This is a genomic window from Cupriavidus sp. 2KB_3, from assembly GCF_052115685.1.
In the GTDB taxonomy this organism is placed as follows: Bacteria; Pseudomonadota; Gammaproteobacteria; order Burkholderiales; family Burkholderiaceae; genus Cupriavidus; species Cupriavidus campinensis.
In genome coordinates, this window is record NZ_JBFRHD010000019.1 from 1 (window position 1) to 57,671 (window position 57,671).

Sequence of the window (57,671 nt, forward strand, 5' to 3'; positions counted from 1 at the left end):
ATTCCGTGCTTCCGGCTCAGTGTCCCAGTCCCAACTCCCCCGGACAAATATTCCTGAACCACCTGGCGCTTGAACGCCTCGTTGTACTTCGCCATGAAAAACACCCCAAAGGTTGAACGGGTGTCCAACTTTTGGGGTGCAGTTCACTCGGCAGTCCTTTTTTATCGGGCTAGACAATACAAATAAGACAAATACCCCACTAAAGGGTCACATGTTCCGTCATGTGAGGTGACACGAATTGTCATCAAGCGAGTCGATGTCGTGACAAGGATTGTCGATTTACCCCACTATTGGGTGGCAACGGTCCCGGTCGGAAGCGGGCGCGTACGGGCGAGGGCCAACTTGTCGCGCAGACTTGCCAGCACCGCCGCCGTAGCTTGCTCGCCGGCCAGGATCGCGCGGTTGCGCGCTGTGAAATCGCTGCCGCTCATGTCGGGCAGGTCGGGGCGGATCACTATGTCCGCACGCGCCAGCGCCATCTTGTTGATCGACTGACCCATGATGGCCGTGGTTTGCAGCAGCACGCCGCTCTGGCCGCCATTCTTCTGGCTCGACGGATCGGCCGAGATATTCACCGCGATGACGAACTCCGCGCCCATCTCGCGCGCCGCATCCACCGGCACCGGTTCCACCAAGCCGCCATCGACATAGTCATGACCCTGGATCGACACCGGCTGGAACACGCCCGGCACGCTGCTGGATGCGCGCACGGCCTGGCCCGTATTGCCGCGCCGGAACAGGATCCGCTCGCCGGTCTTGAGATCGGTGGCGACGATGCCCAGCGGCAGCTTCATTTGTTCGATGGGGCGCTGCTTGACCAGCCGGTTCACGTAGTTCTGGAGCGCCTCGCCCTTGAGCCAGCCGCCGAACTTGGTGCCGAACGGCAGCGCCCAGTCGGCGATTGCCGCTTCGTCCATGGTCAGGGCGAGCTTGTTCAGCGTGAAGCCATCCATGCCGGATGCATAAAGCGCGGCCACCACCGACCCGGCGCTGGTACCCGTGACGATATCGGCATGGATGCCCTGCGCCTCCAGCGCCTTGATCACGCCAATATGTGCAAAGCCGCGCGCGGCACCGCCGCCCAGCGCCAGGCCGATGCGTACCGGGCGTGGTGGCAGCGTGGCCACCGGCGGGGTGACGACGGGCTGGCTCGGCAGAGTGGGGGTCGGCTTCGGGCCGGTAGAGCAGGCCGCCAGCAGCATCGCCGCGGAGGCGCCCAGGAAATGGCGTCGTTTCATCGAGGAACGGAAATCTACGGGAAGTGATGCCGGCGCCGTGCGCAGTGGCGTCCGTGGCTTCAGACCGCTGGCAGGATAAATGATTCCTGCCAGCGCGTAGCGAAAAAGCGGCGGCGGGCAGGGCGTATAATGCGCCATTCCTCGAATCTGGCCTGCGCGCCGCCGTGCGCGGGCCTTTTTGTTTCCCTCCGCCATGACACAACGCGTCCGCACCCGCTTCGCGCCGAGCCCGACCGGGTTCATCCACCTCGGCAACATCCGCTCCGCGCTCTATCCCTGGGCCTTCGCCCGCCGCATGCAGGGCGATTTCATCCTGCGCATCGAGGATACCGATGTCGAGCGGTCGTCCCAGGAGGCGGTCGACGTGATCCTGGAGTCTATGGCCTGGCTCGACATGGATATCGACGAAGGTCCGTTCTATCAGATGCAGCGCATGGACCGCTATCGCGCGGTGGTGCAGCAGATGCTGGAGAGCGACCTCGCGTACCACTGCTACATGAGCACCGAGGAACTCGACGCGCTGCGCGAGGCCCAGCGCGCCGCCGGCGAGAAGCCGCGCTACAACGGCTTCTGGCGCCCCGAGCCGGGCAAGGTCCTGCCCGAGCCGCCGGCCGGCGTGCAGCCCGTGGTGCGCTTCAAGAATCCGATCGGCGGCAGCGTGGCCTGGGAAGACGCCGTGAAGGGCCGCATCGAGATCTCGAACGACGAGCTGGACGACCTGGTGATCGCCCGCCCCGACGGCACGCCCACGTACAACTTCTGCGTCGTGGTGGATGACCTCGACATGAAGATCACCCACGTGATCCGCGGCGACGATCACGTCAATAACACGCCGCGCCAGATCAACATCATTCGTGCGATGGGGGGCCACGTGCCGGTCTACGCGCACCTGCCGACCGTGCTGAACGAGCAGGGCGAGAAGATGAGCAAGCGCCATGGCGCAATGCCCGTGACTGGCTACCGCGACGAAGGTTACCTGCCCGAGGCGGTGCTGAACTACCTCGCGCGGTTGGGCTGGGCGCATGGCGATGCCGAGATCTTCTCGCGCGAGCAGTTCATCGAATGGTTCGATCTTGAGCATCTGGGCAAGTCGCCGGCGCAATACAACCCGGAAAAGCTGGCCTGGCTCAACAACCACTACATCAAGGTCGGCGACAACGCCCGTCTGGCCGAACTGACGCGTCCGTTCATCGAAGCACTGGGCGGCAAGGTGGAAGGCGCGAGCCTGGTCGACGTGATTGCGCTGGTCAAGGACCGCGCCAATACGCTGAAGGAAGTGGCTCAGACCGCGATGCTGTTTTATCGTGGCGAGCCGCAGCCGGACGCCGCGCTGCGCGCCGAGCACCTGACCGACGAGATCCGCCCGGCGCTGCAGGCGCTGGCCACGCAACTGGCTGCACTGCCGGAGTGGAAGCGCGAGGCCATCAACGCCACCTTCAAAGCCGTGCTGGGCGAGTTCGGCCTGAAGATGCCGAAGCTGGCCATGCCGGTGCGCCTGCTGGTGGCGGGGCAGTTGCAGACGCCGAGCATTGACGCAGTGCTGGAGCTGTTCGGCCGCGACACGGTGCTGCGCCGTCTGGCAGCCGCCTGAGAAAAGTGCGGAAAAATCTCGGCAGGGGCTTGCGCTCGGGCCGGGATTTCAGCATAATCTCCTTCTCCCTGCTGCGCGGCAAAAACCGCGCGGATCAGCTGAAAGGCCGAAAAAAGGGACTTGCAAAGCGGTTGGATTGCTATATAATCTCGGCTTCGCCGGAAACGTAGTAAATCCCGCGACTGTAAGAAGCAGTAAATGACAGTAACATTGGGGCTATAGCTCAGCTGGGAGAGCGCTTGCATGGCATGCAAGAGGTCAGCGGTTCGATCCCGCTTAGCTCCACCAAGTTTCTGTCCCCTTCGTCTAGAGGCCTAGGACATCACCCTTTCACGGTGAGTACAGGGGTTCGAATCCCCTAGGGGACGCCAAAAAAAGCAGGGCGTAATCAAACGTCCGGCTAGTCGTCCGAAGCATTAGCTTCGAGCGGTACACCAACACGGAGCGGTAGTTCAGTTGGTTAGAATACCGGCCTGTCACGCCGGGGGTCGCGGGTTCGAGTCCCGTCCGCTCCGCCAAAACTGAGCCCGCTTGGGTAAAACCAAGCGGGTTTTTCTTTGGGTGAGAGGTTGATTATCTGATAATCGCCTCGCGGTTTTCAACGAAAGCAAATGCCACGCGGCAGTTGCGCTTCGAAAGAAAATCGTAATATAATCGCGGTTTCGCTGAAACGCGATTATGCAGTACTGAAGTACCACGGGGCTATAGCTCAGCTGGGAGAGCGCTTGCATGGCATGCAAGAGGTCAGCGGTTCGATCCCGCTTAGCTCCACCAAGAATTTCAAGGCACCCGCCCAGCAAAAAAAGGTGCCTCGGTCGCTGAAAAGTCTGTTATGATTGCCGACTTCGCAGCGCAGACGGAAACGTTGCAACAAGTTTCTGTCCCCTTCGTCTAGAGGCCTAGGACATCACCCTTTCACGGTGAGTACAGGGGTTCGAATCCCCTAGGGGACGCCAAAAAAAGCAGGGCGTAATCAAACGTCCGGCTAGTCGTCCGAAGCATTGGCTTCGCTCGGCACACCAACACGGAGCGGTAGTTCAGTTGGTTAGAATACCGGCCTGTCACGCCGGGGGTCGCGGGTTCGAGTCCCGTCCGCTCCGCCAATATTAAAAGTGCCTGCGCAAGCAGGCATTTTTTTTGTCCGTCGATTCGGTCATTTCAACGCGTGGCCCGCCTGAAAATCATGCGGGTTTGCTCACCCGCATGAAATACCGCACCAGCAGCGTGCCGGCCACGGCCAGGCTGATACTGTTGCCAAACCAGAAACCGGCGGCGCCGCGAGTCCACGCGGGCAGTGCGTCGATCAGGCCGAATCCCATCACATACCCGCTACCCAGCCCCACGCCCCACAGCGATCCGGCGTAGATCAACGTCGGAATCAGGGCGATCTTGTACGCGCGCAGAATGAAGGCGGTCATGACCTGAACCGAATCGAACGCCTGATAGAACGCCACGAACAGCATCAACGGCAGTGCCTTGGCCACGACGGTCGGGTCCTTGGCATACGCCTGCAGCAGCGGCTCGCGGAGCATCCACAGCAGGGCGCCCGTCAGCAGTGCCAGCCCGGCCCCGAAGCGGATGCCGCGCCACGCCAGTCTGCGCGCCCCCGACAGGTCACGCGCGCCGATCGATTGCGCCACCAGCGTGGACGTGGCAATCGCCAGCGAGAGCGGCATCATGTATGCCACCGCGCTCAGATTGGCGATGATCTGATGCCCCGCCAGCGTCTCGGTGCCCAGCCGCGTGATGAAGATCGACATCAACGTGAACGAGGTGATCTCGATCAGATAGGTCAGCCCCATCGGCACGCCCAGCCGCAGCAGCGGGCGGATCTTGCTCCAGCTTGGCCATTCCCAGCCGGCAAAGAGCGCCAGCGGCCTGTAGGCGGTGCCGGTACGCAGGATCATCAGGCCGGCGATGCACCAGGTCCAACTGATCAGCGTGGAGGCCAGCGCGCAGCCCGGGCCGCCCATCGGCGCCAGCCCCAGTCCCCCATGGATGAACCACGCGTTGAGCGGCACCTTCATTGCCAACCCGGCGATCTGGAGCACCGTCACCATGATCGGCCGCGACAGCGCGTTGTTCAGCGCCATGTAAATGCGGAAGCCTAGCGCAGCCGGCAGGCCGAACGCCACGATATGAAGATAGTGCGAGGCCTTCTCGACCAGCTCGGGCGGCGCCTTGGCAAACGTGAGCAGCGGCCCGGGGAACAGCAGCAACAGCATGCCCGGCACGGCCAGCGCCACGCCCAGCCACGCGGCCTGGCGCACTTCGCTGCCGATCTCGGCGGTGCGACCCGCGCCATAGAGTTGGCCGGCGATGGGCGCCAACGCCTGGAGCACGCCCATCAGGCTGATATAGATGGTGATGTAGATGGAGCCGCCCAGGCCCACGGCGGCGAGGTCGGTGGCGGAGGCGCGCCCGGCCATCACCGTATCGATGACGCCGAAGGCCACCACGGCGAGTTGTCCGACCAGGACGGGCGCGGCGAGGTGGAGGATGCGGCGAATGTCTTGCAGCGCGCTGCTCATTGTTCTTGTCGGAAAGCGTGGCGCGCCGGCTCCATCGTGAGTCCGGCGCGTGGGGGCGAGGGGCGTCCGGCGCGGGGGTTACGGCTGGCGCGGCAGGCGGCGCGGCAGCGTGGGCCGGGGCGGCGCAGCGCGGCCGACATCAACCAGCCGGTACATGCGGAAGCGCTCGTCCCGGTCCGCAGGCCGGCGGCCTTCCCAGACCAGCCGCCATTCGAAGTGCGAAATGTTGCCGGGCGGGCCGTAGTCCACCTGGTCGTGGCGCAGCAGCACGTCGCAGCCGTCATCGGGGCCGCCAAAGCGGATATGTCCGTAATACGAGAACGACGCCAGTTGCGCATTACCCATGCGGATCGGCTGCACGCAAGTGTAGGTCGACGGCAGCGCCATCGAGGCGGCCTGCGCCACATCGCGATAGGTCTTGGCGTAGTTGATGGCAGGCAGCCACAGCGTCATGGCCATCACCCACATCAGCGTCGTGCCGGCGGCCGAGATCACCACCGGGCGCCAGATTTGCTTGGGCGCGCGCGACAGGCGCCAGCGCACCACCAGCACCCAGGCCAGCGTCACCGCCAGCGCGATGACCACCGCGCTCCAGGTGAACGAGTGCTGGAAGCCCGGAATCAGCCGGTACACGTTGTTGGCGATCTTGGGCGGGAAACCGGTCGTGCGGGCGATCCACATGAACCACAGGAAGCCGCAGAAGATCGTGAAGAACAGCAGGGCGAACCAGTCGATCGCATTGATCACGCCGCGCGCCAGCGTGGGCAGCGCGAACGCGGCAAGTACGGCCATCGGCGGCAGCAGCAGGATGAACTGCACGTCGCCGGGGCTGCGCTGCAGCACCAGCAGCAGGAGCAGTGCCGTCAGCATCGACAGCGGCAGGGCCACGTGGGCCGCGCGCCGCATGCCCCGCCACGACAGCCACGCCCAAACGGCCACCGGCCAGACCGGCCACGCGAACAGGAACAGATTTCGTCCGATGAAGCCGGCCGCGGCCAGCGACGGCCCGCCATAGGTGCGACGGTCGTAGCGGGCCCACTCGCGGATGAAGGTGACAGCCTCGTCGCGGTCTGCCGCGCCCAGATACACCACACCCATCCACACCGCGACGATGGCCAGCGCCAGCGGCAGGCCAATCGCCGTCAGCCACTTCGCGGGCAGCGGGCGGCAGGCCACCACGGCCAGGGCTGTGGCGACCAGCAACGCGGCGGCCAGGATCGGCCCGCTGGAAAGGCACAGCGCGCCCAGCCCCACGCCGTACCAGAGGCTGCCCTGCACGGGCTTGTCCAGGCTGCGCACCAGCCCGTACAGCATGAAGGCGATAAAGCAGACCTGGCCGACCTGCGCCGTGGTCTCGTGCCCACGCATCGCCAGGCCCACGCATGCCAGGAACAGCAGCAGCGCGCCATCGGCCAGCGCGCGGCCATAGGACCGCGCATCGGGCTGGCCGCCGAAGGCGAACGCGAACGGTTGCACTTCGTCGCGCCGGCCGAGCAAATAGGTGGAATACCAGATGAAGGCGCAGGTGCCGAAGTAGAACAGCGCCGTGGCCAGCCGCGACGCGTCCGGCGCGCCGAGCCAGCCGCCAAACAGTCGGATCATGATGCCGCCGAGCCAGAACACCAGCGGGCCGTCCTCACTGAACGGCCGGCCGGCGATGTTCGGCATCAGCCAGTCCTGCGTGCCGCCCGTGGCGAGCTGCCACATCACGCCGAAGCCCGCGGCATCCTCGTTCTTCCACGGGTCGCGGCCGAACAGGCCGGCCAGCCCATAGATGATGCAGATGGCCAACAGCAGGGCGCGCGGCAGCGCGCCGGTGGCGGCGGCGGTCAGGTGGACGGGAGAGGTCTTGGCTTGACTCATCGGCGGTGAAATCGAAGGCAGCAACAATCGGCTGCACAAAAGCAAAGAGGCAGCCGATGCTGCCTCTTTGTCAGGTCGCGCGCGGTGGGAGCATCTGTTCCCTCGTGCGCGGCATGCTCGCGGCTCCGCGAGATTACTTCTTCATCGTGCTCAGCTTGCTGCCGAACTTCTGACGGAACTTCTCGACACGGCCGGCCGTGTCCATGATCTTCTGGGTGCCGGTGTAGAACGGGTGCGATTCCGACGACACTTCGATCTTGGCCAGCGGATAGGTCTTGCCTTCGTGTTCGATCGTGTCCTTGGTCTGGATCGTCGAGCGGGTCACGAACTTGAAGTCGTTCGACACGTCGTGGAACAGGACTTCGCGATAATTCGGGTGAATGCCTTCTTTCATGGTGCTTCCTTTCAGGTTGGGTAGCCAGTCCGCTCATGTCTGCCGCGTGCGTGCATCGGATGACGAATGCTTGCGACGAGCGAACCACTTGCCGATAACGGGCAAACCGGGATTATGCCAGAAAAACAAGCGCTTGGACAACAATCCGCGCGCGGTCATAGCCAGTTCGCCGGTCGCTGATAAGTGCCTTTTACATCATTTTTCGGCCGGATCCTGACGATAGAACGTGGCCAGTGCTTTGTATAGCGTAGACCAATGCCGGCGCAGGCCCTCGGGCTCAACGAAAAATGCTTCGGACGCCACCGCGAAGAACTCGCTCGGCGCCTCGCAGCCGTAAGGGTCGATCACGCGCAGCCGGGGTGGCAGCCGCTCGGGATGGTCCCACGCGCTGTCCGGCACGGCCTCGCAGGCATCGGCGAAAACATCGTATTGGCTCAGGAAGCCCTCGGCCCACTGTTCGGCATCCACGCCTGGATGCAGCACGCGCGAGAAGGGCGGCACGCCATCGGGTTCGCCGTCGAGCATGTCGAGCTTATGGGCGAATTCGTGGATCACCACGTTGTAGGTGTCCGCCGGCAGCGCGTGGTCGGAATCGAGCCCCGCGCCGGGCGTGCTGACGTCCTGCCAGGACAGGATGACTGGGCCACGCTCCCACGCCTCGCCGCTCGCTTCTTCCTCCACGCCGTGCACCAGCCCGATCTCGTCCTCCACGGTGCGCCGGATCAGGAATTCTCCCGGATACAGCACGATGCCGTGCCAGCCGCGATACCACTCGATACCGAGCTTGAGGATTGGTACGCAGGCCTGCACGGCCACGCTGACCACCATCTCGTCGGTCAGCGGCAGGTCGTGCGCGGTCGAATATTCCTTTCCGGCGATGAACAGCGTCGCCAGCTCGCGCAGCGCGGCCTGGTCCTCGGCGCCGTAGCGCTGCACATAGGGCAGGGCGGCCACGGTATGCGTCCAGAGGTCGTCCGGAATGGCGTAGTGCTCGAGCTTGCGGGCGCGTGAGCGCGAGCGCAGGTAGCTGGTCAGTTTGCCGAACATGGTCGGAGGGTGGTCGCGTGGTTCGTCGGATCGGTTGGCAGAGACAAAAAAGGCGCACCCAAGGGTACGCCTTTCCTGCCTGATGCACTACCGGGACGGGTCAGCCGCCGCGGCGCATCATGTCGAAGAACTCCGCGTTGTTCTTCGTCGGCTTCATCTTGTCGAGGATGAACTCCATCGCCTGCACTTCGTCCATATCGGAGATGAACTTGCGCAGGATCCAGATCTTCTGGAGGATTTCCGGCTTGATCAGCAGTTCCTCGCGGCGCGTGCCCGACTTGTTCAGGTTGATAGCCGGGTAGACACGGCGCTCGGCCAGACGGCGCTCGAGGTGCACTTCCATGTTGCCGGTGCCCTTGAACTCTTCGTAGATCACGTCGTCCATGCGGCTGCCGGTTTCGATCAGCGCGGTGGCGATGATGGTCAGCGAACCGCCTTCTTCCAGGTTACGCGCGGCGCCGAAGAAGCGCTTCGGGCGTTGCAGCGCGTTGGCGTCCACACCGCCGGTCAGCACCTTGCCGGAGGCCGGCACCACGGTGTTGTAAGCGCGTGCCAGACGGGTGATGGAGTCCAGCAGGATCACCACGTCGCGCTTCAGTTCCACCAGGCGCTTGGCCTTCTCGATGACCATTTCGGCCACCTGCACGTGACGGATGGCCGGTTCGTCGAAGGTCGACGCCACCACCTCGCCGCGCACCGAGCGCATCATTTCGGTCACTTCTTCCGGGCGCTCATCGATCAGCAGCACGAACAGGTCCGCTTCCGGATGGTTGTTCGCAATGGCGTGGGCGATGTGCTGGAGCATCACGGTCTTGCCGGACTTCGGCGAGGCCACCAGCAGCGCGCGCTGGCCACGGCCGATCGGGGCGATCATGTCGATCACGCGGCCGGTGATGTTTTCTTCGGCGCGGATGTCACGTTCGAGCTGGAGCGGCCGGTTCGGATGCAGCGGCGTCAGGTTCTCGAACATGATGCGGTTCTTCACCGCCTCGGGCGCCTGCCCATTGACCTTGTCCACCTTGACCAGCGCGAAGTAGCGCTCGCCGTCCTTCGGGGTCCGCACTTCACCTTCGATCGAATCGCCGGTATGGAGATTGAAGCGGCGGATCTGCGAAGGGCTGATGTAGATGTCGTCCGTGCTGGCCAGGTACGAGGTTTCCGGCGAGCGGAGGAAGCCGAAGCCGTCGGGGAGGACTTCCAGCGTGCCGTCTCCGTAGATGGTTTCGCCCATCTTGGCGCGCTTCTTCAGGATCGCAAACATCAGTTCCTGTTTGCGCATCCGCTGTGCATTGTCGATCTCGAGCGTTGCCGCCATTTCGAGAAGCGCAGACACGTGAAGCGATTTGAGTTCTGTCAGGTGCATAGACGAGGGGTACAGAAGTGGCCCGGACGGGCGAGACCAAAGGGAAGGGGGAAAGAATGAGCGAACGCTCGGGGAAGTTGTTGGTGGCATCTTAGCACAATCCGGCCGGCGCGCCAGGGCTGGCGCACGCGAAGCCGGATCATGCAGTGCCGCAGCCAGCCATGCCGGGCTGGCCGCGGGGTCTGGTTCAGGCCAGGGCCGGGACGTTGTTCTTCAGGAACGCGGTCAGGTCCGACTTGGACAGGGCGCCAACCTTCTGGGCGACAACCTTGCCCTCCTTGAACAGAATCAGCGTGGGAATGCCACGGATGCCGAACTTGGCCGGCACCTGCTGGTTCTCATCCACATTGATCTTGGCGATCTGTACCTTGTCGCCGAAATCGCGCGCCACTTCGTCCAGGATCGGGGCGATCATCTTGCACGGACCGCACCACTCGGCCCAGAAGTCCAGCAGGACGGGCTTGTCGGACTGGAGGACGTCGGCGTCGAACGATGCGTCGCTCACATACTTGATTTGTTCGCTCATGGCGTGAAACCTCTGGGGCTCAGTTGATGTTGAAGGCTGACCGCTACCTTACACGAGAATCCGGCAATCGGTTTGCGATGGCACCGGAGGCAGGCAGGTCGGGCGGGCCGTGCCGTTGATGCCGATATGTTACCAGCTTGGCGAATTTCAATACCCCCTCGGAACGGGGTGCCGGCAGGGCCGGGGACAGGTGTAATTGTGCCCCCGCGCGGTAATACCTGCTCAACATTGTGTTAATCACGGCAAGAGAATCGCTCAATCGGCATCGGGTTATCCAGTACTCAAATGGATTATCTTTGGGCCCGGGAATTCCCCAGATCCGGATGTTCGGGATGATCTGAGAAGCACTTTGAGAATCCTCCCCATGCCGACGGCCCGGCCGCGCGCGTAGAATGACAGGGAATGCCAACCCTGCAGGCACCACAAGGCTACCGACCATGACTGCCGATCCCCGCAAGCCCGATCCCGCCGATGATCTGCCCGACACGCCGCCAGCCTCGGGCGCGCCGGACGTGGATCACCTGAGCGACGCCCTGGCGCACCTGAACAGCGCGGTGGAAACCAACAGCATCGCCACGGGCGCGGCCCGCGGGCTGGTCTACAGCGTGATGGAGACGCTCGGCACGCTGATTGGCGACCCGGACCTGCCCGAGCATGCCCGCTCCGGCTACGAAGGGCTGCTCGAAACCGCCCGCGAGTTGCGCGCGCGGCTGGAGCGCGGTGATCACTGACCCGCGCCCGCCCGGGCTGCCGGGTGGCCCCGGCCAACGCCATCGTATTTCCCTGACTGACCACGCCGTGCCGCCCTGGCGCGCCACGGCCCCGTGCCCCCATTTGCGCCTGACCCCACGTGGCCTGGCGCGCCATCCATGACCCGGCTTTCGTTCTCTCCCGGCCCCGCCTTCCTCGAGCAGGCCGCCACCGCGACGTGGTATTTCCTTGACCATTGCGGGCCGGCCGCCGCCGGCGCGCATGTGGTCGTGCCCACGGCCGCGCAGATTCCGGGCGTCCGGCTGGCGCTCGACGCCGCCGCGCGCGCCGCCGGCACGCCCCGGTTGCTGCCGCGCGTGCTGACGCTGGGCCACTGGCTGCTGGACCTGCCGCCGGACCTGGAGGCCGAGCCCAAGCCGGTGCGCAGCCACGCCGCGCGCCTGCTGGCGGTGCAGCAGGCCATCCGCGAACAGGACTGGCTGCGCCGCGCTTTCGGCGCCCAGACCGAGGGCGCCGCCTGGGGCCTGGCGCAGACGCTGTTGTCGATCAGCGATGAACTGAGCGCGCGCTGGCTGGAGGACGCCGCCGTCCGCGACGATGACGATATCGATGGCGATGATCGTGCCGCGCTGCTCCAGGGCGCGTTGCAGCGCACTTACGCGCACCTGTCGGAACGATTTCTCGGCCAGGAGGCGCAGATCGTACTGGCGTTCTGGCAGATGCTGTCCGGCCCGGACGATCCGCTGCCGGCACGGCGCCGCGCCTTGCAGCGGCTGGCGCAGCAGGTGGCCGGCCCCGTGGTGTGGATCGGCCCGACGCCGCCCGAGCCCGTCGAGGCCCGTTTCCTGGCCCAGGCAGGCGAGCAGGTGCCGACGCTCGAAGTGGGCTACGACTGGTCCGGCGGCGCGCACGATGCCGAGGCCAAGCCTGACTGGTACGGCACGCTGCTGGCACTGTGGCCCGAGGCGCGGCGCATCGAACCCATGGCCGAGGAGGACGAATCTGACGAGTCAGACGAGTCAGACGAGTCAGGCGATTCTCCGGCCCGTCCGTCGCCGATGGCGTTGCCTGACCAGCTCCCCGAACATCGCCCCCGCATCCGCGTGGTTGGCAGCGCGCGCTTCGAGGACGAGGCCACCGCCGCCGCCGACCAGCTCGTGCAATGGCTGAACGAAGGCCGCCGCCACGTGGCGTTGGTCGCGCATGACCGCGTGGTGGCCCGCCGGGCCCGCGCGCTGCTGGCCCGCGCGGGGGCGCCGGTGCGCGACGAAACCGGCTGGAAGCTCTCCACCACCCGGGCGGCCGCGGCGCTGATGCGCTGGTTCGACGTCCTGGCGCGCGATGGCGACACCGCCGCGCTGCTCGACCTGCTCAAAAGCCCGTTCTGCCTGCCCGGGTTTGCCCACCGCGGCGGCGCCATCGCGCTGATGGAGCGCCAGATTCGCCGCGAAGCCATCACCGGCGGCTGGGCGCGCCTGCGTCATCTGTTTGCCGAGCGGCGCGCCAGCGCCACGTTGGTCGATGCCGAGACGATGGACGCCGACGAAGCCCAGCAAGCCACCCGCGCCGGCGCGCGCGCGCTCATCGCCACGCTGGCCGATGAGGCCGCCGCGTGGCCGCGCGGCCTGGCGCAGAAGCCGCTGACGGTCTGGCTGGCGCGGCTCGATGCCACGCTGGACGCCCTCGATATGCGCACGCCCCTCGCCGCCGACGATGCCGGCCGGCAGATGCTCGACGCGCTCGCGCGGCTGGCCGAGCTGCCTGACGACGAGACCGGCGCCCATGCCACGCTGAGCCAGCAGGAGTTCCGCGCGATGCTCTCCGCCTTGCTCGAATCGGTGGCGTACAAGGAGCCGTCCGCGCAGAGTTCGTCCCGCATCACCATCCTGCCGCTGAACGGTGCGCGCATGCGGCGCTTCGACGGCGTGGTGATCGTTGGTTGCGATGATGCGCAACTGCCGTCCAGCGCCGCCGAACTGATGTTCTTTTCGAACCAGATGCGCCGCGAACTGGGCCTGGAAGACCGCGAGGCGCGCTTCGCCCAGCAGGCGCGCGATCTAGCCGAAGTGCTATTGAACAATGACGACGTGGTGATGACCTGGCAGCGCTTCGGCGGGCGGGGCGAGCCGCACCATGTATCCGGCTGGATCGAGCGGCTGTCGGCGTGCTGCGCGCGCGCCGGGGCGCCGATCGAGGCCAGCATCGCCCCGCGTCTGCATGACACCTTCGCCCAGCCCGGCTATATGCCGGTGCCGTCCGCGCCCGAGCGCGTGCCGGCCCGCTGGAGCGCGCAGGCGTACAACATGTTGCGGCGCTGCCCGTACCAGTTCTTTGCCGCGCGCATGCTCGGGCTGGCCGGGCTGGAGGCGGTGAACGACGACCTCGAGAAGCGCGATATCGGCAATCTGCTACACCGCGTGCTGCTGCAATACCATGCCGAAATCGCCGAGGCCGACGAACAGGACACCGCGCGGCGGCTAGCCCGGCTGCGCCAGATTTCCGACACCGTGTTCGGCGCGCTGATGGCCGAGGACGGCAACGCCATCGGCTACTACCGCCGCTGGCTGGAGGTGCTGCCGTCCTATATCGACTGGCAGGCCGCGCGCGAGGCCGAGGGCTGGCTGTGGCGCGCTGGCGAATTCGATGTGAGCGTGGATGTGGCGATGCCGGACGGCGTGCCGCTGCGGCTGGCGGGCCGCATCGACCGGCTCGACAAGGGCCCGGATGGCGCGCACGCGGTGCTCGACTACAAGACCCAGCCGGCCAGCCGCCTGCGCCGCAAGGCCGGCGATGCCGAGGAAGACTGCCAGCTGCCGTTCTACGGCCTGCTGCGCGCCGATGCCGTGGCGGGAAGCTGGGTCTCGCTGGAAGGCGTGAAGCACGGGGGGAAAGACAGCGCCGCTGCCGCGCAGCGCGAGGTGGAGCTGCCCGACTTCGCAGCCGCCGTCACGTGGCTGGAGCGCCAGCTGCGTCACGACGTGGGCCGCCTGCGCGCCGGCGCCCGGCTGCCGGCCTTTGGCGACGCCGCCGCCTGTACCTATTGCGAAGCCCGAGGCCTGTGCCGCAAGGGCTTCTGGGAATCCACCGCCTTGCCTGATCTGCAGTCATGACCGACGTCCACGCCTACCTTCGCGATGGCCACCCCATCGAAGAGGCCGATTTCACGCGCGCCGCCTGCGACCCCGCCCGCTCGGTGGTGGTGGAGGCGTGCGCCGGCAGCGGCAAGACGTGGCTGCTGGTAGCGCGGCTGGTGCGCTTGCTGCTGGCCGGTGCCGCCCCGCACGAGATTCTGGCCATTACCTTCACGCGCAAGGCCGCCGAGGAGATGCGCGAGCGCCTGCTGGAGGTGCTGTCGCAACTGGCCAGCGGTACCGACGCCGAGGTGCTGGGCGCGCTGACCATGCGCGGCCTGACCCTGGACGCCGCCCGGGCCGCGCTGCCGCGTGCGCGCGGGCTGCACGCGAAGGTGCTCGCCTCGCCCGGGCGCATGGCCATCGACACCTTCCACGGCTGGTTCGGCACGCTGCTGCGCGGCGCGCCGCTGGCCTCCGGCATCGTGCCGGGTGCGTCGCTGCGGGAAGACGCCCTGCGCATGAAGCGTGAAGCCTGGGCGCCGTTCTGGCGCGCGCTGGCCCAGCCCCAATACGCCGAATTGCGCGCATCGTACGAACAACTGGTCGATGCCATCGGCGACTTCCAGGCGCGCAGCCTGCTGGACCGAATGTTCCACGCGCGCAGCGAATGGTTTGCGATGCGCGAGGCCGGCGACCCGGCGGCGATGCTCGCGGAACACCTCGGCGACGATGCCACGACGGACGTGTTGGTAGAGGCGCTCGGCGAGGACGAATGGCTCGACGACTGCGCGGCCCTCGCGAAACTGCTAGGGCAGGGCGGCAAGACCGAGCACGGCCATGCAGCCCGGATGATCGACGGCCTGACCGCCATCCGCACCTGGCGCGAGGCGGGCCGCGCGCCCGGCGACGCCGCCGCGCAAGCCTTCCACAGCCTGCGCGCGGCGTTCTTCACGACGGCGGGGGAGCCGCGGGCGATGCGTCGCACGACGGCGCTGGTCAAGGCCGCGGGCGGCGAGTCCGCCGTGGACGATCTGCTAGCCAGCCATGCCGAACACTGTGCCCGGCTCGACGAGATTGCCGCGCGCCGCTGCGAGGCCGCCGTGCTGGCCATCAACCTCGCGCTGTACCGGCTTGGCGATGCCTTGCTCGAGCGCTACCAGCGCTACAAGAACGACCAGCGCGCGATGGATTTCGCGGATCTCGAATGGCTGGCGGCCAGGCTGATGGCCGACGAGGAGACCGCCACCTATCTCCAGGTGCGGCTGGACGCGCGCTACAAGCACCTGCTGCTCGACGAGTTCCAGGACACCAATCCGCTCCAGTGGCGGATCCTGCAAGGCTGGCTGGCCGGCTATCAGGGCCTGGGCGAGAAGCCGACCGTGTTCCTGGTGGGCGATCCCAAGCAGTCGATCTACCGTTTCCGTCGCGCCGACGCCCGCCTGTTCGGCGCGGCGAGCGCCATGCTGCAGGCCGATTTCGGCGCCACCGTGCTGCGGACCAATCGCACGCGGCGCAACCGTCCCGAGGTGCTGGACTGGGTCAACGCCGTGTTCGACCATGCGCGCGCCGAGGGTCGTTATCCGCTGTATGAAACCCAGACCACGGCCCTGCGCGAGCCCGGCGGGCCGGTCTGGCTGCTGCCGCTGGTCGAGGAACCGGCTGAGGAGGAAGTCGAGGTTCCGGCCGACGCCCCGGCCCACCGCGACACGCTGACCCAGCCGCGCACGCGGCAGGGCGATTCGCTGCGCTACGAGGAAGGCCGGCGCGTGGCCGCCTGGCTGCACCATGTGCGCGACCACGTGCCCGTCCGGGAAGGCGATACCACGCGGCCTGCCAGCTGGCGGGACATGCACCTGCTGGTGCGCCGCAAGACCCATCTGGCCGATTACGAACGCGCGCTGCGCGAGGCCGGCATTCCGTGCCTGAGTCCGCGCCGGGGCGGCCTGCTGGCCACGCTGGAGGCGCTCGACATCTCCGCGCTGCTCGCTTTCCTGATGACGCCGGAGTCCGACCTCGATCTGGCGCACGTGCTCAAGAGCCCGCTGGTAGGCGCCACTGACGATGACCTGTTGCTGCTGGCCGGCCTGGAAGGCGAGGGCGGTTGGTGGGCGCGCATCCACGCGGCGGGCGTACCGCCTGAATGTACCGACGCGCTGCGCGGCGGCGTGGCCCGGCTGCGCGCCTGGCTCGCGCTGGCGCCGCAGCGGCCCGTGCATGACCTGATCGACCATATCTATGATGCGGGCGAGGTGCGCCGGCGCTACGCCGAGGCCGCGCCGGCCGCCATCCGCGAGCAGGTGCTGGCCAATCTCGACGCCTTCCTGAAGCTGTCGCTGGACCTCGATGGTGGCCGTTATCCGAGCTTGCCGAAGTTTATCGACGAGTTACAGGAGATTCGACGTGGCGACGAGGATGAGAGCCCCGACGAGGGCGGTATGGGCGAAGGTGTGGAGGACGGCGAGGCGGAGCCGGAAGATGACGGCGAAAGCCAGCTCGATGCGGTGCATATCCTGACCGTTCACGCCGCCAAGGGGCTCGAGGCGCCCTTTGTGGTGCTGCTCGACGCGAACCACAGCGACCCGGCGGCAGACCGTGGCGGCATTCTGGTGGATTGGCCGCCGGAGTCCCCGGTGCCCCGGCATTTCTCGGCTTACGGCAAGCGCAGCGAGCGCGGCCGGGCCCGCCAGCCCCTGTTCGAAGCCGAAGCGGCGCTGGCCGAGCGCGAAAACTGGAATCTGCTCTATGTGGCGATGACCCGCGCCCAGCAGGGTTTGCTGGTCAGTGGCGTGAAGGGCCGTGCGAGCAAGGCCGAGAAAGAGGGCGCGGCGGCCGAGATCGCCGGTAGCTGGTACGTAAGGCTGGCGGCGGCGGGCGTGGGCGAGGCGGTGGATGGCTACCCGGAGACCGAGGCCGCGCCCGGCGATGCGGCCCTGACGCCGGTGAGCGAGCGCGTGCGTTACGCGGACTTCCGCCTGCGCTATCGCGACGCAGCGCCCGTTCTGCAAATCGACGAGTTTGACGAGGAAGATCAGGAAGAAACGGTGGTGTTCGACGCCGCCGCCGCGGCCCATGGCGAACTGGTCCACGCCTTGCTGGAACGGGTGACGCGCTATCCGGAAGCCTTCGGTGTCTTGCCGGACGTGCCCACGGTCATGCGCTGGTTCCCGCTGGCCGGCGCCGGGGCGCCGCAGGCGCGCGAACGCTGGCAGGCCCAGGCCGAAGCGGCCGTGGCCGATGTGCGTGCGATGCTGACCGCGCCGGCGCTGCGCCCGCTGTTTTTCCCCGAAGCGGCGCTATCGTCGCGCAACGAGGTGGAACTGTACGACGCGCGTGGGCGGCTGCTGCGGATCGATCGCCTCGTGGAATTCGCCGACCGCGTGGTCGTGATCGACTACAAACTGAGGTTGCTGCCGCAGGAACATGCCGCCTATGGCGCCCAACTCGCGCGCTACGTGGCGGCAGTAGGGCCGATGTTCCCCGGCAAGCGGATCGAGGCCGGCGTGGCAACGGCGGCCGGGGAATGGATCGACGCGGGCAGCCTGCGCGCGTCGGTGCCGGCGCTGTCGTCGATGCAGCAGGGGTCGTTGTTCTGAGCGATTGGGGGCGCATGCCCCCAATCGCAAAATGGGAGCAGAATAGGCGACGTTGCCGTGGCTGTTGCGTTGCCGGAGTACGTGGGAAGTGTGTAACGTGTAACGCGAATGGTTACCAGGACTTGCCGCGAAAGAATGCAGCAAAAGAATATGGGGGACGAGCCTGACCCTCGGCACTGATGGAAAACGGCTGTGGCTGCTTCGTTCCCGACCTGACCAGGTTGACCGCGCCACCATGCGAGGAGGCCCGTCCGACCGCCATTGTATCGCAACCGGCCGGTGACGTCCCGAAATTAGTTGGAATGCGATTTGTTCGGGCTAGTTTGATCTGACGCGGGCTGTGTGCCGGAGGATCGCTGGCAGCATGGCGGACTGGAAAAATCGTTCCATCTGAATGAGCGAGGACATGAACGCAAACGACCAGATCTTGCGCGGCGCGCTGGCGCCGCAGGACATCTCCACCGAAGTGCTGCTGGAGAAGTACGCCAAGGGCGAGGAAAGCACCATTGCCGATGTGCGCACCCGCGTGGCGCGCGCGCTGGCCGAGGTAGAGCCGGCCGACCGGCGCGAGATGTGGGCCGCGCGCTTCCTCTGGGCGCTGGAGAATGGCTTCGTGCCGGCCGGGCGGATCAATTCCGCCGCTGGCACGGGTATCCAGGCCACACTGATCAACTGCTTCGTCCAGCCCGTGGGCGACTCGGTTTCCGAGGCGCGCGACGGCAAGCCCAGCATCTACACGGCCGTGGCCCAGGCGGCCGAGACCATGCGGCGCGGCGGCGGGGTGGGCTACGACTTCTCGGCCATCCGCCCCGGCGGGGCGCTGGTGCGCGCGACGCACTCGCGCGCGTCAGGCCCGGTCTCGTTCATGAAGGTATTCGATGCCTCCTGCGCCACCGTAGAGTCCGCCGGCGCCCGGCGTGGCGCACAGATGGGCGTGCTGCGCTGCGACCACCCCGACATCGAGAGCTTTATCCACGCCAAGGACCAGGGCGACCTCACCAACTTCAATATCTCGATCGGCGTGACCGATGCCTTCATGCAGGCCGTGGAGGCCGATGGCGAGGTGGAACTGGTCCACGAGGCCGAGCCGGGCATGGACATGATCGCCGCCGGCGCCTACCGCCGCGACGACGGCCTCTGGGTTTACCGCCGCGTGCCGGCCCGCCAGCTCTGGGATCAGGTCATGCAGGCCACGTACGACCACGCCGAGCCGGGCATCCTGTTCCTGTCGCGGATCAACGCGGACAACAATCTCTATTACTGCGAGACCATCGAGGCGACCAACCCGTGCGCGGAGCAGCCGCTGCCATCGTATGGCTGCTGCTGCCTCGGGTCGATCAACCTGACCGGCTTCGTGCGCCAGCCGTTCACGGCCGAGTCAATTTTCGACTTCGAGGCCTTCGCCGAGGTCGTGCGGGTGTCCACGCGCATGCTGGACAACGTGCTGGACGTTACGTTCTGGCCACTGCCCGAGCAGGAGGCCGAGGCGCGCGCCAAGCGACGCATCGGCCTGGGCTTCCTGGGGCTGGGGAGCGCGCTGGTGATGCTCGGCCTGCGCTACGACTCTGATGCCGCCCGCGAGCTGGCCGGGCGGATATCGGAGGCCATGCGCGACCATGCCTACCTGGCATCGGTGGAACTGGCCGACGAGAAGGGCGCCTTCCCGCTGTTCGACGCCACCCAATACCTGGCCGGCGGCTTCGTGAGCCGGCTGCCCGACGCCGTGCGCGATGCCATCCGGGCGCATGGGCTGCGGAACTCGCACCTGCTCTCCATCGCCCCAACTGGCACGATCACGCTGGCATTTGCCGATAACGCGTCGAACGGCATCGAACCGGCGTTCTCGTGGACCTACAACCGCCGCAAGCGGATGCCGGACAACAGCTACCGGTCGTTCGAGGTGGCCGACCACGCGTGGCGGCTGTATCGCCACATGGGCGCCGATATGGAGCGGCTGCCGGAGAGCTTTGTCACCGCGCTCCAGATGTCGGCGCTGGACCATATGCGCATGCTGGAGGCGGTGCAGCCCTATATCGACACCAGCATCAGCAAGACCGTGAACGTGCCGGAGGACTATCCGTACGAGGCCTTCCGCAACCTCTACCTGGAGGCCTGGAAGGCCGGCCTGAAGGGGCTGGCGACCTACCGGCCCAACAGCGTGCTGGGCGCCGTGCTTTCGGTGACCCCCGCCGCCGCTCCGGCGCCGGCCGCCACGGCCTCCGTGGCTTCCACGGCCGCCCCGGACGATGACCCGCTGACGCGCCCGTTCAACAGCCGGCCGCTCGGCGACCTGGAAGGCGTGACCTCCAAGGTGGAGTATCTGACCTACGAGGGCCACAAGACCGTCTACCTGACCGTGAACTTCATGCGGGTGTCGGGCGTGATCGACGGCAAGCCGGTGACGGTGGAGCGTCCGCTCGAGTTCTTCATGCCGGCCGGCCAGCGTACCGAGGGGCAGCAGTGGATCACCTCGACCATGCGGCTGCTGTCGATGGTGGCGCGCTCGGGCGGCCCGGTGGCCAAGGCGCTGGCGGACATGCGCAACGTGGTCTGGGACAAGGGAACGGTCCGATATGGTGCATTGGTGCGCCAGGACGGCACCGAGGTGCCGCGTTTCCATGATTCCGAGGTGGCGGCCATCAGCTACGCGCTCCAGCGTATCCTGATCAAGCGCGGTTTCCTGGACGAGGACGGCGCCCAGGTGCCGGTGGCGGCGCTGGCGGCCCGGCTGGCCGGGCAGGGCAGCGAGACGGCCCTGGCGCTGGCCGGCAACCCGGCGCGGTCGGCCCCGGCGGGCCACAACCCCGGCGTGGGCACCGGTAAGCCGTGCCCCGAGTGTGGCGCCCACGCCCTGCACAAGGTAGATGGCTGCGCCAAATGCGCCAATTGTGGCTACGTGGGGGAATGCGGCTAATCGGCGTCATTCAGGGCGGCGCCTTTTGCTACAATCGCCGCCATGAGTTATCAAGTTCTAGCGCGCAAATGGCGCCCACGGGATTTCACCACGCTGGTGGGCCAGGAGCACGTGGTCCGCGCGCTCACGCACGCGCTGGAACAGCAGCGGCTGCATCACGCCTACCTGTTCACCGGCACCCGGGGCGTGGGCAAGACCACGCTCTCCCGGATCCTGGCCAAGGCCCTCAACTGCACCGGCATTGACGGGGCGGGCGGCATCACGGCCCAGCCGTGCGGCCAGTGCAAGGCCTGCCAGGAGATCGACAGCGGCCGTTTCGTGGACTACATCGAGATGGACGCGGCGTCCAACCGCGGTGTGGACGAAATGGCGCAGCTGCTGGACAAGGCGGTCTACGCGCCGACGGTGGGCCGTTTCAAGGTCTACATGATCGACGAAGTCCACATGCTGACCAACCACGCCTTCAACGCGATGCTGAAGACGCTGGAGGAGCCGCCCGGACACGTCAAGTTCATCCTTGCCACCACCGATCCGCAGAAGATTCCGGTCACGGTGCTGTCGCGCTGCCTGCAATTCAACCTGAAACAGATGCCGCCGGGGCACATCGTCTCGCATCTGGACCATATCCTGGCCCAGGAAGGCATCGGCCATGACGGCAACGCGCTGCGGCTGCTGGCCCAGGCGGCCCATGGGTCGATGCGCGACGCGCTGTCGCTGACCGACCAGGCCATCGCCTATAGCGCCGGGCAGGTCTCCGAGGAGGCCGTGCGCGGCATGCTCGGCGCCATCGACCAGAGCTACCTCGTGCAATTGCTCGACGCGCTGGCCGCCGAGGATGGTGCCGCCATGCTCGGGATTGCCGATGCGATGGCAGACCGCAGCCTGTCGTTCGCCGGCGCGCTGCAGGATCTGGGCTCGTTGCTGCACAAGGTGGCGCTGGCGCAGGCCGTGCCGGCGTCCGTGCAGGACGAATGGCCTGAGGCTGACGAAGTACGCCGGCTGGCCGGCGTGTTCGATGCCCAGGAAGTGCAGTTGTTCTACCAGATTGCCAATATCGCCCGTAACGAACTGGCGCTGGCGCCGGACGAGTACGCCGGCTTCACCATGACGCTGCTGCGCATGCTGGCCTTCCGGCCGTCTGCCAGCCCGGCGCCGGTAGGCGGGCAGGGCGGTGGCGGCCAGCAGCAGGCGGCCCGCCCGCGCCCTGCCGCGCCGGCCGCGCCCGCACCGCGTGTGGCGGCTGCGCCGGTGGCGATGGCGCCGGCAGCCGTTCCGGTTCCTGTTCCGGTTCCTGCTGCTGTTTCTGCTCCGGTTGCGCCAGACGCTTCGGTACAGGCCGCCGAGCCGGTTCGATCCGAGCCCGTCGCGCCAGTTGTTCGCCCTGCCGAGCCGGTGACGCCGATCCGGGCCGAAGCGCCCACGTCATCTGCCCCATCCGCCCCGGCGCCGGTGGCCGATACTGCTGCGATGTCGCCCGCCAAGGCCGCCTTGCTGGCTGCTCGTCAGGCCACGGCTGGCCGTGGCGGCGCGCGGCCGGTGTCGGCACCCGCTGCGGCGGCAGCGCCTAGCCCGCGTCCTGCGGCCCAGCCGTTGCGTCCGCCTGCCGCGGCGCGTCCGGCCACGGCCGCCACGCCGGCACGGCAGGCACCGGGCGCCCCCGCTGCCCAGCCGCCCAAGCCAGTCCAGGCGCCGCAACCCGTGCAAGCTGCCCCGGCGGCCAAGCCGGCCAGCAGCGAAGTGCCGCCTTGGGAGGAATTGCCCCCCGATTTGCCGGTGATCGGCCCGTACGACAGCGATCCGGGCTATGACCCGAGCTTCGGCGGCTACGACAACGGCTTCGAGTCGGACTCATTCGAGCCCGCGCCGCGCGCCAGTCGCGCCGCGCCGCAGGCCAAGCCAGCGCGCCGGCCGGAACCTGAGGCCGCTGCCCAGCCGGCCCAGCCGGCCGTGCAACTGGCCCCGGCGATTCCGCCCGTGGCGCCGAGCGCCGCCGATGACGGCACGCCACCCGTGTTCACCGGTGACTGGCCGACGCTGGCCGCCACGCTGCCGCTCAAGGGCCTGGCCCAGCAACTGGCGTTCCAGAGCGAGTTGCACCGCGTGGTCGGCCGCACCCTGCACCTGCGCGTGCCGGTGGCGGCCATCGCCGAAAACAATGTCGCTGAACGGCTCCAGGCCGCGCTGGTCGAGCAATTTGGCGTGGAAGTGCGCGTGCAGTGCGAGATCGGCGCTGTGACGCACACGGCGGCTGCCGTCGATGCAGCGGCCCGGGCCGAGCGCCAGCGCGAGGCCGAGTCCAATATTGACGGCGATCCGTTCGTGCAGGGGCTGTTGCGCGAGTTCGGCGGGCAGATCGTGCCCGGCTCCGTCCAGCCACGCGCCGCCTGATAACCCATTCCCGGGGCGGCCAGACCAGCATCACCGGCGCCGCCCCGCCATCCACACACATTGATTCAGGAGTATCCCCATGATGAAAGGTCAACTGGCCGGGCTGATGAAGCAAGCCCAGCAGATGCAGGAAAACATGAAGAAGATGCAGGAGCAGCTGGCCCTGATCGAGGTCGAGGGCCAGTCCGGCGCCGGTCTCGTGAAGGTGCTGATGACCTGCAAGAACGACGTGAAGCGCGTGACCATCGACCCGAGCCTGCTGGCCGATGACAAGGACCTGCTCGAGGACCTCGTGGCCGCCGCGTTCAACGACGCCGTGCGCAAGGCCGAGGCCACCACGCAGGAGAAGATGGGCTCGATGACGTCCGGCCTGCCGCTGCCCCCGGGCTTCAAGCTGCCGTTCTGATGGCGCATCAGACAGGGGCGCGCCAATGAGAGCGGCGCCGCCCACCTCGCTGCAGGCGCTGATCGAGGCGCTCAAGGTGCTGCCCGGCGTGGGGCCGAAGTCCGCCCAGCGCATGGCCTATCACCTGCTGCAGCACGACCGCGACGGCGCGCGCAAGCTTGGCGACGCGCTGCGCGGCGCCGCCGACGGCATCCGTCATTGCGAGCGCTGCAACACCTTCACCGAGCAGGAGATCTGCGAGACGTGCCGCGACACCGCGCGCGACGCCTCGCTGCTCTGCGTGGTCGAGACCCCGGCCGACCAGGTGATGATCGAGCAGACGCTGACCTATCGCGGCCAGTATTTCGTGCTGATGGGACGGCTCTCGCCGCTCGACGGCATCGGCCCGAAGGACATCCACCTGGACCGGCTGCTGGCCCGCGCCACGGACCCCGAACTCGGCGGACCGGTGAGCGAGGTCATCGTGGCCACCAATTTCACGAGCGAGGGCGAGGCCACCGCGCACTACATCGGCGAGATGCTGAAGGCGCGCGGGCTCAAGGTGTCGCGGCTGGCGCGCGGCGTGCCCGTGGGCGGCGAACTCGAATACGTGGACGCGGGCACCATCGCCCGCGCTGTCATGGATCGGCGCAGCCTGTAGGTATCGGACCCCTTCGGACAAACATGAATCTGGCGCGCTTCGACCTCGTGACGCTTGGCCTGTTCGTGGCCGTGGCCCGGCAGGGCAGTATCTCGGCCGGCGCGCGCCAGTCGCACCTGGCCGTGGCAGCCGCCAGCAAGCGGATTTCCGATCTCGAGGCCGCCGTGGGCGCGCCGCTGTTCTTCCGCCACGCCGCCGGCGTGCAACTGACCGAGGCGGGCCAGGCCTGCTACCACCATGCGCTGACCATCCTCCAGGACGTGGAACGCATGGCCGGCGTGATGTCGGACTACGCGTCCGGCGTGCGCGGGCAGGTGCGCGTGTGCGCCAATACCTCGGCCATCACGCAGTTCCTGCCGGACGACCTTGCGGCGTTCATGCGCCAGCACCCGACCATCCGCATCGAGCTGGAGGAGCAGAACAGCAGCGAGATCGTCGCGGCGCTGGTCGAAAACCGCGCCGATGTCGGCATCTTCGCTGATCGCACGCCAAGTTCCGGACTGGTGACCGTGGAATACCGGCAGGACGAGCTGGTTATCATCACGCCACCCGGGCACCCGCTGTCCGAGCGCGGGCCCGTGCATTACGCCGATACGCTCGAATACGACTTCGTGAGCCTGCCGCAGGTGACCTCGCTGGCGGCGCGGCTGCTCGAGGAAAGCAGCCGGCTGGAGCGGCAGTTCCGGTTGCGCATCCAGGTGCGCAGCTTCGACGCGATGTGCCGCATGGTCATGGCCGGGCTGGGCGTGGGCGTGCTGCCGCGCATCGCGGCCGAGCCGCACGTCAAGTCGATGGGGCTGTCGCTGGTGCCGCTGCAGGACGCCTGGGCACGCCGCTCGCTGCTGATCGGCATGCGCGATCCCGCCGGGCTGACGGTGTCGGCGCGGTTGCTCATCACCCATCTCTGCGGCGACCGCGCACCGTTCTAGCGTCACCCCGGTGTCATCCCCGGGGCGACCCCCGGGTAACCCCGCCCCTTCGCGTTCCGAGAAAGCCCGCTTGCCGGAATGCCGATTCCGTCGCCCGCGCCGCTGGTGCACACTCCGACCCAACATGAAAAGCCAGTCCCGCAGGTGATGCGGCGCGGCATCCACGGTCATCACGGAGACACGCTCACATGGCGCAACAGATTCTCGAAGGCATTCGCGTCCTGGAACTGGGACAACTGATTGCCGGCCCCTTTGCCGCCAAGACCCTCGCGGATTTTGGCGCCCGCGTGGTCAAGGTGGAGCCGCCTGGGCAGGGCGACCCACTACGAAAGTGGCGTATGCTGCACGAGGATACCTCGGTCTGGTGGGAAGCGCAGTCGCGCAACAAGCAGTCCATCGCCATCGACCTCCGTCAGGCGGAAGGCCAGGCGCTGGTGCGCAAGCTGGCTACCGAGGCCGATGTCCTGATCGAGAATTTCCGCCCCGGCACCATGGAAAAGTGGGGTCTGGGCTGGGATGTACTCCACGCCGCCAATCCGAAGCTGATCATGGTGCGGGTGTCCGGCTACGGCCAGACCGGCCCGCGCCGGGACGAACCCGGCTTCGCTGCCGTGGCCGAGGCCATGAGCGGGCTGCGCTACCTGACCGGTGAGCCGGGCCGGCCGCCGGTGCGCGCCGGGCTCTCGCTGGGCGATACCATCGCCGGCCTGCACGGCGCCCTGGGCGTGCTGCTGGCCCTGTACGAGCGCGACGCGCGCGGCGGGGTGGGGCAGGTGATCGACGTGGCGCTCTATGAGTCGCTGTTCAACCTCAGCGAAAGCCTGCTGCCTGAATACTCGGCCTTTGGCGCCGTGCGCCAGCCGGCCGGCGGCGCGCTGCCGGGCATCGCGCCGTCCAACGCCTATCCCTGCGGTTGCGGCGAATACGTGCTGATTGCCGCCAATGGCGACGCGATCTTCCGCCGCCTGATGGCAGCGATGGGCCGCCCGGACCTCGGCGAAGACCCCGCGCTGGCCCGCAACGACGGCCGCGTGAAGCGTGTGGACGAGATCGATGCCGCCATCGCCGCCTGGACCCAGACCCAGACTGTGGAGTCCGCGCTGGTCGTGCTGCGCGAGGCCGATGTGCCGTCCGGCCGCATCTACACGGTCAAGGACATCGCTGAAGACCCGCACTACCGGGCGCGCGGCGTGATCGAGACCGTGACGTCGGCCCGTGGGCTCAGCGTGGAGGTGCCGGGCATCATCCCGAAGCTGTCCGCCAACCCTGGCGCCATCCATGACCGCGCGCCCACGCTGGGCGAGCATACCGATGCCGTGCTGGCCGAATCCGGCTTTGACGCGGCTGCCATTGCCGACCTGCGCGCCCGAGGAGTGATTGCATGAGTGCCCAACGTTATCCGCTGGCCGGGCCGGCCAAGATCGAAATCAATGACGTCGCACCGCGCGACGGCCTGCAGATCGAGCCCGTGGTGGTGCCGACCGAAGGCAAGGTTGCCTTCGTCAATGCGCTGGCCCACTGCGGCTTCGCGCGCATCGAGGCCACCTCGTTCACATCGGCCCGCGCCATTCCCGCGCTGGCCGATGCCGAGGCGGTGATGCACCAGATCGAGCGCGTGCCGGGCGTGGCCTACACGGTGCTCGTGCCGAACCTGCGCGGGCTGGAGCGCGCGCTGTCGTGCCGGCCGGACGAGGTGAACCTGGTCATGTCGTGCAGCGAGACCCACAACCGCGCCAACCTGCGTATGACGCGCGAGCAGTCCAAGGCGCAGCTGACGGCGATGATCGACGAGGCCGGCAAGGCTGGCGTGCCAGTGAACGTGTCGCTGTCCACCGTGTTCGGCTGCCCGTTCGAAGGGGATATCCCCGAGGCCGACGTGATGGCCCTGGCGCGTCGATTTGCCGATGCGGGTGCGTCTGGCATCACTTTGTGTGATACTACGGGCATGGCCTACCCCAACCAGGTGGCGGCGATGTGCGAGGCGTTCCAGCGCGCGCTGCCGCAGACCGGGCTGACCATCCATCTCCACAACACGCGCGGCATGGGCCTGGCCAATGCCATCGCGGCCTGGCAGACCGGCGTCACGCGCTTCGACGCGGCTGCCGGCGGCCTGGGCGGCTGCCCGTACGCGCCCGGCGCGAGCGGCAATGTCAGCACCGAGGAACTCGTCCACATGTTCGCGTCGATGGGCGTGGACACCGGCGTGGACCTGGACGGCCTGCTGGCCGTGGTCGGCGGCCTGCCGGCGCTGGTTGAACGGGAGATTTCCAGCCAGCTGCTGCGCGCCGGCCCGCGCCTGCGCACCCATCAACCGCCGGCCTGGATGGCGGAGCACTTCGCCGGGCAGTGAGCCCGGACCCGGTTTTTTTGATTCCCTATATAACAAGCACGGAGACAACCATGAACCGCAAGACTCAACTGACGGCCGCCGCGCTGCTGGCTGGCATGGCATTCGTACCTGCCGCCCAGGCGCAGGACGGCACCTATCCCAACAAGCCGGTGATGCTGGTGGTGTCCGCCGCCGCCGGCGGCACGACGGATATCGCCGCTCGCCTGATCTCGGAGCCGTTGTCCAAGGCGCTCGGTCAGTCGGTCGTGGTCGACAACAAGCCCGGCGGCAACGGCACCATCGCCGCGCAAGCTGTGCAGCGCGCCAAGCCGGATGGGTACACGCTACTGGTGCAGTACTCGGGCTACCACGTCATCACGCCGCTGCTGACCAAGCAGCCGTGGGACCCGGTCAAGGACTTCGCGCCCGTGGCGAACCTGCTGTCGGCCCCGCAAGTGCTGGTGGTGCGCCCGAGCCTGCCGGTCCACTCGCTCAAGGAACTGGTGACCTACGCCAAGGCCAATCCGGGCAAGCTGAACTACGCGTCGTCGGGCAATGGGTCGCTCCAGCACGTGTCCACGGAACTGCTGAACCTGCAGGCCGGCACGAAGATCACCCATGTGCCATACAAGGGCACCGGTCCGGCGATGACCGACCTGCTGGGCGGCAACGTCGACCTGACCATCACCACGCCGCCGCCGCTGATGGGCCATATCGCCGCCGGCAAGCTGCGCCCGCTGGTGGTGACCAGCAAGACGCGCCTGCCGAGCCTGAAGGATGTGCCGTCGGCGCCGGAAGCCGGCTACCCTGACCTGGACGTGTCGTCGTGGTTCGCCATGTACGCGCCGGCCGGCACGCCGAAGCCCGTCATCGACAAGCTGACCTCGGAGATCGAGAAGATCATGAAGTCCGACGCCTTCCGCAAGAAGGCCGAGGAACTGGGCGCCGAGGCGCGCTACATGAATCCGCAGCAGCTGGACCAGTACCAGCGTGCCGAACTGACGCGCTGGGGCAAGGTCATCAAGTCCGCCGACATCCACGCTGAGTAACGCGGAGCAGGCCACGGAGCCAGACATTCCGACCATGGCAAGGTGATCGAAAGGCGGCGCACGTACACTGTGCGCCGCCGCGCTGCGTTTACGGGCTGGCCATCGCATTGGCCCCCCAATGTCCGCCAAATGTCTGCATCGTCCGCTAGGTGTTGATCCCGATGCGGGCGCCGGCAGCGGCCGGTAGCATCGCAAATTGCCGCAAGGCGGCACGCCACAAACAAAAACAGGTAGTCAGGTAGGAGAGCATCTCATGTACGACAAGACATTCTGGAAGCGGGCGCTGATCGCACTGGCCCTGTTCCTGGCCGGCTGGTTCACCTTTGGCAGCGCGCAGGCGCAGGGCAAGCCCGAGAAGACCAAGGTGACCATCGCCGTGGGGGGCAAGAATCTCTTCTATTACCTGCCGCTGACGATTGCCGAGCGCCTGGGCTACTTCAAGGAAGAGGGCCTGGACGTGGAGATCGTCGACTTCGCCGGCGGCGCCAAGGCGCTCCAGGCCGTGGTCGGCGGTAGCGCGGACGTGGTGTCCGGCGCCTACGAGCACACCATCAACCTGCAGGCCAAGGGCCAGCAGTACCAGGAATTCGTGCTCCAGGGCCGCGCGCCGCAGATCGTGCTGGTGGTGTCGAACAAGACGATGCCGAACTTCAAGTCGATTGCCGACCTGAAGGGCAAGAAGATTGGCGTGACCGCGCCGGGTTCCTCGACCAACATGATGGCCAACTTCGTGCTGGCCAAGTCGGGCCTGAAGCCGTCGGACGTGTCGTTCATCGGCGTGGGCGCCAGCGCTGGCGCGGTGGCCGCCATGCGCTCGGGCCAGATCGACGCGATGGCCAACCTGGACCCCGTGGTGTCGATGCTGACGCAGAAGAACGAGGTGAAGATTGCCTCGGACACCCGCACGCTCAAGGAAACCCAGGCGGTGTTCGGCGGCAATATGCCGTCGGGCTGCCTGTATGCCTCGACCGCGTTCATCCAGCAGAACCCCAACACCACGCAGGCGATGACGAACGCCATGGTCCGCGCGCTCAAGTGGCTGCAGAAGGCTGGCCCGTCGGACATCGTAAAAACCGTGCCCGAGAGCTACCTGCTGGGCGACCGCGCGCTCTACCTGGCGGCCTGGGAGCAGGTCAAGGAAGCCATCTCGCCGGACGGCATGATGCCGGCCGATGGCCCCAAGACGGCGCTGAACACCTTGCAGCAGTTCGATCCGGAGCTGAAGGGCAAGCCGATCAAGCTCGAGAACACGTTTACGAACACGTTCGTCCAGCGCGCCAACGCCAAGTATAAATAAGCGGCAAGCCAGCGAACCCCGCCTTCACGCCGCCCGCCGCGCGCATGCCGCTCGGCGGGCTTGTGTTTTCTCTGAGTCCAGTATTTCGACGAGTTTTCTTCGAGCAATGAGCACGCCCGCACTTTCCCTCGAAAACGTTACCTGCACCTTCGTCTCGCGCGAGGACCGCGGCCAGCGCTACACCGCCGTGCGCGATGTCACGCTGTCCATCCAGCCCGGCGAGTTCGTCTCGGTGGTGGGCCCCACCGGCTGCGGCAAGTCCACGCTGCTGAACGTCGGCGCCGGCCTGCTGGAGCCTTCCAGCGGCGCCGTGCGCGTGTTCGGCGAGCCGCTGGTCGGCATCAATCGCCGCGCCGGCTACATGTTCCAGTCCGAGGCGCTGATGCCGTGGCGCAGCGCGCTGGACAACGTGATTGCCGGCCTGGAATTCCGTGGCGTGCCGCGCGCCGAGGCCGAGGCGCAGGGCGAGGAATGGCTGCGCCGCGTGGGTCTGGGCGGGTTTGGCGACCGTTACCCGCACCAGCTCTCGGGCGGCATGCGCAAGCGCGTGAGCCTGGCGCAGACGCTGGTGCTGGACCCGGACATCATCCTGATGGACGAGCCGTTCTCGGCCCTGGACATCCAGACCCGTCAGCTGATGGAAAACGAGGTGCTGGACCTCTGGGCCGCCAAGCGCAAGGCCGTGCTGTTCATCACGCACGACCTGGACGAGGCCATCGCCATGAGTGACCGCGTGGTGGTGCTGTCGGCCGGCCCGGGCACCCATCCGATTGGCGAATTTGCGATCGACCTGCCGCGTCCGCGCGACGTGGCGGAAGTTCGCAATCATCCACGCTTCGTGGAGCTGCACGCCGCCATCTGGGACGTGCTGCGCGAGGAAGTGCTCAAGGGCTACGCGCAGCAGCGCAAGGTCGCCTGACCTGCATGAACTCTCTCTGACGATACAAAAACTCGTAGAACAACGATATGGCTTTCCGAGCGGATTCTAAGGGCATGCTGCGTGTGTGGCAGCTGCTGGTGCTGGTGGTGATCCTGGGGGTGTGGCATGCGGCCACGCGCTCGCAACAGGTGGCGTTCTTCTTCGGCGAGCCGCTGATGGTGGCGAAGCGCATCTGGAGCTGGTTCATCGTCGAGGGCGACATCTATATTCACCTGGGCGTGACGCTGCTGGAGACGGTGCTGGCCTTCGGCATCGGCACGGTGGCCGGGCTGGGCGTGGGGCTGTGGCTGGCGTTGAGCCCGTTCACCTCGGCGGTGCTCGATCCCTATGTGAAGGCGGCCAACTCGATGCCGCGCGTGATCCTGGCGCCCATCTTTGCGGTCTGGTTCGGGCTGGGGATCTGGTCGAAGGTGGCGCTGGCCGTGACGCTGGTCTTCTTCATCGTCTTCTTCAACGTCTACCAGGGCGTGAAGGAAGTGAGCCCGGTGGTGCTGGCCAACGCGCGCATGCTCGGCGCGAACCAGAAGCAGCTGCTGCGCCATGTGTACCTGCCCAGCGCCACGAGTTGGGTGTTCTCGTCGCTGCACACCTCGGTGGGCCTGGCGTTCGTGGGCGCGGTGGTGGGCGAGTACCTGGGTTCCGCGCGCGGCGTGGGCTACCTGATTCTCCAGGCCGAAGGCACGTTCGACATCAACACGGTGTTCGCGGGCATCGTGGTCCTGACCGGCTGCGCGCTGGTGCTGGACTGGATGGTGACGGTGGGGGAGAAGCGGCTGATGAAGTGGCAGCCGAGTTCGGGTGAGACCGAAAAACTCTGAAATTCTGCGTTAAACGTTGTTGAATTCGCCCTTCCCCGGCCGATGTCCAGATAACGGACAGGCCGGGGGAGGGCGGCGAAGCGTTACGGCATGATGACGATCTTGCCGGTCACCTTGCGCGCTTCCATGTCCTTCAGCGCCTGCGGCGCCTGCTCCAGCGGATAGCGGGCCGAGATGTGCGGGCGAATCTTGCCTTCCTTCATCCAGCCGAGCATCTGCGCCATATTGGCCTGGTTGTTACGCGGCTCGCGACGGGCGAAATCGCCCCAGAACACGCCGACCAGCGAGGCACCCTTGAGCAGCGCCAGGTTCAGCGGCATCTTCGGGATCTCGCCGTTGGCGAAGCCCACCACGAGGTAGCGGCCGCGCCAGCCGATCGAGCGGAAGGCCGGCTCGGCGTAAATCCCCCCGACCGGGTCATAGATGACATCCGGGCCCTTGCCATCGGTCAATGCCTTGACGCGTTCGCGCAGGTCTTCCGTGCTGTAGTTGATCAGCGCGTCGGCGCCGTGCTCCTTGCAGACTGCCAGCTTCTCGTCCGTGGACGCCGCCGCGATCACCCGCGCGCCAATCGCCTTGCCGATCTCGATGGCCGCCAGGCCCACGCCACCGGCCGCGCCCAGCACCAGCATCGTCTCGCCAGCCTTCAGTTCGCCCCGGTCCACCACGGCGTGGTGGGAGGTGCCATAGGTCAGCGTGAAGGCGGCGGCCACGTCGAAGTCGATACCGGGCGGCATCGGCACCACGGCGCTCGCGGGGGCCTTGGCCTGCGTGGCGAAGGCACCGTTGCCGAGATAGGCGATGACCTTGTCGCCGGGCTTGACGTGCGTCACGCCCGCGCCCACCGCGTTGACCACGCCGGCCAGCTCCGAACCGGGCGAGAAAGGCAGCGCCGGCTTGGCCTGGTACTTGTTCTGGATGATCAGCACGTCGGGAAAGTTGACGCCGGCGGCCTTGACGTCGATGACGACCTCGCCATCGCCGGGCACGAGGTCCGGCAGGGTGTCGAGCGAAAGGGAATCGGGCGGGCCCCAGGCTTTGCAGAGTACGGCTTTCATCTTGTCTCCGGTGGTGGTGTTGTGGTGTGGCGATGGTCTGCGCTCCGGGAAGTGTAGCGCAAAAAAGCACGATCGTTCTGTTCGCGGCGGACGGCGGTTCCACGCCGTTTTGGTGCCGCGATGGCCGCTTTGCTCGGGTACAATCGCGGCCATGCATATCCTTCTCGCCAACGACGACGGTTATCTCGCGCCGGGACTTGCCGTTCTGCATGCCGCGCTCGCTCCGCTTGCGCGCGTGACGGTGATCGCGCCCGAGCAGAACCATAGCGGTGCATCGAATTCGCTCACGCTGCAACGCCCGCTCTCGGTCTTCGAGGCGCGCGAGGGCGTGCAGAAGGGTTTCCGTTTCATCAATGGTACGCCCACCGACTGCGTGCACGTGGCACTGACCGGCCTGCTGGACGATCGCCCCGACCTGGTGGTGTCCGGCATCAACCAGGGCCAGAACATGGGCGAGGACGTCCTGTACTCGGGCACCGTGGCCGCCGCCATCGAGGGTTACCTGTTCGGCATTCCGTCCATCGCGTTCTCGCAGGTGGACAAGGGCTGGGAGCATCTGGACGCCGCCGCGCGCGTGGCGCGCGAGATCGTGGAGCGCGTGATCGCCCGCCCGCCCCAGGAGCCGTTCCTGCTCAACGTCAACATCCCGAACCTGCCGTTCGAGCATCTGAAGGGCCAGCGCGCCACGCGCCTCGGCAAGCGCCATCCTTCGCAGCCGGTCATCACGCAGGTGAACCCGCGCGGCGATACCAACTACTGGATCGGCCCGGCCGGCGACGCGCGTGACGCGAGCGAAGGCACCGATTTCCACGCCACCGCCAATGGGTTTGTCTCGCTGACGCCGTTGCAGCTCGACCTCACCCATCGCGCGCAGCTCGAACAACTCGGACAGTGGCTGGGGTAGGCGTGCCGTTCGCGTCAGCCCTCCAGTCTTCGATTCCGGTATTGCGCCGATGAGCACCACGCCGCGCCGATCCCGCTTTCCGCTGCCGCTCGATGCGGTGGTCGAACGCAAGCCCGCGCCCAAGCGCACGGCCGGCCTGCCCGCCGTGGGCGGGCGGCACGTGGCCGCGCCCGCGCCGGCGACCGTCAAGCCACGCAAGCCTGCCGCACCGCCTGCGGCGCCGCCGCCACCGGGCAGCGCCGTGGAGGCGCGTGCCTCGGCGGCCACGGCGGGCGGGGGCGGCATGGCGTCCGACCGCGCCCGCACCGCGTTGGCGGCGCGGTTGCGCGCCGGCGGCATCCGCGACGAGCGCGTGCTGAGCGCCATCGCCACGGTGCCGCGCCACCTGTTCATGGAGCCGGGGCTGGCCTCGCAAGCCTACGAGGACGCTGCGTTGCCAATCGGCCATCAGCAGACCATCTCCAAGCCGTCGGTGGTGGCGCGCATGATCGAACTGCTGCGCGAGGGTCTTACGCCGGACCAGCCGCTTGCGCGGGTGCTGGAAATCGGCACCGGCTGCGGTTATCAGGCCGCCGTGCTGAGCCTCGTCGCGCAGGAAGTGTTCTCTATCGAACGGATTCGTCCGCTACACGAACAGGCGAAGGCGAACCTCCGCCCGCTGCGCGTGCCCAACATCCGCCTGCACTACGGCGATGGCATGCTCGGGCTGCCGCAGGCCGCACCGTTTTCCGCCATCATCCTGGCCGCCGCCGGGATGGACGTGCCCGAGGCGCTGCTCGGGCAACTCGCGATTGGCGGCCGGCTGATCGCCCCGGTGGTGGCATCCGCCCCGGGCGGCCCCGGCCAGACCGTCACCCAGCAACTCTTGCTGATCGAGCGCCTGAACCGGCATCGGTTTCACAGGACCGCGCTTGAAGCCGTTTTCTTTGTGCCCTTAAAATCGGGCACCATCTGAGTCGAACTATGCACAACATCGTGAAATCGGAACATTTCGCACGTTTGGGACAACGTTTCACCGTCACCGCGCTCGTCGCCCTGCTGGCCGCCTGCGCCAATTCGCCCATGCCCGCCCCGGTGGTGGACCGCACCTCCACCGCAGGTGGACAGGGCGCCGCGCCAGTGGAGCCCACTCCGCCTGGATACTATCGGGTGAAGCGAGGCGATACCCTTTACCGTATCGCGCTCGAGAACGGTCAGTCGTATCGCGACGTGGCGTCCTGGAACAATATCGGTAACGCGAATCAGATCGAGGTGGGGCAACTGCTGCGCGTCGTGCCGCCGAGCGCCGACCCGAACGCGGCTCCGGGCGTAGCTACGGTGCCGGTGGCGCCTGGCACGGTACAGTCGCAGCCGATTGACGCTGCGCGCCCGGTCGGCACCCCTGTGGGAACCCCCTCCGGCACCACTGCGGCGGCCTCGGTGCCGGCCGCCACGCCCTCGGCCGGTGCATCGGCGGCGGCAGCGGCTTCGGCCCCGGCTGGCGACGTGCGCCTGTCCTGGCCGGCCAGCGGTCAGCTGATTGGGAAATTTGATGACAAAGGTAACAAAGGCATTGATATCGCTGGTAAAAAAGGCGATGCCGTGCTCGCTGCCGACGAGGGTAGGGTGATTCACGTAGGCCCCTTGCGCGGCTACGGGAATCTTGTCATCATCAAACACAACGACACGTATCTCACCGCCTACGGTCATAACGACAAGGTGCTGGTGGCAGAGCAGTCAATGGTCCGCAAGGGCCAGAAGATTGCCGAAATGGGTAACAGTGATACTGACAGGGTCAAGCTGCACTTTGAGGTTCGCAAGAACGGAAAACCGGTCGATCCGATGCGGTATCTGCCGCCACAGTGAGGTTTCATGCCACGCCAGAAAACTGTCTCATCCGGAGTTGTCAGCAGGACCCGTCGTCCCAAGCAGCCGGAAGGAAAGGCTGGTGTGGCGAAATCTGCCGACGTGGTGGACGCCGAGGTCTTTGGCGACGATCCTGCCGCCGAAATGGTCCCGGCTACCGACGAGCCGATCACGCCCGTTGCGCGTGCCGGCCTGCGTGACACCGATCTCTCCACTGACCTGCGCGTAGATATCGCCGCCGCCGACGAGGGCGACGACGAGGAGGCCGAGGACGAGGAAGAGGAAGAGGAAGCCGCCGAGGCCGCGCCCGAGCACGACGACTTCAAGACCGTGCTCCACACGGAACTCGCGGCCGACACCGTCCAGCACTACCTGAACCGCATCAGCATCAAGCCGCTGCTGTCCGCGCCGGAGGAGCTCCATTTCTCCACCCTGGCCAAGGGCGGGGATTTCTCCGCGCGGCAGGTGATGATCGAGCGCAACCTGCGCCTCGTGGTGAGCATCGCCAAGGGCTATCTGAATCGTGGCGTGCCGCTGCTCGATCTGATCGAGGAAGGCAACCTCGGCCTGATGCATGCCATCGAGAAGTTTGATCCGACCCGTGGTTTTCGCTTTTCCACCTATGCCACGTGGTGGATCCGCCAGAGCATCGAGCGCGCGATCATGAACCAGGCCCGCACGGTGCGGTTGCCGGTGCACGTGATCCGCGAGCTCAACCAGGTACTGCGTGCCAAGCGTCATCTTGAAAAAGGTGGCACCGATGGCCGCGACGCCAGCCTCGAGGACATTGCACATCTCCTCGGAAAGACGCCTGACGAGGTGCAGGACGTGCTGGCACTCAATGAACATACCACCTCGCTCGATACGCCGTTCGATCTCGACCCGGGCTCCAGCCTGCTCGATTTCCTTTCCGACGAGCACAACGCCGCGCCCGACCAGGAAGTGGCCCACCGCGAACTGGAAAACCTGATGAAACTCTGGCTGGCCCGCCTGTCGGAGAAGCATCGCTATGTGGTGGAGCGCCGCTTCGGCCTGAACCACATCGAGCCGGCCACGCTTGAAGAGCTGGCCGAGGAAATGGGTCTGACGCGCGAGCGCGTGCGCCAGATCCAGCAGGAAGCGCTGGTCAAGCTCAAGCGGCATTTCGCTTCGCAAGGTGTCAGGAAGGACGCCGTTTTATGACCCCTGTGCTGGTATTCGACATCGAGACGATTCCCGATGTCGCCGGCCTGCGCCGTTTGCATGAGCATCCCGCATCGATGAGCGACGCCGAAGTCGCCGAGCATGCGTTTGCCGCCCGCCGGGACAAGACCGGCTCCGATTTCCTGCCGCACCACCTGCAGCGCGTGGCCGCTATTTCCTGCGTGCTGCGCCGCACGCAGCGGGATGGCTCCGCCGTGTTCCATGTCGGCTCGCTCGGCACGCTCGAGGACGGTGAGGCCACGCTGATCCAGAAATTCTACGAACTGATTGCGCGCTACAGCCCGCAACTGGTGTCGTGGAATGGCGGTGGTTTCGACCTGCCCGTGCTCCATTATCGTGGACTGATCAACGGTGTCAGCGCGCCGCGCTACTGGGAAATGGGCGAGGGCCGCGACGACGACAGCCGCGACTTCAAGTGGAACAACTACATCAGCCGCTATCACATGCGGCATCTGGACCTGATGGACCTGCTGGCGATGTACCAGCCACGGGCCAGCGCACCGCTCGACGACCTGGCCAAGCTGTGCGGCTTCCCGGGCAAGATGGGAATGGACGGCAGCAAGGTGTGGGAGGCCTACCAGCAAGGCCAGCTCGCCGCGATTCGCGATTATTGCGAGACTGACGTCGTCAACACCTACCTGATGTACTGCCGCTTCCAGTTGATGCGCGGCGGGCTGACGCCGCGCGAGTTCGACATGGAAGTGTCGCTGGTGCAGGAGTCGCTGGCCGAGTTGCCGGGCGAGCAGTGGATGCAGTACCTGCGCGCCTTCCAGCTTCAGCCGATGAGCCCCGAGGACGAGGAAGAGCCCGAGATCTAGGCCCGATTACTACGCCGAATTACGACGCCAAATTATGACGCCGCTAGGCGTCCAGTGTCAGGTGGATGGGCTGGTGGTCCGAGGCATCGGTCTCGCCGTTGACTTCGCAACGTTGCACATCGGCGAGCAAATTCTCCGTCACGAAGACGAAATCGCACGCGAAGGGCGGCTCTGGCCATTGCTTCTTGTCATAGAGGGCGCAGGTCGGCGCATGAGGCTGGCCCGGATGGGTGTGGACCCACGCGTCGTGCCAGTTCGGCGTGGCATCCGGATATCGCTCCAGCATGGTGCGGTAGGCCACATCTTCCGGCTTGGCGTTGAAGTCGCCGCACAGGATCGCTTCCATCGGCCGGGGCTCCGGCGTGAACGGGCCGGGGCGTGATTCCGACTTGCCGGGCCGACGGGCGTGGTCGCACGCCTCCTTGTGCCACGCGCGCAGGGCGACGGCCTGGGCTTCGCGTTGCAGCTTCGAATAGAACTCCAGATGCGTGGAGATCACACGCAGGCGCCGCGCGCCGATCTGCACCGTGACGTCGAGCGCGACACGTGGCATCGACGCCACTTCCGGGTCGGCTGGCCAAGGCAGCGCGTGGCGGAAGACCTCCCGCACCGCCAGCCGCGTGGCCACTACGTTGCCGATCTGGCGATGGCTGCCATCGTTTCCAGTGCGATCGACGCCCGGCGCGAAGATGACGCGATAGCCGGGCAGCAGCGCGGTCAGCTCCGCCACCTGGTCCCGGCTGGGGTTGCCGGCCATGTCGGTGAAACCGCGTGTGACCTCCTGCAGGCAGATCACATCGGCATCGGCCATGCCCTGCATGGTGTCGACGATGCGGGCGAGGTCGACCTTGCCGTCCGCCCCGCGCCCCCATTGGATATTCCACGTAATCAGTTCCATCGCCTTCCTTGAATTGCGGCAGCCGTCTGGCGCCGTGACTGGAATACAATCGCGCTTTCGCAAAACAATACGTCAGGTCCCACTGGTGTCTCAAGCCGTGTCTTCACCCGCCCACCCGGCGACGCAGTCGAGTGTCGCTTCCGCCACAACTCCGGCGTCTCCCGAACCGATTGTCAAGATCGAAAGCCTCGACATGGAGGCGCGCGGCGTCGGCCGCCTGATCAATGAGGATGGCACGCCGGGCAAGGTGATCTTCGTCGAAGGCGCGCTGCCAGGCGAGACGGTCAGCTATCGCAGTTTCCGCCGCAAGCCGAGCTACGAGCAGGCCCATCTGGTTGAGGTAAAGCGGGCGTCGGTGATGCGCGTGGAGCCAGGCTGCCAGCATTTCGGCGTGTGCGGCGGTTGCTCGATGCAGCACCTGGACGCCCGCGCGCAGCTGGCCATCAAGCAGCGCGTGCTGGAAGACAATCTCTGGCATCTGTCGAAGGTCCGGCCGGACGTCGTATTCCGTCCAATCGCCGGGCCCGACTGGGGCTATCGCTACCGCGCACGGCTGACCGTGCGCTATGTGGCGAAGAAGGGTGGGGCGCTGGTGGGCTTCCACGAGCGCAAGAGCAGCTACGTGGCCGACATAACGCGCTGCGAGATCCTGCCGCCGCATGTGTCCGCGCTGCTGGTGCCGCTGCGCGAGCTGGTCTCGGGGTTGTCGATCCGTGACCGCATGCCCCAGATCGAACTCGCCGTGGGGCAGGAGGTGACGGCGCTGGTGCTGCGCATCCTCGAGCCGCTGACCGATGCCGACAAGGATCTGCTGCGCGCATTCGCCGACCGCCACGGCGTGCAGTTCTGGCTCCAGCCGAAGGGTCCGGATACGGTCTATCCGTTCTATCCGGCAGACCAGGAACTGGCTTACACGCTGCCTGAGTTCGGCATCCGCATGCCGTTCAAACCGACCGATTTCACGCAGGTCAATCACCAGATCAACCGCGTGCTGATCGGCCGTGCGCTGCGCCTGCTGGACGCCCGGCCCACGGACCGGCTGCTCGACCTGTTCTGCGGCATCGGCAATTTCACGCTGCCGCTGGCCACGCAGGGCGCCGCGGTGATGGGCATTGAGGGCAGCGAGGTGCTGACCACGCGCGCGCTGGCCAATGCCGAGTACAACGGGCTGGCTGGGAAGACGTCGTTTGCCTGCCGCAACCTGTTCGAGGTGACGGCCGAGGATATCGCCGCGCTGGGCCAATTCGATCGCTGGCTCGTCGATCCGCCCCGCGAGGGTGCGCTGGCGGTCTGCAAGGCGCTTGGCGAGCTCAGCCAGGCTGGTAGCGATGTGCTGCCGAAGCGCATTGTCTATGTGTCGTGCAGCCCGGCCACGCTGGCGCGCGACGCGGGCCTGCTCGTGCACGAAGCTGGCTATCGGCTGGCCGGCGCCGGCGTGGTCAATATGTTCCCGCACACGTCGCACGTGGAGTCGATTGCGGTATTCGAGCGTGATTGACCGACGGCGATGACCATCGCGCAAGCATGAAAAAACCGGCCCGAAGGCCGGTTTTTTCGTTTGCAGCAACGTTGCGAGTCGTGCGTCAGTCGCGGTTGCCGCCGAAGATGCCCAGCAGCGCCAGCAGGTTCGCGAACACGTTGTAGACGTCGAGGTAGATCGCGAGCGTGGCGGTGATGTAGTTCGTCTCGCCGCCGTTCACGATGCGCTGCACGTCAAACAGGATGTACGCGGAGAAGATGCCGATCGCGATCACGGACACGGTGATCATCAGCGCGGGCATCTGGAGCCAGATGTTGGCCACGCTGGCCAGGATCAGCAGGATCACGCCCATGAACAGGAACTTGCTCATGCCGGAGAAATCGCGCTTGCTGACCGTGGCGATGGACGCCATCGTGGCGAACACGGCCGCCGTGCCGCCGAACGCGTACATGATCAGCGCCGGACCGTTCGAGAACGACAGCGTTGCGCTGATCAGCCGCGACAGCATCAGGCCCATGAAGAACGTGAACGCCAGCAGCAGGACCACGCCCATGCTGCTGTTCTTGGTCTTCTCGATGCCATACATGAAGCCGAACGCGACCGCGAAGAAGATCAGGATCGAGAGGCCGGGGCTGCCCGCCATCAGCGTGAAGCCGGAGGCCACGCCGATCCACGCGCCGAGCACGGTCGGGATCATCGAGAGGGCCAGCAGCCAGTAGGTGTTGCGTAGGACCCGGTTGCGGACAACGACATCGGTCGCGCCCGCGCTGTTGCCGAAACCGTAGGTGTTCAGCTTGTTGTTCATGGTGACTCCTGTCATCAATGTTCGGTGAGGCGCCGGGTGAGACCCGGGCGGCACAGCGTCAATGTGGCATTGCGTAGGCGGTTTTGCAAGGGCCTTTGTCTTAACAATAACCCATTGGCCTGATTGTTTTCCGATTTCGCAAACATTTGACGAGACTTCGACGCTTCCGTTCCCCGATAGTACGCCCGAAAAGTGTTTCTTAAGCTACTTATTGCGCTGCAACATCGTGCGCCAGGGCTCACAACGGGGCGAACGGGCCACGCGCTCGAATCCGTCTTGGTCTCGTGCTAGAATTGCACGTTTAATCCATTTGTAACCCCTTCATTTTTCGGAGTTTTTCATGGCGATCGAACGCACCCTGTCGATTATCAAGCCGGATGCCGTGGCCAAGAACGTTATCGGCCAGATCTACGCCCGTTTCGAGGCCGCTGGCCTGAAGATCGTTGCTGCCAAGATGGTTCACCTGTCGCGCGGTGAAGCCGAGCAGTTCTACGCCGTGCACAAGGCACGCCCGTTCTTCAAGGACCTGGTGGACTTCATGGTTTCCGGCCCGGTGATGATCCAGGCCCTGGAAGGCGAGAACGCCATTGCCAAGAACCGTGACCTGATGGGCGCCACGGACCCGAAGAAGGCTGAGAAGGGCACGATCCGCGCCGATTTCGCCGACAGCATCGACGCCAACGCCGTGCACGGTTCGGACGCCGCGGAAACGGCAGCTCAGGAAGTGGCTTTCTTCTTCCCGGGCATGAACGTTTACGGCCGCTGATTGTCCCTGACATCACGACCTGTACTGAAGTAAAGCTGGAATTGCCGTCATGAACCCTCTCGTCAACCTGCTCGATCTCGACGCGGACGCGCTCACCGCCTATTGCGGGGAGCTCGGCGAGAAGCCGTTCCGTGCCCGGCAATTGCAGCGCTGGATCCACCAGTTCGGTGCCAGCCAGTTCGACGCCATGTCGGATCTCGCCAAGTCGCTGCGCGAAAAGCTCGCCACGCGCGCCGAGATCCGCTCGCCGGCCATCATCACCGACAACGTGTCGGCCGATGGCACGCGCAAATGGCTGCTCGACGTGGGCGCCGGCAACGCGGTGGAGACGGTGTACATCCCCGAGGACACGCGCGGCACGCTGTGCGTGTCCTCGCAGGCCGGGTGCGCCGTCAACTGCCGGTTCTGTTCGACTGGCAAGCAGGGTTTCTCGCGCAATCTGTCGACTGGCGAGATCATCGGCCAGCTCTGGATGGCCGAATTCGCCATGCGTGCCCAACTGGGCCGCGGCCCCAAGGAAGATCGCGTCATCTCCAACGTGGTGATGATGGGCATGGGCGAGCCGCTGCTCAACTACGACGCCGTGGTGCCGGCCATGCGCCTGATGCTCGATGACAACGCGTACGGCCTCTCGCGTCGCCGCGTCACGCTGTCCACCTCCGGCGTGGTGCCGATGATGGACCGTCTGTCGAAAGACCTGCCGGTGGCGCTGGCGGTATCGCTGCATGCGTCGAATGACGCGCTGCGCGACGTGCTGGTCCCGCTCAACAAGAAGTACCCGCTGGCCGAACTGATGGCGGCATGCCGCCGCTACCTCGAGTTCGCGCCGCGCGATTTCATCACCTTCGAATACTGCATGCTCGATGGCGTCAACGACGGCGTCGAGCATGCGCGGGAACTGCTGAAGCTTGTGGCGGACGTGCCGTGCAAGTTCAACCTGATCCCGTTCAACCCGTTCCCGGAATCTGGCCTGAAGCGCTCGAACAACGAGCAGATCCGCTGTTTTGCCCAGGTGCTGATGGACGCGGGCATCGTTACCACGATCCGCAAGACCCGCGGCGACGACATCGACGCCGCTTGTGGCCAACTGGCCGGGGAGGTCATGGATCGGACCCGTCTGGCCGAGCGCGGCAAGTTCGGCAAGATCACGCCACTGGTGCCGGTGGTTGCTGCCGGCCAATCTCGGGAGGCCCGTCCTGCATGACCCGTCTGATTGTCGCAGCCCTGTCAGGGCTGATGATGTTGTCCGCCTGCACGTTGCCGCCCCCGCCGTCGCAGGATATCAAGACCGCCTCCGACCAGACCGCAGCGAGCCGCCGCGCCGCCATCCGGCTGCAGCTGGCTACGCAATATCTTGACGCGCGCCAGTATCCGGTGGCGTTGGACGAGGTGAAGCAGGCCATCGCGATCGATCCGACCTCCGTGGATGCCTACCATGTGCGCGCGCTGATCTACATGGGCATGAACGAGAACGCGCTGGCGGAGGATAGCTTCCGCACGGCGCTCTCGATGCGTGCCAACGATCCGGACGTGCTCAACAACTACGGTTGGTTTCTCTGCCTGACCAACCGTTTTGCCGACGGCAAGGCCACGCTCCAGCGCGCGGTGCAGGCGCCGTCCGCCAACGGGCCGGTCAAGCCGCTGACCAACCTCGGCGCTTGCGAGCTGCGCAACGGCGACATGGTGGCGGCGGAAAAGAATCTCCAGACCGCGTATGGCTATGACCGCAGCGACCCGTCGGTCAATACGAACCTGGCGCTGCTGAACTACAAGCGCGGCGACTTCGCACAAGCACAGGAATACGCCGGCAAGGTCAACAACAGCCGGTTTGTCAGCGCGCAATCCCTCTGGCTGGGAGCGCGTATTGCACGCCGTCAGGGCGACACAGCGACGCAGAATGCGCTGTTATCGCAACTCCGCAACCGGTTTCCCGACTCGCGCGAGCTGACGGCCTACGAGAGAGGAGCTTGGGATGAGTGAACAAGAGCGCGCCTTGGAAACTGCGACGACGGGTCACGTCGGCAGTGGCGCGACAGACTCCGACCGCGAGGCTGTAGCCCGCGAGATCGGGGCGCAACTGAAGGAAGCACGCCAGACGCAGCGCTTGTCGCTGGAGGACGTGAGCGCGCGGCTCAAGGTGGCGTCGGCCAAGCTGGCGGCCATCGAGTCCGGCAACGTGGCGAGCCTGCCTGACGTGACGTTCGCCAAGGGCGTGATGCGCGCCTATGCGCGTACGCTCCATATCGATATCGATGCGCTGCTGGGCCGGTATCACGCCCAGGCGCAGACCGCGCCGGTGCAGGAAATCACGCGTCGCCGCGAAGGCGCGATCAACCAGACGTTCGACGACCGCAAGCGCTTTGGCTCGAAGAGTTCAAGCGGCGCGGGCGGCCGCTGGGTGTGGCTGTTCTTCGTGCTCGTGGTGCTGGGCGCCGGCGGCTATTTCGGCTTCGACCACGCCCGTGCGTGGTGGGAATCGCGCGAGCAGGCCGCTGCGGAAGCGCCGGCCGCCGCTGTTGTCACGGAAGATGCCACCACAGCCCAGAGCCATGGCGACGGTACCGTGACCGCAGCGCTGCCGCCGGTGATGGCAGGCAACGATTCGCCAGCGCCGTCGGAAGCACTGCCCACGACTGTGGCTGGCCTGCCGCTGGCAACGGGTGGCGCATTGAGCACTTCGGATGCAGCTTCGGCAGCGCCTGCCGTGCCGCCCGTCGCCGCCGCGACGAAGCCCGCCCCGGCGGCGACGACGCCCCCGCCCGTGACGGAGGCCGCCAAGACAGCCCCTGCAGCCACGGCCACGACGGCCGCGGACGGCACGATCCAGATCCGCTTCTCGGCTGATACCTGGTACGAGGTGCGTGACCGCACCGGAAAGGTCATCCTGGGCGGCACTGCCAAGGCCGGCGATACCGCCGCCGGCAGCGGCGCGGGCGGCCCGTACAAGCTGGTCCTGGGCAATGTAAAGGGTGTGGAATCGATCACGCGCAATGGCGCGCCCGTCGATTTCCAGTCCGCCAACCGAAACAATGTGGCGCGCCTCACGCTGCAATGATGCAGTCGGGTGGCGCATCAAGCGATGCAACAAGGTGGTAACGCTATGAACGAGAAGGCTTCCCAGCCGGTTCTGCCGGGTCCGTTGTCGCGCCGGCAGTCGCGCCAGGCGCGCGTCGTGTGGGGCGACAATATTGTCACCGTGGGAGGTGGCGCACCGGTTCGCGTGCAGTCGATGACGAACACGGACACGGTCGATGCCATCGGTACCGCGATCCAGGTCAAGGAACTGGCACGCGCCGGGTCGGAGATTGTTCGCATCACGGTGAATACGCCCGAGGCCGCCGCCGCCGTGCCGGCCATCCGCGAACAGCTGGACCGCATGGGTGTGGACGTGCCGCTGGTCGGCGACTTCCACTACAACGGCCACACGCTGCTGCACGAGTACCCGGATTGCGCGAAGGCGCTGTCGAAGTACCGCATCAACCCGGGCAACGTCGGCAAGGGCGTCAAGCGCGACAAGCAGTTCGCCGAAATGATCGAACTGGCTTGCCGCTATGAGAAGCCGGTGCGCATCGGCGTGAACTGGGGCAGCCTGGACCAGGATCTGCTCGCGCGCATCATGGACGAGAACGCCGCCCGTGCCGTGCCCTGGGGTGCGCAGAGCGTGATGGTCGAGGCGCTGATCACGTCGGCGATCGAGTCGGCGCAGAAGGCCGAGGAAATCGGCCTGCCGGGCAACCAGATCATCCTGTCGTGCAAGGTCTCGCAGGTGCAGGAACTGATCGCGGTGTACCGCGAGCTGGCCCGCCGCTGCGAGTACGCGCTGCACCTGGGCCTGACCGAAGCCGGCATGGGCAGCAAGGGCATCGTGGCCTCGACGGCTGCGCTGTCGGTGCTGATGCAGGAAGGCATTGGCGACACCATCCGCATCTCGCTGACCCCGGAACCGGGCGCGGCGCGCGAGAAGGAAGTCTATGTGGCGCAGGAAATCCTGCAGACCATGGGGCTGCGTAACTTCACGCCGATGGTGATTGCCTGCCCGGGTTGCGGTCGCACCACGAGCACCACGTTCCAGGAACTCGCGGCCAGTATCCAGTCGTATCTGCGCGAGCAGATGCCGACGTGGAAGACTGCGTATCCGGGCGTCGAGGAAATGGATGTGGCCGTGATGGGTTGCATCGTGAATGGCCCCGGCGAGAGCAAGCATGCCAATATCGGCATCTCGTTGCCGGGCTCGGGCGAGTCACCGGCAGCGCCGGTTTTCGTCGATGGCGTGAAGGTAAAGACGCTGCGCGGCGAACGTATCGCCGAAGAATTCCAGGCCATCGTGGACGAGTACGTGCGCACGCACTACGGTCCTGGCGCCACGCAGCAAGTACAAGAATCGGTGGCCTGAGCCCGGCTGCATCGCAGCGAGGCAGGCAACACCGCAGGTAACGAAACGGATATGAGCGAAGAGAAGACGAAGGCCGCCAAGGCACTGCAGGGCGTGAAGGGCATGAACGACATGCTGCCCGCTGACGCCCCGCTGTGGGAAATGTTCGAGAACGCCGCGCGCAGCATGCTGCGTGCCTACGGCTACCAGCAGATCCGCACGCCGATCGTCGAGCATACGCAACTGTTCGTCCGTGGCATTGGCGAGGTGACGGACATCGTCGAGAAGGAAATGTATTCCTTCACCGATGCGCTGAACGGCGAGAACCTGACGCTGCGTCCGGAAGGCACGGCGGCGGCGGTGCGCGCGACCATCGAGCACAACCTGCTTTACGACGGCCCGAAGCGCCTCTGGTACACCGGCCCGATGTTCCGCCACGAGCGTCCGCAGCGCGGCCGCTATCGCCAGTTCCACCAGCTTGGCGCCGAGGCGCTTGGCTTTGCCGGCCCCGACGTGGACGCCGAGATCATCCTGATGTGCCAGCGCCTGTGGGACGACCTGGGTCTGGTCAACGTGCGGCTGGAACTCAATTCGCTGGGCCAGGCGCATGAGCGTGCGGCCCATCGCGAAGAACTGATCAAGTACCTCGAGGGCTTCCAGGACATCCTCGACGAGGACGGCAAGCGCCGCCTCTATACGAATCCGCTGCGCGTGCTGGACACCAAGAATCCGGCGCTGCAGGAAATGGCCGCCAACGCGCCCAAGCTGATCGACTTCCTGGGCGAGGAATCGCTGGCCCACTTCGAGGGCGTGCAGCGCCTGCTGAAGGCCAACAATATCCCCTTCAAGATCAATCCGCGCCTGGTGCGTGGGCTTGATTACTACAACCTGACCGTGTTCGAGTGGATCACGGACAAGCTCGGCGCCCAGGGCACCATTGCCGGGGGGGGGCGCTACGATCCGCTGATCCAGCAGATGGGCGGCAAGCCTGCGCCGGCCTGCGGCTGGGCGATGGGCATCGAGCGGATCATCGAGTTGATGCGCGAGGAGAAGCTCGCGCCGGAAGCGCCGGGTTGCGACGTCTACCTGGTCCATCAGGGCGAGGCGGCTGGCGAGCAGGCCATCATCGTGGCCGAGCGGCTGCGCGACGCCGGCCTGGACGTGGTGGTGCATGCCACGCCGGACGGCAAGAGCGGCAGCTTCAAGTCACAGATGAAGCGCGCCGACGCAAGTGGCGCATCCTTTGCCGTTATTATTGGCGACGACGAAGTGGCAGCTGGCGTGATGCAGGTCAAGCAGCTGCGCGGCGGCAACGCCGGTGACGGTGGCCCGCAAACAAGCGTTGCGGCCGAAGCGGTGGTGGACCACATCATCGACGCGATGGTCAACGCGACAGAGTCTGACACCGCGGACGACGCGGAAGACGAACAATAAGCGAATTCAGCGGTATCCAGCCTGGCCGATCCCGGGGGCGGCCGGACTTATCAATCTTTTTGCGGGTAACTGCCGCGACATGGCTTGCGAGACATGGCTTACGATCTAGAAGAACAGGAACAGCTTGAGAGCCTGAAGGCCTGGTGGAATCAGTACGGCAACGTCGTCACGTGGATCGTGATTGCCGCGCTGCTTGGTTTCGCGGCCTGGAGCGGCTGGAACTACTGGCAGCGCGTGCAGGCGCGCGATGCCGCGCTGCTGTACGAGCAGGTCACCAAGGCTGCCGAGGCCCGCGACGCAGACCGCGTGAAGCGCGCCGCCACCGACCTCGAGGACAAGTTCGGGCGTACGGCCTATGGTCCGATGAGCGCGCTCGTGGCGGCCAAGGTGCTGTACGATGCGGGCGATCTGGCCGGCGCCAAGACGCAGCTGCAATGGGCGATCGACCATGGTGGCGACGAGTACGCCCCCTTGGCGCGCGTGCGCCTGGCCGGCGTACTGCTCGACGAGAAGGCATACGATCAGGGCCTAGCGCTGCTGAAGGACACGCCGCCCGCCCAGTTCGAGGCACTGTTTGCCGACCGCCGGGGCGACCTGCTGGCTGCGCAGGACAAGCGCGACGATGCCCGCACCGCGTACCGCACGGCGCTGGAGAAGCTGAGCGCTGACGAGGGCGGCATGCGCCAGATCATCCAGTTCAAGCTCGACGCGCTGGGCACGGCCTAAGCGGCACATCGAATAATCCTTAGGATCGCATCCCTATGACGTCATTGCTTCGCGCCGCCGCCATCCGTTCGCTGTCTCCCGTAGTGTCTCGCCGTGTCGCCCGCGTGGTGGTCGCCGGCGCCTGCGTGAGTGCGCTGGCTGGCTGCTCGCTGTTCGGCAAGGAAAACAAGCATCCGCCCACCGAGCTGAAGCCGATTTCGGCCACGCTGTCGGTCAAACAGGCCTGGAAGGCCGACGTGGGCAAGAGCGGCCCGTACGTGATGGCCCCGGTGGCGGCTGGTAATAATGTATACGTGTCGTCCAACGGCGGCACCGTGCTGGCGCTGGAAGGCAATTCGGGACGTACGCTCTGGAAGGCCAAGACCGACCTCGACCTGACCTCGGGCCCCGGCTCGGACGGTTCGGTGACGGCCGTGGCCGGCGAGAAGGGCGCGATCTACGCCTTCGACAACAGCGGCAAGCAGCTCTGGAAGAAGCAGGTCAACGGCGAGGTGCTGTCGGCGCCGCTGGTCGGCAACGGCCTGGTGGTCGTGCGCACGACCGACACGCGCGTAATCGGCCTAGACGCCCAGAGCGGCGACCGCCGCTGGATCTACCAGCGCTCGCAGACCCCGCTGAACCTGCGCGCCGCAATGGGCATGGTCTATGCCGGCGACGGCATCGTCATGGGCTTCCCGGGCGGCAAGCTCGGCGTGCTCGCGCCCGGCAATGGTGTGCTGCGCTGGGAAAGCACGGTGTCGTATCCGAAGGGTGTGTCCGAGATCGAGCGGCTTAACGACGTGACCGGCGTACCGGCCGTCAATGGCCGCCAGGTGTGCGCCACGACGTTCCAGGGCCGTGTGTCGTGTCTGGAACTGGCCAATGGCCAGCCGCAGTGGGGCAAGGACTTCTCCTCGCCGACTGGGCTGGCTCAGGATGACACGTCGCTGTTCGCCAGCGATGAAACCTCGACCCTTTTCGCGTTCGACCGTTCCAATGGCAACGAGCGCTGGAAGAACGACCAGCTCCGCTATCGCAGCCTGGGCGCGCCGATGGCGCTCGGCCGCTCGGTGGTGGTGGGCGATTTCGAGGGCTTTGTTCACTTTCTGTCCCGTGATGACGGTCAGATCGTGGCCCGCATGAAGACCGACGGCAGTGCCGTCAGCGCAGCGCCGGTTGTGGCCGGCCAGACGCTGGTCGTCCAGACCCGCGACGGCGATATCTTCGGTTTCGTACCGAACTGATCGCCAGCGCACGCAAGCCTGGCCGTGCCCCTGTCGCACGGCCGGCGCCAATCCGGTAGCATGATCCCTGGTCGTGCCAGCAACTGCGGAAGGTGGCGATTCGCCCCGGTTCCGCGCCCGACAGGAAGCCCCATTTCAGGGAAAACGGCCAGCCGCGCGGTCATTCGTGCGATGGTTGTCGGATCAACATGACTCCGGAGTTGCCGGGGGACGGCATATGCCGCCCCCCGTTTCCGTTTATTGCATGAAACCAGTTATCGCACTCGTCGGACGCCCGAATGTGGGCAAGTCGACGCTATTCAATCGCATGACCCGCTCCCGGGACGCCCTCGTGGCCGACCTGCCGGGTCTCACGCGCGACCGCCACTACGGCGAGGGCCGCATCGGCGAGCGTCCGTTCATCGTTATCGACACGGGCGGTTTCGAGCCCGTGGCCAAGGACGGCATCGTGGCCGAGATGGCCAAGCAGACGCGCCAGGCCGTGGTGGAGGCCGACGTGGTCATCTTCCTGGTCGACGGCCGCCTTGGCCTGGCGCCGCAGGACCGCGTGATTGCCGACTACCTGCGCAAGACCGGTCGGCGCATCATGCTGGCCGTGAACAAGGCCGAGGGCATGAAGTACACCTCGGTGGCCGCGGATTTCTACGAACTTGGCATGGGCGACCCCTATGCAATCTCGTCCACGCACGGCGACGGCGTGAGCGAACTCGTGGACGAGGCGCTGGAACTGGCGGTGCAGGAGCGTCCGGAGCTGGCCGAACAGACGGATGAGAGCCATCGCGGCGTGAAGATCGCCATCGTGGGGCGCCCGAACGTGGGCAAGTCCACGATGGTCAACACGCTGATCGGCGAGGAGCGCGTGATCGCCTTCGATATGCCGGGCACCACGCGTGACGCGATCTACGTGGAATTCGAGCGGGGCGGCAAGCCGTACACGCTGATCGACACGGCCGGCCTGCGCAAGCGCGGCAAGGTGTTCGAGGCGATCGAGAAGTTCTCGGTGGTCAAGACGCTGCAGTCGATTGCCGACGCCAACGTGGTCATCCTGCTGCTCGACGCCCAGCAGGATATTTCCGAGCAGGACGCGCACATCGCCGGCTTCATCGTTGAATCCGGCCGGGCGCTGGTGGTGGGCGTGAACAAGTGGGACGGGCTGGACGGCCACACGCGTGACCGCATCAAGCACGATCTGGAGCGCAAGCTGCAATTCCTGAGCTTCGCGAATTTCCACTTCGTGTCCGCGCGCGAACGCACCGGCATTGGCGCATTGCTGCGCTCAGTGGATGAAGCGTACGCCGCCGCGATGGTCAAGCTGCCCACGCCGCAGCTGACCCGTGTGCTGGCCGAAGCGGTGGAGTTCCAGCAGCCCAAGCGCGTGGGCGCGTCGCGCCCCAAGCTGCGCTACGCGCACCAGGGCGGCTCGAATCCGCCGATCATTGTGGTGCACGGCAACGCGCTGCAAGGTGTGGCCGAGACCTATCGGCGCTATCTGGAAAACCGCTTCCGGACGGCGTTCAAGCTCAAGGGCACACCGCTGCGCATCGAATTTCGTACGAACAAAAACCCGTACGCCGACTCGAAGGAATGAGGCGCAATGGTGCCTTTCTTCGCGGCCAAGTTTCGTTTGCGTTCGTTTGGAACTGAGGCTAAATTCACGGTAGCAGGGGAAGCCCTGCTCGTTGATGCCAGCCTGGTACCGTTTTGATCTTTTTTCTGGCGCGGTTTTGCGCCAACTGACTTGAACCGGGGACTTTTGTCCCCATCATCCATCACTAAATCTATAAATTTGGAGTGTGCCATGAGCAACAAAGGGCAATTGCTACAAGACCCGTTCCTGAACGCGCTGCGCAAAGAGCACGTGCCGGTTTCCATCTACCTCGTCAATGGCATCAAGCTGCAAGGCAACATCGAGTCGTTCGACCAGTACGTCGTCCTGCTGCGTAACACCGTGACGCAGATGGTCTACAAGCATGCGATTTCCACCGTCGTGCCTGCGCGCGCGGTCAACTTCCGCGTGGATGACTCCCCCGAGGGCTGATACTTCCTCTCTGGCTGCCGGCCGCGTCGCGATGCGGCCGCAGCACCGTGCCTTCCCTCTTCAGTGCCGTCCCACGCGGATGGTGCCATCCGCCGCGGCACGTTGCCGCAGCCGGCCATTGTATTAACAACCGTTTCTCCTTCAGGCGCTTCGCGTCCTCCCGCTTGCAACCCAGAGCTACCTCCAATACCGATCCGTCTCGCGCCATCCTGGTGGGCGTGGATTTCGGCAAGCATGATTTCCAGGAAAGCCTGTCCGAACTGGCGCTGCTGACCTCCACGGCCGGCTCGCTGCCGGTGCATACGCTGACGGGCAAGCGCTCGCGTCCCGATCCCGCGCTGTTCATCGGCTCCGGCAAGGCGGAGGAACTCAAGGAAGCGGCTGATGCGCTCGACGCCGACATCGTGGTGTTCAACCACGCGCTCAGTCCCGCCCAGCAGCGGAATCTGGAGCGATTCCTGAACCGGCACGTCATAGACCGAACCGGCCTGATCCTCGACATCTTCGGCCAGCGTGCGCAGAGCCATGTCGGCAAGGTGCAGGTGGAACTCGCCCAGGTCCAGTACCAGGCGTCGCGCCTGGTTCGTGCATGGAGCCACCTGGAGCGGCAGAAGGGCGGTATCGGCATGCGCGGCGGCCCAGGCGAGCGCCAGCTCGAACTGGATCGCCGGATGCTCGATGACCGCGCCAAGCGGCTCAAAGCCGACCTGTCGCGGCTCCAGCGCCAGCACCACACCCAGCGCCGCGCCCGCGCGCGCAACGATACGCTTAGCATCTCGCTGGTGGGTTACACCAACGCGGGCAAGTCCACGCTGTTCAACGCGCTGACCAAGGCGCGCGCCTATGCGGCCGACCAGTTGTTCGCCACGCTCGATACAACGTCGCGCCGACTGTTCCTTGAAGGGCTGGGCAATGTGGTGCTGTCGGATACGGTCGGCTTCATCCGCGACCTGCCGACGCAGTTGGTGGCGGCGTTCCGCGCCACGCTGGACGAGACCGTGCACGCCGACCTGCTGCTCCACGTGGTGGATGCGTCCAGTCCGGTCCGGCACGAGCAGATCGAACAGGTCAACCGCGTGCTGGCCGAGATCAATGCCTCGGACATCCCGCAGATCGTGGTCATGAACAAGATCGATGCCGCGCCCGAGCTGCTTGAGCAGGGCCCGCGCGTGGAGCGCGACGAAGATGGCGTGCCAAGGCGCGTGTTCCTGTCCGCCCGCGAGGGCATGGGGCTCGATGCGCTGCGCGAGGCCATCGTGGACGTGGCGCGCTGGCTGGCCGAGCAACCTGATGCGCCGGCGCCGTATGACCCGCGCCTGGCCGAGGTGCCGGCGCTGGCCGACGATGCCGTGTTCGACCAGGACGGCTGGGAGGGCACCCAGGGTCCCGATAGCCCCGATTCGGACCCTCCGCGCGCGAATTAAGCAGGCAATCTCATTGTTGTTCGACGAGATTCGCCACCCGATTGGGGATTTTGAGCAAAAGTGATCAAGATGGCTGCTAGAATCCCCTTGTTCCAAACTTCCCGGACCCGTGCACTTCATGCCCCTGTTCCAACGGAATCCTGACTCGCGCTCCGCGCCCGGCAGCCAAGCCCTGCATCCTGCAGGCTGGTCGCGCCTGCGCGCCATCTTCTCGCTGAACGATCCCCGCTGGGGCCGTAACGGTCAGGACGATGAAGACAAGGACAAGGATAAAAATCGCCAGCAGAACCAGCGGCCGCAGGACGGCCCGCCCGACCTCGACGAGCTGTGGCGCGACTTCAACCGCCGCCTGAACGGCCTGCTGGGCCGCAAGGACAATGGCGGGGGTGGCCCGAACTTCGGCAACACCCCCCGGACGCCGGGCAAGGGCTCGAACATCGGCATGGGCGTGATCGTGGCGGCCGTGGTCGGTATCTGGCTGGCCAGCGGCTTCTTCATGGTGCAGGAAGGCCAGACCGCCGTGATCCTGCAGTTCGGCAAGTTCAAGTACACGACCGGCCCCGGTATCAACTGGCGCATGCCCTGGCCGGTGCAGTCGGCCGAGGTGGTCAACCTGTCGAACGTGCGTTCAGTGGAAGTGGGCCGCGCCACGTCGATCAAGGACAGCAACCTCAAGGACTCGTCGATGCTCACGCAGGACGAGAACATCATCGACGTCCGTTTCACGGTGCAGTACGACATCCAGGACGCCGGCGAATTCCTGTTCTTCAACAAGACCGACCGCGGTGGCGACGAGGAACTCGTGACGCAGGCCGCCGAAACGTCAGTGCGCGAGATCGTGGGCCGCAACAAGATGGATGCGGTGCTGTACGAGAACCGCGAGGAGATCGCGCAGTCGCTGGCCAAGTCGATCCAGGCGATTCTGTCGGCGTACAAGACCGGCATCCGCGTGATCTCGGTCAACGTCCAGAGCGTGCAGCCGCCCGAACAGGTGCAGGCCGCGTTCGATGACGTGAACAAGGCCAGTCAGGATCGCGAGCGTGCGATCAGCGAAGGCCAGTCGTACGCCAACGACATCCTGCCGCGTGCCAAGGGTACGGCGGCCCGCCTCAAGGAAGAGGCCGAGGGCTACCGCTCCCGTGTGGTGGCGCAGGCCGAGGGTGACGCGGCCCGCTTCCGCTCGGTGCAGACGGAATACGCGAAGGCGCCTCAGGTGACGCGTGATCGCATCTATCTGGAAACCATGCAGCAGATCTACGCCAACACGAACAAGATCCTCATTGACGCCAAGGGCGGCAACAACCTCCTGTATCTGCCGCTGGACAAGCTGATGTCGCAGGTGCAGGGCACTGCTGCCGCGCCCGCGCCGACGCCGGGCACGAGCGCGCCGCCCGCGCCGGAGGCTGGCACCGACATCCGGTCGCGCGAAGGCATGCGCAACCGCGACCGCGATTCGCGCTGAGGAGACACGTCATGAACCGACTGATTTCCTTTGCGATTGGCCTTTTCATCCTGCTGGCCGTGGTGTCGTCGATGCTGTTCGTGGTCGACCAGCGCCAGTACGCCGTGGTGTTCGCGTTCGGCGAGATCAAGCAGGTGGTGCGCGAGCCCGGCCTGCACTTCAAGCTGCCGCCGCCGTTGCAGAACGTGGTCTTCATGGACCGCCGCCTGCAGACCATCGACGTGGCCGCCAGCGAGCGTTTCCTGACCGCCGAGAAGAAGAGCATGGTGGTGGACTGGTTCGTCAAATGGCGCATCACCGATCCGCGCAAGTTCTTCGTGGCGTTTAACGGCAACGTGCGCGGCGCCCAGGATCGCATGACGCAGCGGATCGACTCCGTGGCGCGCGAGGAGTTCGGCAAGCGCACTGTGGCCGATGTGGTGGCCGGAGAGCGCGAGAAGGTGATGCAGAACATTCGTGCCGGCATGTCCGAGTACGCGCAGTCCGTGGGCGTCGAAATTCTCGACGTGCGCCTGAAGCGCGTGGACCTGCTGCCTGCGATCAGCGAGTCGGTGTACCGCCGCATGGAAGCCGAGCGCAAGCGGGTGGCCAACGAACTGCGTTCCACCGGTGCCGCCGAGGGCGAGAAGATCCGCGCCGATGCCGATCGCCAGCGCGAGGTGCTGCTGGCCGAAGCGTATCGCGACGCCCAGGTGGTCAAGGGCGAGGGCGATGCCAAGGCATCGCAGGTCTATGCCGACGCCTTCGGCAAGGATCCGAGCTTCGCGCAGTTCTGGCGCAGCATGGAGGCCTATCGCAACACGTTCCGCGACAAGCGCGACGTGATGGTGCTGGAGCCCAATTCCGATTTCTTCCGCTATATGCGCTCGTCTGGCGGCAGCCAGGCAGCCGCGCCCGCAGGCAAGAAGTAGGGCGGCACGCGCAGACTCGCGTGCGTTCGACAAAACCCCGGCCCGCCCGGGGTTTTGTCCGGCTGGAGGGGCCGCGCCGAAGTGCGCCGCCGTCCTCGCCGGACAGCCAGGCCGGCCGGTCAGACCAGCCGGCCTGAAACCGTTTTTGAGAGAAGAGATTCACCATGTCCAACCACTGGCTCCTGCCCGAAAACATTGCCGACGTCCTGCCGTCGGAAGCGCGCAAGATCGAAGAATTGCGCCGCCGCATGCTGGACCTGTTCCGCACCTATGGCTACGAGCTGGTCATGCCGCCGATGCTCGAGTACCTGGAGTCGCTGCTGACCGGTACCGGGCATGATCTGGATCTGCGCACGCTGAAGCTGGTGGATCAACTGTCGGGCCGCACCATGGGCTTGCGTGCGGATATCACGCCGCAGGTGGCGCGCATCGACGCCCACCTGCTGAATCGTCCCGGCGTGACGCGTCTGTGCTACGCCGGCAACGTGCTGCACGCGCGCCCGGCCGGCTTCCATGCCACGCGCGAACCGCTGCAGATCGGCGCCGAGATCTACGGCCATGCCGGCCTCGAGGCGGACGTCGAGATCCAGGAACTGATGCTGGCCGCGCTTGAGGCCGCCGGCCTGACCAACGTGCGGCTGGACCTCTGCCACGCCGGCATCCTTGAGGCGCTGCTGGATGGGCTCCCGTCGATCCGCAAGATCGAGGACGCGATGTTCGCGGCGCTGGAGACCAAGGACGTGCCCGCTCTGCGCGTGCTGACCGTGGGGCTGCCGCAGACCGAGCGCGACGCGCTGCTGGCGCTGCCGACGCTCTACGGCGGCATCGAGGTCATCGAGCGCGCCCGCGCGACGCTGCCGGCCAGCCCGGCCATCGGCCGCGCGCTGGACGAGCTGTCGGCACTGGCCGCGCAGGTGCGTGGCGCCAGCGTGAACATCGACCTTTCCGATTTGCGCGGTTACCACTATCACAGCGGCGTGATGTTTACGGCCTATGTGGCGGGTCTGCCCAATTACGTGGCCCGTGGCGGTCGCTACGACAAGGTGGGCGAGGCCTTCGGCCGCGCGCGTCCGGCTACCGGCTTCTCGCTCGATCTGCGCGAAGTGGCGGCGCTGTCGCCGGTGGAAGTCCGCGCGCTGGCGATCTATGCCCCGTGGGACGCCGATCCTGGCCTGCGCACGACCATCGCGTCGTTGCGCGCGACCGGCGAGATCGTGATTCAGTCGCTGCCTGGCCACACTCATGAGCTCGACGAATTCAACTGCGACCGGCAGCTGGTTCGTCAGGGCGATGCCTGGGTGGTGGTGCCGCGCTAACACCCGATTCCGCCGGTGCGCACGACGCGTTCCGGCATTTTCCTCCGCTCTCCATGTGACTTTTTGCGCCTTTTTTCGGCGCAAAATCGCTGTCGCGGTGCCATACGTGCGCCCGAAAATCGGGAACCGTCCGGCAACGAGAGTAGAATACGTTTTTAACCTTCTGACCAATTCAACATGTCCGCATCCGCAGTAGGCCAGGGACGCAATGTCGTCGTGATCGGAACCCAGTGGGGTGACGAAGGCAAAGGGAAAATCGTCGATTGGCTTACCGATCATGCAAAAGGCGTGGTGCGGTTCCAGGGCGGCCACAACGCTGGCCACACGCTCATCATCGGCGGCAAGAAGACGATCCTGCGACTGATCCCCTCGGGGATCATGCGCGAGAGCACCGTCTGCTACATCGGCAATGGCGTCGTGCTGTCGCCCGAGGCACTCTTCCGTGAGATCGAGGAACTCGAGGCCGCCGGCCTGCAGGTGCAGAACCGCCTGCGCATCTCCGAAGCCGCCACGCTGATCCTGCCGTACCACGTGGCCATCGACAAGGCCCGTGAAGCGCGCCGTGGCGCCGCCAAGATCGGTACCACCGGCCGTGGCATCGGCCCGGCCTACGAAGACAAGGTAGCCCGCCGCGCGCTGCGCGTACAGGACCTGTTCGATCCCAAGCATTTCGCCGAGCGCCTGCGCGAGAATGTGGAATTCCACAACTTCATGCTGACCCAGTACCTGGGCGCCGAAGCCGTGGATTACCAGCAGATTCTCGACGAGATGCTGGCATATGCGCCGCGCCTGAAGCCGATGGTGGCGGACGTGTCGGCCGAGCTGTATGCCGTGAACGAGAACGGCGGCAACCTGATGTTCGAAGGCGCACAGGGCACGCTGCTGGACGTGGACCACGGCACGTATCCGTTCGTCACGTCGAGCAACTGCGTGGCCGGTGCGGCCGCTGCGGGCGCGGGCGTTGGCCCGGGCCGTTTGAACTATATCCTCGGTATCACCAAGGCCTACTGCACGCGCGTCGGTGCGGGCCCGTTCCCGAGCGAGCTGTACGACAACGACAACCCCGCGCGCCAGGACGCCGTGGGCGTGCGTCTGGCCAACGTCGGCAAGGAATTCGGCTCGGTGACCGGCCGTCCGCGCCGCACCGGCTGGCTCGACGCCGCCGCGCTGAAGCGCTCGGTACAGATCAACGGCGTGTCGGGCCTGTGCATGACCAAGCTCGACGTGCTGGACGGCCTGGAAACGATCAAGCTGTGCGTGGGCTACGAGCTCGACGGCAAGACCGTCGATATCCTGCCGCGCGGCTCGGACGCCGTGGCCGCCTGCGTGCCGGTGTACGAGGAATTC

46 protein-coding genes, 6 tRNA genes and 1 other RNA gene (1 of these 53 running past the window's edge) are annotated in these 57,671 nt (G+C 66.2%); 42 read left to right on the forward strand and 11 right to left on the reverse strand.

From position 1 onward, the window contains the following. Positions 1–287: 287 nt before the first annotated feature. Complete coding sequence (locus tag AB4120_RS19890; protein ID WP_149135688.1) at positions 288–1,238, reverse strand: patatin-like phospholipase family protein; 951 nt, start codon at positions 1,236–1,238, stop codon at positions 288–290. A gap of 193 nt (positions 1,239–1,431) precedes the next feature. On the opposite strand from AB4120_RS19890, the gene gltX reads away from it, so the two are divergent. From gltX to AB4120_RS19925, 7 genes are all read left to right on the forward strand, one after another. Further along, positions 1,432–2,829: a glutamate--tRNA ligase gene (gene gltX / locus AB4120_RS19895; protein WP_441642730.1), complete on the forward strand. Its 1,398-nt coding sequence runs from the start codon at positions 1,432–1,434 to the stop codon at positions 2,827–2,829. A gap of 212 nt (positions 2,830–3,041) precedes the next feature. Beyond that, positions 3,042–3,117 (forward strand) — tRNA-Ala (locus AB4120_RS19900). A 7-nt stretch (positions 3,118–3,124) separates the two neighbouring features. Further along, positions 3,125–3,200, forward strand: a tRNA-Glu gene (locus tag AB4120_RS19905). 70 nt (positions 3,201–3,270) lie between these two features. After that, positions 3,271–3,347, forward strand: a tRNA-Asp gene (locus AB4120_RS19910). Between the two features lie 180 nt (positions 3,348–3,527). After that, positions 3,528–3,603, forward strand: a tRNA-Ala gene (locus AB4120_RS19915). Between the two features lie 106 nt (positions 3,604–3,709). Next, a tRNA-Glu gene (locus tag AB4120_RS19920) sits at positions 3,710–3,785 on the forward strand. Positions 3,786–3,855: 70 nt separating this feature from the next. After that, a tRNA-Asp gene (locus tag AB4120_RS19925) sits at positions 3,856–3,932 on the forward strand. 78 nt (positions 3,933–4,010) lie between these two features. Here AB4120_RS19925 and AB4120_RS19930 read toward each other — a convergent pair. The 6 genes from AB4120_RS19930 to trxA all read right to left on the reverse strand — a co-directional run bounded on the left by AB4120_RS19930 (position 4,011) and on the right by trxA (position 10,553). Further along, a complete protein-coding gene (locus AB4120_RS19930) occupies positions 4,011–5,360 on the reverse strand; it encodes an MATE family efflux transporter (protein WP_149135690.1) in 1,350 nt (449 codons plus the stop codon). 78 nt (positions 5,361–5,438) lie between these two features. Beyond that, complete coding sequence (locus AB4120_RS19935; RefSeq protein ID WP_441642731.1) at positions 5,439–7,223, reverse strand: ArnT family glycosyltransferase; 1,785 nt, start codon at positions 7,221–7,223, stop codon at positions 5,439–5,441. A gap of 133 nt (positions 7,224–7,356) precedes the next feature. Further along, positions 7,357–7,617 (reverse strand): type B 50S ribosomal protein L31, encoded by a 261-nt coding sequence (locus AB4120_RS19940; protein ID WP_149135692.1) that lies wholly within the window; start codon positions 7,615–7,617, stop codon positions 7,357–7,359. Between the two features lie 195 nt (positions 7,618–7,812). Then, the gene (locus tag AB4120_RS19945) at positions 7,813–8,664 is read right to left on the reverse strand and encodes a M90 family metallopeptidase (RefSeq protein WP_441642732.1); all 852 of its coding nucleotides are present in this window, start codon (positions 8,662–8,664) and stop codon (positions 7,813–7,815) included. A 100-nt stretch (positions 8,665–8,764) separates the two neighbouring features. Next, positions 8,765–10,027: a transcription termination factor Rho gene (gene rho, locus AB4120_RS19950; RefSeq protein ID WP_092289745.1), complete on the reverse strand. Its 1,263-nt coding sequence runs from the start codon at positions 10,025–10,027 to the stop codon at positions 8,765–8,767. A 187-nt stretch (positions 10,028–10,214) separates the two neighbouring features. Then, entirely contained in the window at positions 10,215–10,553 is a 339-nt protein-coding gene (trxA, locus tag AB4120_RS19955) for a thioredoxin TrxA (RefSeq protein WP_092289743.1), read from the reverse strand. Between the two features lie 437 nt (positions 10,554–10,990). Here trxA and AB4120_RS19960 point away from each other — a divergent pair, with 437 nt between their 5' ends. The 3 genes from AB4120_RS19960 (at position 10,991) to AB4120_RS19970 (ending at position 17,931) form a co-directional block, all read left to right on the forward strand. After that, positions 10,991–11,284, forward strand: a complete 294-nt coding sequence (locus tag AB4120_RS19960) for a hypothetical protein (protein ID WP_149135694.1) — start codon at positions 10,991–10,993, stop codon at positions 11,282–11,284. A 138-nt stretch (positions 11,285–11,422) separates the two neighbouring features. Beyond that, the gene (locus tag AB4120_RS19965) at positions 11,423–14,374 is read left to right on the forward strand and encodes a PD-(D/E)XK nuclease family protein (RefSeq protein WP_441642733.1); all 2,952 of its coding nucleotides are present in this window, start codon (positions 11,423–11,425) and stop codon (positions 14,372–14,374) included. Beyond that, the gene (locus AB4120_RS19970) at positions 14,371–17,931 is read left to right on the forward strand and encodes a UvrD-helicase domain-containing protein (protein ID WP_149135695.1); all 3,561 of its coding nucleotides are present in this window, start codon (positions 14,371–14,373) and stop codon (positions 17,929–17,931) included. Before AB4120_RS19965 ends, AB4120_RS19970 begins: the two co-directional genes overlap by 4 nt. A gap of 153 nt (positions 17,932–18,084) precedes the next feature. Here the strand turns inward: AB4120_RS19970 and ffs are convergent. Further along, an RNA gene (ffs, locus tag AB4120_RS19975) (signal recognition particle sRNA small type) lies at positions 18,085–18,183 on the reverse strand. A 154-nt stretch (positions 18,184–18,337) separates the two neighbouring features. On the opposite strand from ffs, the gene AB4120_RS19980 reads away from it, so the two are divergent. The 11 genes from AB4120_RS19980 to AB4120_RS20030 all read left to right on the forward strand — a co-directional run bounded on the left by AB4120_RS19980 (position 18,338) and on the right by AB4120_RS20030 (position 31,641). Then, positions 18,338–20,845, forward strand: coding sequence for an adenosylcobalamin-dependent ribonucleoside-diphosphate reductase (locus AB4120_RS19980; RefSeq protein WP_441642734.1), 2,508 nt, complete (start codon positions 18,338–18,340; stop codon positions 20,843–20,845). Between the two features lie 42 nt (positions 20,846–20,887). Continuing rightward, on the forward strand, positions 20,888–23,233 hold the full coding sequence (locus AB4120_RS19985; protein WP_441642735.1) for a DNA polymerase III subunit gamma/tau: 2,346 nt from the start codon (positions 20,888–20,890) through the stop codon (positions 23,231–23,233). A gap of 79 nt (positions 23,234–23,312) precedes the next feature. Further along, on the forward strand, positions 23,313–23,639 hold the full coding sequence (locus AB4120_RS19990; protein WP_092289733.1) for a YbaB/EbfC family nucleoid-associated protein: 327 nt from the start codon (positions 23,313–23,315) through the stop codon (positions 23,637–23,639). Between the two features lie 25 nt (positions 23,640–23,664). After that, on the forward strand, positions 23,665–24,279 hold the full coding sequence (gene recR, locus AB4120_RS19995) for a recombination mediator RecR (protein ID WP_149135698.1): 615 nt from the start codon (positions 23,665–23,667) through the stop codon (positions 24,277–24,279). Between the two features lie 23 nt (positions 24,280–24,302). Continuing rightward, positions 24,303–25,208, forward strand: coding sequence for a LysR family transcriptional regulator (locus AB4120_RS20000; protein WP_092289729.1), 906 nt, complete (start codon positions 24,303–24,305; stop codon positions 25,206–25,208). A 188-nt stretch (positions 25,209–25,396) separates the two neighbouring features. Further along, positions 25,397–26,593, forward strand: a complete 1,197-nt coding sequence (locus AB4120_RS20005) for a CaiB/BaiF CoA transferase family protein (RefSeq protein WP_441642736.1) — start codon at positions 25,397–25,399, stop codon at positions 26,591–26,593. Continuing rightward, positions 26,590–27,558, forward strand: coding sequence for a hydroxymethylglutaryl-CoA lyase (locus tag AB4120_RS20010; RefSeq protein WP_149135700.1), 969 nt, complete (start codon positions 26,590–26,592; stop codon positions 27,556–27,558). Before AB4120_RS20005 ends, AB4120_RS20010 begins: the two co-directional genes overlap by 4 nt. Before the next feature lie 50 nt (positions 27,559–27,608). Beyond that, positions 27,609–28,586, forward strand: coding sequence for a Bug family tripartite tricarboxylate transporter substrate binding protein (locus AB4120_RS20015; protein WP_149135701.1), 978 nt, complete (start codon positions 27,609–27,611; stop codon positions 28,584–28,586). Between the two features lie 253 nt (positions 28,587–28,839). Next, positions 28,840–29,883, forward strand: coding sequence for an ABC transporter substrate-binding protein (locus AB4120_RS20020; protein WP_149135702.1), 1,044 nt, complete (start codon positions 28,840–28,842; stop codon positions 29,881–29,883). A 106-nt stretch (positions 29,884–29,989) separates the two neighbouring features. Further along, the gene (locus AB4120_RS20025; protein WP_441642737.1) at positions 29,990–30,802 is read left to right on the forward strand and encodes an ABC transporter ATP-binding protein; all 813 of its coding nucleotides are present in this window, start codon (positions 29,990–29,992) and stop codon (positions 30,800–30,802) included. A gap of 47 nt (positions 30,803–30,849) precedes the next feature. Further along, on the forward strand, positions 30,850–31,641 hold the full coding sequence (locus AB4120_RS20030; RefSeq protein ID WP_149135704.1) for an ABC transporter permease: 792 nt from the start codon (positions 30,850–30,852) through the stop codon (positions 31,639–31,641). 83 nt (positions 31,642–31,724) lie between these two features. Here the strand turns inward: AB4120_RS20030 and AB4120_RS20035 are convergent, their stop codons facing one another. Continuing rightward, complete coding sequence (locus tag AB4120_RS20035; RefSeq protein WP_092289715.1) at positions 31,725–32,699, reverse strand: NADPH:quinone oxidoreductase family protein; 975 nt, start codon at positions 32,697–32,699, stop codon at positions 31,725–31,727. Positions 32,700–32,850: 151 nt separating this feature from the next. Here AB4120_RS20035 and surE point away from each other — a divergent pair, with 151 nt between their 5' ends. From surE to AB4120_RS20060, 5 genes are read left to right on the forward strand one after another with little or no spacing between them, the layout of a single operon-like run. Then, the gene (surE, locus tag AB4120_RS20040; RefSeq protein ID WP_149135705.1) at positions 32,851–33,603 is read left to right on the forward strand and encodes a 5'/3'-nucleotidase SurE; all 753 of its coding nucleotides are present in this window, start codon (positions 32,851–32,853) and stop codon (positions 33,601–33,603) included. Between the two features lie 49 nt (positions 33,604–33,652). Next, positions 33,653–34,558, forward strand: coding sequence for a protein-L-isoaspartate(D-aspartate) O-methyltransferase (locus tag AB4120_RS20045; protein WP_149135706.1), 906 nt, complete (start codon positions 33,653–33,655; stop codon positions 34,556–34,558). An 8-nt stretch (positions 34,559–34,566) separates the two neighbouring features. After that, positions 34,567–35,448: a peptidoglycan DD-metalloendopeptidase family protein gene (locus AB4120_RS20050; protein WP_149135707.1), complete on the forward strand. Its 882-nt coding sequence runs from the start codon at positions 34,567–34,569 to the stop codon at positions 35,446–35,448. A 6-nt stretch (positions 35,449–35,454) separates the two neighbouring features. Beyond that, the gene (gene rpoS, locus AB4120_RS20055) at positions 35,455–36,630 is read left to right on the forward strand and encodes an RNA polymerase sigma factor RpoS (RefSeq protein ID WP_149135708.1); all 1,176 of its coding nucleotides are present in this window, start codon (positions 35,455–35,457) and stop codon (positions 36,628–36,630) included. Beyond that, a complete protein-coding gene (locus AB4120_RS20060) occupies positions 36,627–37,469 on the forward strand; it encodes a 3'-5' exonuclease (RefSeq protein ID WP_144200889.1) in 843 nt (280 codons plus the stop codon). The genes rpoS and AB4120_RS20060 overlap by 4 nt, the downstream gene beginning before the upstream one ends. Positions 37,470–37,512: 43 nt before the next feature. On the opposite strand, the gene AB4120_RS20065 is transcribed toward AB4120_RS20060, so the two are convergent. Next, a complete protein-coding gene (locus tag AB4120_RS20065) occupies positions 37,513–38,367 on the reverse strand; it encodes an endonuclease/exonuclease/phosphatase family protein (protein ID WP_149135710.1) in 855 nt (284 codons plus the stop codon). 97 nt (positions 38,368–38,464) lie between these two features. Here AB4120_RS20065 and rlmD point away from each other — a divergent pair, with 97 nt between their 5' ends. Continuing rightward, positions 38,465–39,865 carry a 23S rRNA (uracil(1939)-C(5))-methyltransferase RlmD gene (gene rlmD / locus AB4120_RS20070; RefSeq protein WP_441642738.1) on the forward strand — a complete coding sequence of 467 codons (1,401 nt, stop codon included), beginning with the start codon at positions 38,465–38,467 and terminating at the stop codon, positions 39,863–39,865. An 85-nt stretch (positions 39,866–39,950) separates the two neighbouring features. Here the strand turns inward: rlmD and AB4120_RS20075 are convergent, their stop codons facing one another. Next, positions 39,951–40,652: a Bax inhibitor-1/YccA family protein gene (locus AB4120_RS20075; protein ID WP_144200885.1), complete on the reverse strand. Its 702-nt coding sequence runs from the start codon at positions 40,650–40,652 to the stop codon at positions 39,951–39,953. Positions 40,653–40,992: 340 nt separating this feature from the next. Here AB4120_RS20075 and ndk point away from each other — a divergent pair, with 340 nt between their 5' ends. From ndk to AB4120_RS20150, 15 genes are all read left to right on the forward strand, one after another. Next, complete coding sequence (ndk, locus tag AB4120_RS20080) at positions 40,993–41,418, forward strand: nucleoside-diphosphate kinase (protein WP_144200883.1); 426 nt, start codon at positions 40,993–40,995, stop codon at positions 41,416–41,418. Positions 41,419–41,467: 49 nt separating this feature from the next. Continuing rightward, the gene (rlmN, locus tag AB4120_RS20085) at positions 41,468–42,622 is read left to right on the forward strand and encodes a 23S rRNA (adenine(2503)-C(2))-methyltransferase RlmN (protein WP_149135712.1); all 1,155 of its coding nucleotides are present in this window, start codon (positions 41,468–41,470) and stop codon (positions 42,620–42,622) included. Continuing rightward, entirely contained in the window at positions 42,619–43,398 is a 780-nt protein-coding gene (pilW, locus tag AB4120_RS20090) for a type IV pilus biogenesis/stability protein PilW (RefSeq protein ID WP_149135713.1), read from the forward strand. The genes rlmN and pilW overlap by 4 nt, the downstream gene beginning before the upstream one ends. Next, positions 43,391–44,473, forward strand: coding sequence for a helix-turn-helix domain-containing protein (locus AB4120_RS20095; RefSeq protein ID WP_441642739.1), 1,083 nt, complete (start codon positions 43,391–43,393; stop codon positions 44,471–44,473). The genes pilW and AB4120_RS20095 overlap by 8 nt, the downstream gene beginning before the upstream one ends. Positions 44,474–44,518: 45 nt before the next feature. Then, complete coding sequence (ispG, locus tag AB4120_RS20100) at positions 44,519–45,811, forward strand: flavodoxin-dependent (E)-4-hydroxy-3-methylbut-2-enyl-diphosphate synthase (protein WP_149135715.1); 1,293 nt, start codon at positions 44,519–44,521, stop codon at positions 45,809–45,811. A gap of 51 nt (positions 45,812–45,862) precedes the next feature. Beyond that, on the forward strand, positions 45,863–47,224 hold the full coding sequence (gene hisS / locus AB4120_RS20105) for a histidine--tRNA ligase (protein ID WP_441642740.1): 1,362 nt from the start codon (positions 45,863–45,865) through the stop codon (positions 47,222–47,224). A gap of 93 nt (positions 47,225–47,317) precedes the next feature. Further along, complete coding sequence (locus AB4120_RS20110; RefSeq protein WP_149135716.1) at positions 47,318–47,950, forward strand: YfgM family protein; 633 nt, start codon at positions 47,318–47,320, stop codon at positions 47,948–47,950. A 35-nt stretch (positions 47,951–47,985) separates the two neighbouring features. Further along, complete coding sequence (bamB, locus tag AB4120_RS20115; protein ID WP_441642741.1) at positions 47,986–49,173, forward strand: outer membrane protein assembly factor BamB; 1,188 nt, start codon at positions 47,986–47,988, stop codon at positions 49,171–49,173. A 244-nt stretch (positions 49,174–49,417) separates the two neighbouring features. Beyond that, positions 49,418–50,761 (forward strand): ribosome biogenesis GTPase Der, encoded by a 1,344-nt coding sequence (der, locus tag AB4120_RS20120; protein WP_149135718.1) that lies wholly within the window; start codon positions 49,418–49,420, stop codon positions 50,759–50,761. A 210-nt stretch (positions 50,762–50,971) separates the two neighbouring features. After that, a complete protein-coding gene (hfq, locus tag AB4120_RS20125) occupies positions 50,972–51,211 on the forward strand; it encodes an RNA chaperone Hfq (RefSeq protein ID WP_092289682.1) in 240 nt (79 codons plus the stop codon). Between the two features lie 164 nt (positions 51,212–51,375). Continuing rightward, a complete protein-coding gene (gene hflX, locus AB4120_RS20130) occupies positions 51,376–52,635 on the forward strand; it encodes a GTPase HflX (RefSeq protein ID WP_149135719.1) in 1,260 nt (419 codons plus the stop codon). Between the two features lie 118 nt (positions 52,636–52,753). Next, positions 52,754–54,097, forward strand: coding sequence for an FtsH protease activity modulator HflK (hflK, locus tag AB4120_RS20135; RefSeq protein ID WP_149135720.1), 1,344 nt, complete (start codon positions 52,754–52,756; stop codon positions 54,095–54,097). Between the two features lie 11 nt (positions 54,098–54,108). Further along, positions 54,109–55,008, forward strand: coding sequence for a protease modulator HflC (gene hflC, locus AB4120_RS20140; RefSeq protein WP_149135721.1), 900 nt, complete (start codon positions 54,109–54,111; stop codon positions 55,006–55,008). Between the two features lie 164 nt (positions 55,009–55,172). Beyond that, positions 55,173–56,324 carry an ATP phosphoribosyltransferase regulatory subunit gene (locus tag AB4120_RS20145; protein WP_149135722.1) on the forward strand — a complete coding sequence of 384 codons (1,152 nt, stop codon included), beginning with the start codon at positions 55,173–55,175 and terminating at the stop codon, positions 56,322–56,324. 177 nt (positions 56,325–56,501) lie between these two features. Further along, a protein-coding gene (locus AB4120_RS20150) for an adenylosuccinate synthase (RefSeq protein ID WP_144200854.1) crosses the window boundary here: on the forward strand, positions 56,502–57,671 show its 5' portion. The gene runs 174 nt beyond the window's last position; 1,170 of the gene's 1,344 nt are visible here — the first part of the coding sequence; it begins with the start codon at positions 56,502–56,504; its stop codon lies off the right edge, out of view.

Coding starts and splice junctions, on each gene's coding strand:
- AB4120_RS20110 (WP_149135716.1), top strand. CDS start 47,318: ATGGCTTACGATCTAGAAGAACAGGAACAGCTTGAGAGCCTGAAGGCC.
- surE (WP_149135705.1), top strand. CDS start 32,851: ATGCATATCCTTCTCGCCAACGACGACGGTTATCTCGCGCCGGGACTT.
- ndk (WP_144200883.1), top strand. CDS start 40,993: ATGGCGATCGAACGCACCCTGTCGATTATCAAGCCGGATGCCGTGGCC.
- hisS (WP_441642740.1), top strand. CDS start 45,863: ATGAGCGAAGAGAAGACGAAGGCCGCCAAGGCACTGCAGGGCGTGAAG.
- ispG (WP_149135715.1), top strand. CDS start 44,519: ATGAACGAGAAGGCTTCCCAGCCGGTTCTGCCGGGTCCGTTGTCGCGC.
- AB4120_RS20075 (WP_144200885.1), bottom strand. CDS start 40,652: ATGAACAACAAGCTGAACACCTACGGTTTCGGCAACAGCGCGGGCGCG.
- AB4120_RS20045 (WP_149135706.1), top strand. CDS start 33,653: ATGAGCACCACGCCGCGCCGATCCCGCTTTCCGCTGCCGCTCGATGCG.
- pilW (WP_149135713.1), top strand. CDS start 42,619: ATGACCCGTCTGATTGTCGCAGCCCTGTCAGGGCTGATGATGTTGTCC.
- AB4120_RS19890 (WP_149135688.1), bottom strand. CDS start 1,238: ATGAAACGACGCCATTTCCTGGGCGCCTCCGCGGCGATGCTGCTGGCG.
- hflK (WP_149135720.1), top strand. CDS start 52,754: ATGCCCCTGTTCCAACGGAATCCTGACTCGCGCTCCGCGCCCGGCAGC.
- AB4120_RS19960 (WP_149135694.1), top strand. CDS start 10,991: ATGACTGCCGATCCCCGCAAGCCCGATCCCGCCGATGATCTGCCCGAC.
- recR (WP_149135698.1), top strand. CDS start 23,665: ATGAGAGCGGCGCCGCCCACCTCGCTGCAGGCGCTGATCGAGGCGCTC.
- AB4120_RS20145 (WP_149135722.1), top strand. CDS start 55,173: ATGTCCAACCACTGGCTCCTGCCCGAAAACATTGCCGACGTCCTGCCG.
- rlmN (WP_149135712.1), top strand. CDS start 41,468: ATGAACCCTCTCGTCAACCTGCTCGATCTCGACGCGGACGCGCTCACC.
- AB4120_RS20025 (WP_441642737.1), top strand. CDS start 29,990: ATGAGCACGCCCGCACTTTCCCTCGAAAACGTTACCTGCACCTTCGTC.
- gltX (WP_441642730.1), top strand. CDS start 1,432: ATGACACAACGCGTCCGCACCCGCTTCGCGCCGAGCCCGACCGGGTTC.
- AB4120_RS19935 (WP_441642731.1), bottom strand. CDS start 7,223: ATGAGTCAAGCCAAGACCTCTCCCGTCCACCTGACCGCCGCCGCCACC.
- bamB (WP_441642741.1), top strand. CDS start 47,986: ATGACGTCATTGCTTCGCGCCGCCGCCATCCGTTCGCTGTCTCCCGTA.
- der (WP_149135718.1), top strand. CDS start 49,418: ATGAAACCAGTTATCGCACTCGTCGGACGCCCGAATGTGGGCAAGTCG.
- AB4120_RS19940 (WP_149135692.1), bottom strand. CDS start 7,617: ATGAAAGAAGGCATTCACCCGAATTATCGCGAAGTCCTGTTCCACGAC.
- hflC (WP_149135721.1), top strand. CDS start 54,109: ATGAACCGACTGATTTCCTTTGCGATTGGCCTTTTCATCCTGCTGGCC.
- AB4120_RS20035 (WP_092289715.1), bottom strand. CDS start 32,699: ATGAAAGCCGTACTCTGCAAAGCCTGGGGCCCGCCCGATTCCCTTTCG.
- AB4120_RS19980 (WP_441642734.1), top strand. CDS start 18,338: ATGAACGCAAACGACCAGATCTTGCGCGGCGCGCTGGCGCCGCAGGAC.
- AB4120_RS20065 (WP_149135710.1), bottom strand. CDS start 38,367: ATGGAACTGATTACGTGGAATATCCAATGGGGGCGCGGGGCGGACGGC.
- AB4120_RS19990 (WP_092289733.1), top strand. CDS start 23,313: ATGATGAAAGGTCAACTGGCCGGGCTGATGAAGCAAGCCCAGCAGATG.
- rho (WP_092289745.1), bottom strand. CDS start 10,027: ATGCACCTGACAGAACTCAAATCGCTTCACGTGTCTGCGCTTCTCGAA.
- AB4120_RS20030 (WP_149135704.1), top strand. CDS start 30,850: ATGGCTTTCCGAGCGGATTCTAAGGGCATGCTGCGTGTGTGGCAGCTG.
- rpoS (WP_149135708.1), top strand. CDS start 35,455: ATGCCACGCCAGAAAACTGTCTCATCCGGAGTTGTCAGCAGGACCCGT.
- AB4120_RS19985 (WP_441642735.1), top strand. CDS start 20,888: ATGAGTTATCAAGTTCTAGCGCGCAAATGGCGCCCACGGGATTTCACC.
- AB4120_RS19970 (WP_149135695.1), top strand. CDS start 14,371: ATGACCGACGTCCACGCCTACCTTCGCGATGGCCACCCCATCGAAGAG.
- AB4120_RS20000 (WP_092289729.1), top strand. CDS start 24,303: ATGAATCTGGCGCGCTTCGACCTCGTGACGCTTGGCCTGTTCGTGGCC.
- AB4120_RS19930 (WP_149135690.1), bottom strand. CDS start 5,360: ATGAGCAGCGCGCTGCAAGACATTCGCCGCATCCTCCACCTCGCCGCG.
- AB4120_RS20005 (WP_441642736.1), top strand. CDS start 25,397: ATGGCGCAACAGATTCTCGAAGGCATTCGCGTCCTGGAACTGGGACAA.
- trxA (WP_092289743.1), bottom strand. CDS start 10,553: ATGAGCGAACAAATCAAGTATGTGAGCGACGCATCGTTCGACGCCGAC.
- AB4120_RS19965 (WP_441642733.1), top strand. CDS start 11,423: ATGACCCGGCTTTCGTTCTCTCCCGGCCCCGCCTTCCTCGAGCAGGCC.
- AB4120_RS20060 (WP_144200889.1), top strand. CDS start 36,627: ATGACCCCTGTGCTGGTATTCGACATCGAGACGATTCCCGATGTCGCC.
- AB4120_RS20020 (WP_149135702.1), top strand. CDS start 28,840: ATGTACGACAAGACATTCTGGAAGCGGGCGCTGATCGCACTGGCCCTG.
- AB4120_RS19945 (WP_441642732.1), bottom strand. CDS start 8,664: ATGTTCGGCAAACTGACCAGCTACCTGCGCTCGCGCTCACGCGCCCGC.
- AB4120_RS20010 (WP_149135700.1), top strand. CDS start 26,590: ATGAGTGCCCAACGTTATCCGCTGGCCGGGCCGGCCAAGATCGAAATC.
- AB4120_RS20095 (WP_441642739.1), top strand. CDS start 43,391: ATGAGTGAACAAGAGCGCGCCTTGGAAACTGCGACGACGGGTCACGTC.
- AB4120_RS20050 (WP_149135707.1), top strand. CDS start 34,567: ATGCACAACATCGTGAAATCGGAACATTTCGCACGTTTGGGACAACGT.
- AB4120_RS20015 (WP_149135701.1), top strand. CDS start 27,609: ATGAACCGCAAGACTCAACTGACGGCCGCCGCGCTGCTGGCTGGCATG.
- hfq (WP_092289682.1), top strand. CDS start 50,972: ATGAGCAACAAAGGGCAATTGCTACAAGACCCGTTCCTGAACGCGCTG.